The 57671-nt window shown below is 60.3% G+C and carries 53 protein-coding genes and 1 pseudogene (1 of these 54 running past the window's edge); 24 read left to right on the top strand and 30 right to left on the bottom strand.

From position 1 onward, the window contains the following. The 3 genes from MTX36_RS20685 to MTX36_RS20675 all read right to left on the bottom strand — a co-directional run. Positions 1 to 1187, bottom strand: partial view of a response regulator transcription factor family protein gene (locus tag MTX36_RS20685; protein ID WP_243621552.1) — the 5' portion only. 79 nt of this gene lie to the left of the window's left edge; the window shows 1187 of its 1266 coding nt (coding positions 1-1187); it begins with the start codon at positions 1185 to 1187; its stop codon lies off the left edge, out of view. Positions 1188 to 1215: 28 nt separating this feature from the next. Beyond that, complete coding sequence (locus tag MTX36_RS20680; protein WP_374230511.1) at positions 1216 to 2370, bottom strand: DUF4185 domain-containing protein; 1155 nt, start codon at positions 2368 to 2370, stop codon at positions 1216 to 1218. Between the two features lie 143 nt (positions 2371 to 2513). Continuing rightward, positions 2514 to 2816, bottom strand: a complete 303-nt coding sequence (locus MTX36_RS20675) for a hypothetical protein (protein ID WP_243621550.1) — start codon at positions 2814 to 2816, stop codon at positions 2514 to 2516. Between the two features lie 4 nt (positions 2817 to 2820). Between MTX36_RS20675 and MTX36_RS20670 the strand changes: the two genes are divergently transcribed. From MTX36_RS20670 to MTX36_RS30285, 3 genes are all read left to right on the top strand, one after another. Further along, a complete protein-coding gene (locus MTX36_RS20670; RefSeq protein WP_243621549.1) occupies positions 2821 to 3024 on the top strand; it encodes a calcium-binding protein in 204 nt (67 codons plus the stop codon). A gap of 39 nt (positions 3025 to 3063) precedes the next feature. Further along, a complete protein-coding gene (locus MTX36_RS20665) occupies positions 3064 to 3681 on the top strand; it encodes a GyrI-like domain-containing protein (RefSeq protein ID WP_243621548.1) in 618 nt (205 codons plus the stop codon). A 174-nt stretch (positions 3682 to 3855) separates the two neighbouring features. After that, positions 3856 to 5880: a YhgE/Pip domain-containing protein gene (locus MTX36_RS30285; RefSeq protein ID WP_243621547.1), complete on the top strand. Its 2025-nt coding sequence runs from the start codon at positions 3856 to 3858 to the stop codon at positions 5878 to 5880. A 6-nt stretch (positions 5881 to 5886) separates the two neighbouring features. Here MTX36_RS30285 and MTX36_RS20655 read toward each other — a convergent pair whose 3' ends face one another. The 9 genes from MTX36_RS20655 to MTX36_RS20615 form a co-directional block, all read right to left on the bottom strand. Next, positions 5887 to 6672 carry a RhlG family 3-oxoacyl-ACP reductase gene (locus MTX36_RS20655; RefSeq protein WP_243621546.1) on the bottom strand — a complete coding sequence of 262 codons (786 nt, stop codon included), beginning with the start codon at positions 6670 to 6672 and terminating at the stop codon, positions 5887 to 5889. 75 nt (positions 6673 to 6747) lie between these two features. Continuing rightward, a complete protein-coding gene (locus MTX36_RS20650; protein ID WP_243621545.1) occupies positions 6748 to 7731 on the bottom strand; it encodes an NADPH:quinone oxidoreductase family protein in 984 nt (327 codons plus the stop codon). Between the two features lie 33 nt (positions 7732 to 7764). Beyond that, entirely contained in the window at positions 7765 to 8859 is a 1095-nt protein-coding gene (locus MTX36_RS20645; RefSeq protein WP_243621544.1) for an acyl-CoA dehydrogenase family protein, read from the bottom strand. Next, the gene (locus tag MTX36_RS20640; protein WP_243621543.1) at positions 8856 to 10049 is read right to left on the bottom strand and encodes an acyl-CoA dehydrogenase family protein; all 1194 of its coding nucleotides are present in this window, start codon (positions 10047 to 10049) and stop codon (positions 8856 to 8858) included. The genes MTX36_RS20645 and MTX36_RS20640 overlap by 4 nt, the downstream gene beginning before the upstream one ends. A gap of 37 nt (positions 10050 to 10086) precedes the next feature. Then, complete coding sequence (gene fabG, locus MTX36_RS20635) at positions 10087 to 10845, bottom strand: 3-oxoacyl-ACP reductase FabG (RefSeq protein ID WP_243621542.1); 759 nt, start codon at positions 10843 to 10845, stop codon at positions 10087 to 10089. 39 nt (positions 10846 to 10884) lie between these two features. After that, on the bottom strand, positions 10885 to 11952 hold the full coding sequence (locus MTX36_RS20630) for a phosphotransferase family protein (protein ID WP_279394852.1): 1068 nt from the start codon (positions 11950 to 11952) through the stop codon (positions 10885 to 10887). Beyond that, a complete protein-coding gene (locus MTX36_RS20625; RefSeq protein WP_243621540.1) occupies positions 11912 to 12694 on the bottom strand; it encodes an SDR family oxidoreductase in 783 nt (260 codons plus the stop codon). Before MTX36_RS20625 ends, MTX36_RS20630 begins: the two co-directional genes overlap by 41 nt. A gap of 1 nt (position 12695) precedes the next feature. Then, positions 12696 to 13916 (bottom strand): acyl-CoA dehydrogenase family protein, encoded by a 1221-nt coding sequence (locus tag MTX36_RS20620; RefSeq protein ID WP_243621539.1) that lies wholly within the window; start codon positions 13914 to 13916, stop codon positions 12696 to 12698. Between the two features lie 55 nt (positions 13917 to 13971). Continuing rightward, positions 13972 to 14793 (bottom strand): SDR family oxidoreductase, encoded by an 822-nt coding sequence (locus MTX36_RS20615; protein ID WP_243621538.1) that lies wholly within the window; start codon positions 14791 to 14793, stop codon positions 13972 to 13974. 159 nt (positions 14794 to 14952) lie between these two features. Between MTX36_RS20615 and MTX36_RS20610 the strand changes: the two genes are divergently transcribed. After that, positions 14953 to 15429, top strand: coding sequence for a MaoC family dehydratase (locus MTX36_RS20610; protein ID WP_243621537.1), 477 nt, complete (start codon positions 14953 to 14955; stop codon positions 15427 to 15429). A gap of 8 nt (positions 15430 to 15437) precedes the next feature. On the opposite strand, the gene MTX36_RS20605 is transcribed toward MTX36_RS20610, so the two are convergent. Continuing rightward, a complete protein-coding gene (locus tag MTX36_RS20605; protein WP_243621536.1) occupies positions 15438 to 16118 on the bottom strand; it encodes a TetR/AcrR family transcriptional regulator in 681 nt (226 codons plus the stop codon). A gap of 135 nt (positions 16119 to 16253) precedes the next feature. Here MTX36_RS20605 and MTX36_RS20600 point away from each other — a divergent pair, with 135 nt between their 5' ends. Then, positions 16254 to 17756, top strand: coding sequence for an AMP-binding protein (locus tag MTX36_RS20600; RefSeq protein ID WP_243621535.1), 1503 nt, complete (start codon positions 16254 to 16256; stop codon positions 17754 to 17756). Positions 17757 to 17770: 14 nt separating this feature from the next. On the opposite strand, the pseudogene MTX36_RS30595 reads toward MTX36_RS20600, so the two are convergent. Continuing rightward, positions 17771 to 18886: pseudogene (locus MTX36_RS30595) on the bottom strand (phosphotriesterase). A gap of 144 nt (positions 18887 to 19030) precedes the next feature. Between MTX36_RS30595 and MTX36_RS20585 the strand changes: the two are divergent. From MTX36_RS20585 to MTX36_RS20575, 3 genes are all read left to right on the top strand, one after another. Continuing rightward, positions 19031 to 19591, top strand: coding sequence for a QsdR family transcriptional regulator (locus MTX36_RS20585; RefSeq protein WP_243621534.1), 561 nt, complete (start codon positions 19031 to 19033; stop codon positions 19589 to 19591). A gap of 81 nt (positions 19592 to 19672) precedes the next feature. Continuing rightward, entirely contained in the window at positions 19673 to 20377 is a 705-nt protein-coding gene (locus MTX36_RS20580) for a FadR/GntR family transcriptional regulator (RefSeq protein ID WP_243621533.1), read from the top strand. A 15-nt stretch (positions 20378 to 20392) separates the two neighbouring features. Next, positions 20393 to 21199, top strand: a complete 807-nt coding sequence (locus MTX36_RS20575; protein WP_243621532.1) for an ABC transporter ATP-binding protein — start codon at positions 20393 to 20395, stop codon at positions 21197 to 21199. Positions 21200 to 21206: 7 nt separating this feature from the next. On the opposite strand, the gene soxR is transcribed toward MTX36_RS20575, so the two are convergent. Continuing rightward, positions 21207 to 21644, bottom strand: a complete 438-nt coding sequence (gene soxR / locus MTX36_RS20570) for a redox-sensitive transcriptional activator SoxR (RefSeq protein ID WP_243621601.1) — start codon at positions 21642 to 21644, stop codon at positions 21207 to 21209. Between the two features lie 200 nt (positions 21645 to 21844). Here soxR and MTX36_RS20565 point away from each other — a divergent pair, with 200 nt between their 5' ends. Further along, positions 21845 to 22060 (top strand): helix-hairpin-helix domain-containing protein, encoded by a 216-nt coding sequence (locus MTX36_RS20565; protein WP_243621531.1) that lies wholly within the window; start codon positions 21845 to 21847, stop codon positions 22058 to 22060. A gap of 7 nt (positions 22061 to 22067) precedes the next feature. Here MTX36_RS20565 and MTX36_RS20560 read toward each other — a convergent pair whose 3' ends face one another. From MTX36_RS20560 to MTX36_RS20550, 3 genes are all read right to left on the bottom strand, one after another. Beyond that, a complete protein-coding gene (locus MTX36_RS20560; RefSeq protein WP_243621530.1) occupies positions 22068 to 23162 on the bottom strand; it encodes a diguanylate cyclase in 1095 nt (364 codons plus the stop codon). 205 nt (positions 23163 to 23367) lie between these two features. Beyond that, complete coding sequence (locus MTX36_RS20555) at positions 23368 to 24507, bottom strand: serine hydrolase domain-containing protein (RefSeq protein WP_243621529.1); 1140 nt, start codon at positions 24505 to 24507, stop codon at positions 23368 to 23370. Between the two features lie 107 nt (positions 24508 to 24614). Beyond that, the gene (locus tag MTX36_RS20550) at positions 24615 to 25490 is read right to left on the bottom strand and encodes an oxygenase MpaB family protein (RefSeq protein ID WP_243621528.1); all 876 of its coding nucleotides are present in this window, start codon (positions 25488 to 25490) and stop codon (positions 24615 to 24617) included. Positions 25491 to 25533: 43 nt separating this feature from the next. Here MTX36_RS20550 and MTX36_RS20545 point away from each other — a divergent pair, with 43 nt between their 5' ends. Continuing rightward, positions 25534 to 26157, top strand: coding sequence for a TetR/AcrR family transcriptional regulator (locus MTX36_RS20545; RefSeq protein WP_243621527.1), 624 nt, complete (start codon positions 25534 to 25536; stop codon positions 26155 to 26157). Here the strand turns inward: MTX36_RS20545 and MTX36_RS20540 are convergent. Together MTX36_RS20540 and MTX36_RS20535 are read right to left on the bottom strand one after the other, a co-directional pair. Next, positions 26154 to 26846 carry a GntR family transcriptional regulator gene (locus MTX36_RS20540; RefSeq protein ID WP_243621526.1) on the bottom strand — a complete coding sequence of 231 codons (693 nt, stop codon included), beginning with the start codon at positions 26844 to 26846 and terminating at the stop codon, positions 26154 to 26156. The genes MTX36_RS20545 and MTX36_RS20540 overlap by 4 nt on opposite strands. Before the next feature lie 9 nt (positions 26847 to 26855). Beyond that, on the bottom strand, positions 26856 to 27998 hold the full coding sequence (locus MTX36_RS20535) for an acyl-CoA dehydrogenase family protein (protein WP_243621525.1): 1143 nt from the start codon (positions 27996 to 27998) through the stop codon (positions 26856 to 26858). A 127-nt stretch (positions 27999 to 28125) separates the two neighbouring features. On the opposite strand from MTX36_RS20535, the gene MTX36_RS20530 reads away from it, so the two are divergent. From MTX36_RS20530 to MTX36_RS20520, 3 genes are all read left to right on the top strand, one after another. Next, positions 28126 to 29640, top strand: coding sequence for an aldehyde dehydrogenase family protein (locus tag MTX36_RS20530; protein ID WP_243621524.1), 1515 nt, complete (start codon positions 28126 to 28128; stop codon positions 29638 to 29640). Positions 29641 to 29808: 168 nt separating this feature from the next. After that, positions 29809 to 30240, top strand: coding sequence for a MarR family winged helix-turn-helix transcriptional regulator (locus tag MTX36_RS20525; RefSeq protein WP_243621523.1), 432 nt, complete (start codon positions 29809 to 29811; stop codon positions 30238 to 30240). Between the two features lie 191 nt (positions 30241 to 30431). Then, positions 30432 to 32033 (top strand): DHA2 family efflux MFS transporter permease subunit, encoded by a 1602-nt coding sequence (locus MTX36_RS20520; RefSeq protein ID WP_243621600.1) that lies wholly within the window; start codon positions 30432 to 30434, stop codon positions 32031 to 32033. 91 nt (positions 32034 to 32124) lie between these two features. Here MTX36_RS20520 and MTX36_RS20515 read toward each other — a convergent pair whose 3' ends face one another. Further along, positions 32125 to 32763: a YdcF family protein gene (locus tag MTX36_RS20515; protein WP_243621522.1), complete on the bottom strand. Its 639-nt coding sequence runs from the start codon at positions 32761 to 32763 to the stop codon at positions 32125 to 32127. A 389-nt stretch (positions 32764 to 33152) separates the two neighbouring features. Here MTX36_RS20515 and MTX36_RS20510 point away from each other — a divergent pair, with 389 nt between their 5' ends. From MTX36_RS20510 to MTX36_RS20480, 7 genes are read left to right on the top strand one after another with little or no spacing between them, the layout of a single operon-like run. Next, positions 33153 to 34202 (top strand): saccharopine dehydrogenase family protein, encoded by a 1050-nt coding sequence (locus MTX36_RS20510; RefSeq protein WP_243621521.1) that lies wholly within the window; start codon positions 33153 to 33155, stop codon positions 34200 to 34202. Then, positions 34199 to 34801 carry a TetR/AcrR family transcriptional regulator gene (locus tag MTX36_RS20505; protein ID WP_243621520.1) on the top strand — a complete coding sequence of 201 codons (603 nt, stop codon included), beginning with the start codon at positions 34199 to 34201 and terminating at the stop codon, positions 34799 to 34801. Before MTX36_RS20510 ends, MTX36_RS20505 begins: the two co-directional genes overlap by 4 nt. A 20-nt stretch (positions 34802 to 34821) precedes the next feature. Next, positions 34822 to 35448 (top strand): SMI1/KNR4 family protein, encoded by a 627-nt coding sequence (locus tag MTX36_RS20500; RefSeq protein ID WP_243621519.1) that lies wholly within the window; start codon positions 34822 to 34824, stop codon positions 35446 to 35448. Further along, positions 35445 to 36548, top strand: coding sequence for a galactose-1-phosphate uridylyltransferase (gene galT / locus MTX36_RS20495; RefSeq protein WP_243621518.1), 1104 nt, complete (start codon positions 35445 to 35447; stop codon positions 36546 to 36548). The genes MTX36_RS20500 and galT overlap by 4 nt, the downstream gene beginning before the upstream one ends. Beyond that, positions 36545 to 37663: a galactokinase gene (gene galK, locus MTX36_RS20490; protein WP_243621517.1), complete on the top strand. Its 1119-nt coding sequence runs from the start codon at positions 36545 to 36547 to the stop codon at positions 37661 to 37663. Before galT ends, galK begins: the two co-directional genes overlap by 4 nt. A gap of 53 nt (positions 37664 to 37716) precedes the next feature. Then, the gene (locus tag MTX36_RS20485; RefSeq protein WP_243621516.1) at positions 37717 to 38166 is read left to right on the top strand and encodes an Rrf2 family transcriptional regulator; all 450 of its coding nucleotides are present in this window, start codon (positions 37717 to 37719) and stop codon (positions 38164 to 38166) included. A 33-nt stretch (positions 38167 to 38199) separates the two neighbouring features. Continuing rightward, the gene (locus tag MTX36_RS20480) at positions 38200 to 39393 is read left to right on the top strand and encodes a globin domain-containing protein (RefSeq protein WP_243621515.1); all 1194 of its coding nucleotides are present in this window, start codon (positions 38200 to 38202) and stop codon (positions 39391 to 39393) included. A gap of 255 nt (positions 39394 to 39648) precedes the next feature. On the opposite strand, the gene MTX36_RS20475 is transcribed toward MTX36_RS20480, so the two are convergent. After that, complete coding sequence (locus MTX36_RS20475) at positions 39649 to 40032, bottom strand: hypothetical protein (protein ID WP_243621605.1); 384 nt, start codon at positions 40030 to 40032, stop codon at positions 39649 to 39651. 91 nt (positions 40033 to 40123) lie between these two features. Between MTX36_RS20475 and MTX36_RS20470 the strand changes: the two genes are divergently transcribed. The 3 genes from MTX36_RS20470 to MTX36_RS20460 all read left to right on the top strand — a co-directional run bounded on the left by MTX36_RS20470 (position 40124) and on the right by MTX36_RS20460 (position 43705). Next, a complete protein-coding gene (locus tag MTX36_RS20470) occupies positions 40124 to 41263 on the top strand; it encodes a cation:proton antiporter (RefSeq protein WP_243621514.1) in 1140 nt (379 codons plus the stop codon). Between the two features lie 92 nt (positions 41264 to 41355). Continuing rightward, positions 41356 to 42525, top strand: a complete 1170-nt coding sequence (locus MTX36_RS20465) for a GGDEF domain-containing protein (protein ID WP_243621513.1) — start codon at positions 41356 to 41358, stop codon at positions 42523 to 42525. A gap of 55 nt (positions 42526 to 42580) precedes the next feature. Next, entirely contained in the window at positions 42581 to 43705 is a 1125-nt protein-coding gene (locus tag MTX36_RS20460; RefSeq protein WP_243621512.1) for a GGDEF domain-containing protein, read from the top strand. Here MTX36_RS20460 and MTX36_RS20455 read toward each other — a convergent pair. The 8 genes from MTX36_RS20455 to MTX36_RS20420 form a co-directional block, all read right to left on the bottom strand. Then, positions 43685 to 46027 carry a bifunctional diguanylate cyclase/phosphodiesterase gene (locus MTX36_RS20455; protein WP_243621511.1) on the bottom strand — a complete coding sequence of 781 codons (2343 nt, stop codon included), beginning with the start codon at positions 46025 to 46027 and terminating at the stop codon, positions 43685 to 43687. The two genes, MTX36_RS20460 and MTX36_RS20455, sit on opposite strands and share 21 nt — an antisense overlap. A gap of 248 nt (positions 46028 to 46275) precedes the next feature. Continuing rightward, on the bottom strand, positions 46276 to 47877 hold the full coding sequence (locus tag MTX36_RS20450) for an MFS transporter (protein WP_243621510.1): 1602 nt from the start codon (positions 47875 to 47877) through the stop codon (positions 46276 to 46278). Positions 47878 to 47913: 36 nt separating this feature from the next. Continuing rightward, the gene (locus tag MTX36_RS20445) at positions 47914 to 49077 is read right to left on the bottom strand and encodes a VWA domain-containing protein (RefSeq protein ID WP_243621509.1); all 1164 of its coding nucleotides are present in this window, start codon (positions 49075 to 49077) and stop codon (positions 47914 to 47916) included. Next, complete coding sequence (locus MTX36_RS20440; RefSeq protein WP_243621508.1) at positions 49074 to 51290, bottom strand: DUF5682 family protein; 2217 nt, start codon at positions 51288 to 51290, stop codon at positions 49074 to 49076. The genes MTX36_RS20445 and MTX36_RS20440 overlap by 4 nt, the downstream gene beginning before the upstream one ends. Further along, positions 51287 to 52387, bottom strand: a complete 1101-nt coding sequence (locus MTX36_RS20435) for an AAA family ATPase (protein ID WP_243621507.1) — start codon at positions 52385 to 52387, stop codon at positions 51287 to 51289. Before MTX36_RS20435 ends, MTX36_RS20440 begins: the two co-directional genes overlap by 4 nt. Further along, complete coding sequence (locus MTX36_RS20430; RefSeq protein ID WP_243621506.1) at positions 52384 to 53856, bottom strand: DUF5691 domain-containing protein; 1473 nt, start codon at positions 53854 to 53856, stop codon at positions 52384 to 52386. Before MTX36_RS20430 ends, MTX36_RS20435 begins: the two co-directional genes overlap by 4 nt. Further along, positions 53853 to 55136 carry an SWIM zinc finger family protein gene (locus MTX36_RS20425; RefSeq protein ID WP_243621505.1) on the bottom strand — a complete coding sequence of 428 codons (1284 nt, stop codon included), beginning with the start codon at positions 55134 to 55136 and terminating at the stop codon, positions 53853 to 53855. The genes MTX36_RS20430 and MTX36_RS20425 overlap by 4 nt, the downstream gene beginning before the upstream one ends. A 40-nt stretch (positions 55137 to 55176) precedes the next feature. Continuing rightward, a complete protein-coding gene (locus MTX36_RS20420; protein WP_243621504.1) occupies positions 55177 to 55764 on the bottom strand; it encodes a TetR/AcrR family transcriptional regulator in 588 nt (195 codons plus the stop codon). Positions 55765 to 55856: 92 nt separating this feature from the next. On the opposite strand from MTX36_RS20420, the gene MTX36_RS20415 reads away from it, so the two are divergent. Then, positions 55857 to 57524 (top strand): PQQ-like beta-propeller repeat protein, encoded by a 1668-nt coding sequence (locus MTX36_RS20415; protein WP_243621503.1) that lies wholly within the window; start codon positions 55857 to 55859, stop codon positions 57522 to 57524. The last annotated feature ends 147 nt before the right edge of the window (positions 57525 to 57671 follow it).

Below are 57671 nucleotides of genomic sequence, written 5' to 3'. Positions count from 1 at the left end.
ACTCCGGCAACGTGAAATTTGACCGTGCTCTCACTGACACCGAGCCGTTCGGAGATCGCCTTGTTACGGCGCCCCGCGACCAGATGCTCGAGCACTTCGAATTCGCGCGGCGCCAACTCCGCGAGTGTGTGGTCCACCGGAAGCGCCAGGTGTACGTCGAGCGGAAGGGAAGCACTGATTCGACTACCCCAACCAGGCGTCGATTCGGAATCGATCCGTCCTCCCAACGTTTCTACCCGAGAACGTAATTGACGCTCGATATCAGCGACATCCGCTTCACCTCCCCCGTCGTCGCGAATATCGAGCAGCAGCGCAGAACTGTCCACACTCCATGCCACACGAATCCTGGACAGCGTGTGCTGGTCGGCCAATGCGAGCACCGCACCCCGCACCACTGCCCGCGCACCGTGGGCGACTTCACCGGGAAGGCCGCGGCCGTCGACGGGCGGTTCCACCATTTCCAATTCGATCTCGCGGTGTTTGATCAGTGACCGCAACTCCCCTCGCATCCGCGCAAACGCCGTGGTGATGGCTTCTTCTGCCAGTTCACGGTGAACGTCGACGGCTGACCGCAACCCGATCAACGCCGACGAGGTTGTCTCACGAGCAGACGTTCGCGCCCGAGTGTCGTCGAGATCATCCGAGCGCAACGTGGCAAGAACGGTTTCCAGCGTCGCAGCATGGATTTCCGTCATCTCGGCAACCGTGCGTGCGCGTTCCGACGACGCTGCTCTCGACTCCGCCAGATACGCCGGACTGGCGTTGCGGACCTGCAATTGAATGCCTGTCGCCACAACGCCGAACAGCGCCGCCACGACCGCGAGCGATGCGTTCCGGGCGGCCGCAGCACGCGGTGTCAGCACGAGCAGCGTATCGGTCCGATCAAGAATCGCGAATACCTCCCGCTCACGACCTGCAACCGTCATGACGCCCCGAAAGATCTGTCCCACAGCCAGACTGCTGCGAATGTGATCGAGTTCAGCGATGGTAACCCGATCGACGACGGCCGGATCGCCAGCCACTTTGCGCGGCCTACCGGTGCATTCGCGGGTGAATATCACGAGCGACGAGTGTGGTGCCGTATCAGCTATCAGCGCCGAAAACCGGTTCCCGATCTCGGGTAGCGGACCGACCAAGACGTCGCGTAGAGCCGAGATCAGTTGAGGTGCGTTGTCGACGGTGCTCACCGGTCAACGATAGCGACGCACTCTATTACTACAGCGTCGTCCTCATCAGCATCACGTTGTAGTCGGACCAGGTAGTCGCAAGAAAGTACAGATCATGACCCTGCGACCACGGATGCATGTACGCACCGTACAGACCCGGGACGGCGCCCGATCCGATCACGACGTCGGATGCACTCCACGGTCCGGTCAACTGATCCGCTGTTCGCAACACCAGCGAGCCTGATGCATCGGAGTACATGGCAACGAATTTGCCCAGATAGTTGTTGTACTGCACCGACAGTTCACTCACATCACCATCGAGAACGGGCACAGCAACGTCGGGATTGTTTGGTACCCAATCCTTTCCGTCCCAATACTCGTAGGCTGCCGCGTCGACAATCGCTTCTTCCTTCACCCGCGAAAGTCTCGCTTCGGAGAAACGACCCGGCGGCGTCCCGAAGTTGTAGACGTACCCACCGTCTTTGACGAAGGACCCCATCTGAAAATTGGCGTTGCCCGTCAACGGCAGATTTGGACGCGCCGACGACGGTTCGACCTGCCACGTCTCACCGTTGTCGTGCGAAGACGCGATCTGCGAGAAGTTGGTGGCCCATTCTCCTGATCCGCCCCATGCCCGCACAGACATGTAGTTGACGTACTGCACTCCGTTCACCGAAATGCCCGTCGTGGGAATGCTGCTGGTCTCGACGCCGGTGACCTTGAGGCTTCCGATGATCTCGCGTGAGTGATTTGGCCGGTCTGTAGGCGAGGAATCGATATTCATACCGTCGGACAGATTGCCGTCGCCACTGCGGAACAGGACATTGCTGCGCCAGTCCCCCACAACTCCGCTACAGAGGAGATCCGACCCGATGCCGACTGTGTCGCCGAATACCGTCAGCACCTGACCGGCACCGTTGTCCCACATGATCCCGAGATCCGTGCCCAGGACATTGAACCGTTCGACGGTCTGGTTGGGGCTGAGCGCGCCGGTGATGTACTCGACCGCCGAGGTACGACCCTGCAGTTCGGGAAGATTTCCGTTGGTCCCGTTGAGCCAGGGAATCGGGTTGGTGGGCCCACCAGACTTTTCGAGGCTTCCGGTGACATTGCAGTCCCACGGAGACGCTTGCGCGTGCGTCGCACCGAGTAGTGCAGTGGACGCGACTACACAGGCAACCGCTGTCGCCGACAACTTCACCATTGATGTCAATCCATTCTCCGAACCGTCCGCGTCGACATATCTACGAGTTTCGTTGCATGGCAACATAAATAGATGAACGGACCCGCAACGGATCACGTTCATCTAATGTGTATTTTTCTCGGAGTTCCCTACTTCGGGTCACCTCAAACCAAGGAATACCTCGTGCGCACCAGACGCTCCCTCCGCTTTCGGACCTCCAGTACAGTTACGCGCACCATGATCGTCGCGGCGTTTGCTGCAACCGCCTTGACTGCATGCTCCGGAGAAAGCGCGGACACCAAGCCCACATCGACAACGGCAGCGCCGACGACAACCAGCGCACTGGTCACCACGACAACAGCTGCCCCGGTCGCGACAACGACCGCTGTCTCGCCTGTTGCGCCTCCTCCCGTCGCACCCCCGGTCGTGACACCTGCCGCAGCGCCCGCGACGATGCCTGACGTCATGTGCATGAATCTCCAAGATGCGCAGGACACCATCCAGGCCGCCGGCGTCTTCTTCTCCCGGAGCGCAGATGCGACGGGCGCAGGCCGACGCCAGGTGGTCGATTCGAACTGGATCGTCGTCGATCAGACGCCGTCAGCGGGTAGCCCGTTCGGGGAAATCGAAGCAGTGTTGTCCGCAGTCAAGATCGACGAACCGAGCCCGTGCTGATCCAGCTCGCCATCCGATAGAAAGCAGAAAGGCTCGGCCATGGACAAGTACGACTGCAAGAAGGCGCACAAGGAGCTTTACGCACCGACCACCAAGGCCTTCGTTTTTGTCGATGTGCCCGAGCTGACCTACATCGCAGTCGACGGGCACGGCAACCCGAACACATCGCCCGAGCATGCCGCCGCCATCGAGGCTTTGTACGCCGTGGCTTACACGGTCAAGTTCACCAGCAAGAAGGCACAGAATCGCGACTACGTGGTCGCACCACTCGAAGGCCTGTGGCGGGCCTCCGATCTGGGCGCCTTCGTCGCCGGCAACAAGGATGATTGGGGCTGGACGATGATGATCGCGCAGCCGGAGTGGATCACCGGGGCCGACATCGAGCAAGCCCGCGTGACGGTGGCCGGCAAGAAGGATCTCCCGGCTCTCGATCTACTGCGTCCGGTCACATTCACCGAAGGCCGCAGCGTCCAGATCCTGCATATCGGCCCCTATGACGACGAAGCCCCCACTCTCGCCCGGCTACACACCGAGTTCATGCCCGAGCACGGACTGACCTTCAACGGCGATCACCACGAGATCTACTTGAGTGACGCCCGCAAGAGCGTTCCGGCCAAGCTCCGAACCATCCTCCGCCAACCCGTTTGCTCCGCTTAGCCAACTACGCCACGACTCAGAGTTACAGATTGCCCGTCATTGCCACACCAATTGACCGAAAACGGTCACACTGATGACCATCTCTTTGTACTGTGACACAGCTGGACATACGTCCAACCTTTGCCGTGGCGTCAACCGCACTTGCGCTCCGGTCAAACGACAGGAGCCTAGACAGTGTCACCATCCGGTTCCGACGTCTCTACGCGTCGAACGCACCTCATTCGCACAATCCTCGCCATCCTCGTAATTGCGCCTCTCTCGATGGCTGCGTTCTACATGTGGGCGCTGTGGAACCCCGGCGACACCGTGAACCAATTGCCGGTCGCGATCGTCAACGCCGACGCCGGCACCGATCTCGACGGAACTCGCCTCGAAGCCGGAACCGAAGTGGTCTCCGGACTGGTCGACAGCGGTGACGTCGCGTGGAAAGTTGTGACGGCCCAGGAGGCGAAGGACGGTGTCGACGACGGCAGCTTCTACTTCTCCGTGGTGATCCCCGAGAGCTTCAGCGCCGATGTCGCGAGTGCTGCCACCGGGTCGGGCCGCAAGGCTCAGCTCCAGGTGGTCTACAACGACTACAACAGCCTCGTAGCAACGCCTGTCGGCGAAAGCGTCATCGCGCAGGTGCGTTCAGCCGTCTCCGAGTCGATCGGCGAGCAGTCCATCGACCAGGTCCTCATCGGCCTCGGCGATCTGGGCGCCGGATTCGGAGAAGCTGCAGCCGGCGCGAAACAGCTTTCCGACGGAACCGGCCAGGCATTGGCCGGCACCACGCAACTCCACGACGGCAGCAAGGAACTGGCGACAGGCCTCGGTGAGGCGAACCAGGGTGGGAAGGAACTCGCAGCGGGCACCGGAGAACTTGCTGCCGGGGCAGACGAGGCAGCCGCCGGGGCACAGGAACTGAATGCCGGCATGAAGCAGTTGGTCGCCGGAACAGATGAGCTCGGCGCCGGCGCCGGCCAGATCAGCGAAGTGGTCGACATGGTGACCACCCCGATCCTCGACCTCGTCGGCTCGTCCGGACAGATAGTCGGCCAGATCGATTCATTGATCACTTCACTACGCCTTGCGGGCGATCCCGTCTCCGCCGGACTCGTCGACGCACTGTCCGGCTTGCGTGCCACGCTGACAGCGCAGCCGGCAGAAGACGACATCGTCAGCCAACTCGGCCAACTGCGTGACGGTGCCCGAGAAATCACGAACCAACTCACCGATCCGAAGAGCGACTACCGCGGCGGATTGAATGCAGCAGCAGCCGGCGTCGGCGAATTGAGTAGTGGTCTCGGCGAGCTTTCCACCGGTGCACATCAACTCGATTCCGGCGCGAACGAACTATCTTCCGGCCTCGGCCAGCTGGCAGCCGGCAGCATCGAACTCCGCGATGGACTGGGCGAGTTGTCCACCGGCGTCGGTGAGTTGGACGCCGGTAGCAACGAACTGGCGCAGGGACTCACCGATGGCGCTGCCCAGGTTCCGCAGTTCACCGAAGAGGAACGTTCCACCACCGCCAACCTGCTCTCGGCACCCGTCTCCGTCGACGCTCAGAACAACTACCCTGCCGCCGGCTTCGGACCGGGCGCAGTACCCGCCGTCATGTCTGTGATCCTGTTCCTCTGCGGAATCCTGACCTGGTTCATCGTTCGCCCGCGCCGAGGCCGCTCGGAGCAAGTACACAGCTCCGTCGTCCGAGAAGGTCTGCGCCGGTACCGCGTTCCGGCTCTCGTCACTTTGGTGACAGCACTCGTTCTGTCGGTAGTGTCGCTGACCGTCGCGAATGTGGACCCGCCGAGCGTCGTCGCAATGATCGCCGTCATGATTCTCGTGGGTGCCGCAGCAGTGGCATTGGGACGACTGTTCACTGTCGTATTCGGCGCGATCAACGGCACTTTCATCGCCCTGGGCGCCTTGATGATTCAGATCTTCGCCTTCGGCGCCGTGTACCCGATCGAACAGATGCCGGCGCCGCTGCAGTGGTTGCACGCCCTGATGCCACTGACCTGGGCGCGCAACGCAATGCGCATGGTTCTGGTCGGTTACTACGGACCGAAATTCTGGCTGGCAGTAGCCGGTCTGTTCCTTCTGGTGGTCGGAGCTGTTGCCTTCACCATCTGGTGGCGTCGCCGTCAGGAACCCACTCCCGACGACAACGCTCCCATCACGGAGGAGATCGTGTATCTCCAGCCGACACACAGCTGAGTCAGATCAGCGGGTTCCGCTCACTCCGCCGTCGAGCGGAATCACCGCGCCGGTGAGATAAGCACCGGCGCGGGAGGACAGGAAGATCGCCAGCCCGGCAGCATCTTCCGGCGAACCCACACGCCCGAGCGGAACCGATGCGGCCACGGCTTTAGCACTCTCCTCGTCTTCGAGAAGGAAGGCCATCATCTTCGACGGAAAAGGTCCCGGAGCAATCGCATTGACCGTGATCTTTTCCGCTGCAAGCGTTGCCGCCAACTTCCGGGTCAACATGTGCACGGCAGCTTTACTCGCACCATAAGAGAAGTTCTCGGAGCCGGACACCACCAGTCCGTCGATCGAACCGATATTGATCACGCGCGCCGGATCCTCGGTTGTTGCCGCAGCACGTAACTGCGGCAACAACTTCTGCGTCAGCAAGAAGATCGCTTTGACGTTGAGATCGAAGATCTTGTCGAACCCGGCGGCCGGAAAATCGTCGACCGGAGCGCCCCAGGTCGCGCCGGCATTATTGACCAGCACGTCGAGCGTCGGCGATACCTCGGCGACCTTCGCCGCCAAACTTGCGACGCCTTCGTCGGTCGACAAATCGGCCGGATGTGAAATGCAGGTGCCGAACTCCGAGAGTTCCTGCGCCGCCTTGTCACATGCCTCTGCCTTGCGCGCGGAGATGATGACTGTCGCGCCGCCCTCGACAAATCCGCGAGCGATCATGTAGCCGATTCCGCGTGATCCACCGGTCACCACGACAGTCTTGCCACTGACGTCGAACAGTCCGTCCAACAAGCTCATCTGATCAAACCTTTCAAACCTAGTGCTGTGCGCCTTTATTAACCGCGGGCGGGTAATAAAGGCGCACAGCAGGAGTCAGGGAACAAACACCACGCGGCCGACGGTTGTGCCGTCCCCGAGTCGACCGACACCCTCGGCAACGTCGGACAACGGCAACCGCTCGCCGATCAACGGTTTGATCAATCCGGCATCCGCAAGCCTGGTGAGCTCGACATGGCAATCGTCGATAGCCTGCTGGTTGTACGCCTTGTAGAGGCCCCAGTGCAGACCGATGATCGAATAGTTCTTGATCAGAGCATGATTGAGAGCCGGTTGCGGAATGGTGCCGCCCGCGAAACCGATGATCACGATGCGCCCCTCGAAAGCGATGCACTTGGTCGACTTCGCGTAGGCGTCTCCGCCGACCGGATCGAACACCACGTCGGCGCCCTTACCGCCGGTGAATTCTTTCACCGCTGCGACAAAATCCTCGCTGTGCCGGTCGACAACCAAATCCGCACCCAGCTTGCGTGCGTACTCCACCTTGTCCGGTCCACCGACAACACCGATCACCTTGGCGCCGGCTGCTTTACCGATCTGGACGGCAGCACTTCCCACACCACCGGCTGCGGCATGCACCAAGAGAGTCTCACCTTCGAGTAACTGCGTACGACGGTGCAGCGCGAACCACGCCGTTTGGTAGCCGACGGTGAGAGCAGACGCTTCGGCGTCATCCAGCGCGGCCGGCGCCGGGTACGTGTTGGTTTCGTCCAGAATCGAGAACTCGGCAAAACCGCCATCCGGCAGACTCGGGTTGCCGATCACTCGATCACCGACCGAGAATTTGGTGACGGATTCTCCGACCGAGACAACTTCACCACACATCTCGACGCCGGGCGTGAATGGCAGGGGCGGCTTGATCTGGTACTCGCCGCGGCACATCAGCACATCGGGGAAGTTGGCCGGTACGGCAAGGAGTTTCACCAACAACTCGGTGGACTTCGGCGTCGGATCTGCCACTTCTTCAAGCTTCAGTACATCTCGGGGTTCACCGAGTTCGTTGATGCGCCAAGCCTTCACAGGAATTCTCCACTCAGATAGTAATTGTGCGTTTCAGGAAACAGGAAGGTCGACGAGTTCACCCAGCCGCGCCCGATGCTGATACGCCGTACCCAGCGTCAGTTGATCACTCTTGGCGCGCTTGAGGTACAGGTGCGCCGGGTACTCCCACGTCATTCCGATTCCTCCGTGGAGCTGCACACATTCTTCGGCAGCGTGAACAGCGACGTCACTGCAGAATGCCTGAGCGAGTGTTGCGGCAACCGCCGAATCCTCGTCACTACGGGCGTAAGTGTCTGCGGCATAGCGCGCGGCCGCACCGGCGGAGCTGACTTCGAGCCACAAGTCCGCCAGACGGTGCTTGATCGCCTGATACGAGCCGATCGCTCGACCGAACTGCTTGCGCTCCTTCACATAGGCGAGCGTGGTCTCCAAGCACCACTGAGCAACCGCGAACTGCTCCGACGCAAGTAGCGCGCTTCCAACGATCAACGCTTCTTCCACAGCGCCAACAGCGTTCCCGCCATCCACCCGCACCGACGACGCTCCGGAAAACTCGACGTCGGCCAGCCGGCGAGTCATGTCCAAGGACAACACCGACGTCACTTTCGCATCAGCGATACGCACGGTATGCAATTCGAGACCGCCGCCGCCGGATACCGGAACAACAAGAACGTCGGCCTCGGCAACACCGGCAACCGTGGTGACACGGCCGACGAGACCTGAATCCGTTGCCCTGACCGAGGCGACAAAAGTACCGGGCGCCGTCGACAGTGGGATCACCAACGCGGCAGTCGACTCACCGGAAGCCAAGCGCCCGAGTACTTCTCGCTCACCGACTGTCAACAGTGCCGTCGTTGCCAGCACTGCGCTGGTGAAGAACGGAACGGGAGCGACAGCGCGGCCGATCTCCTCCATCACCACCGCAGCCTCACGGGTGGACGCACCTGCTCCCCCGAACTCCTCGGGTATCAGCAATCCCGCCAACCCGAGTTCCGATGCAAGCGATTTCCACAAACCGGTGAAGTCTGCCGGCACCTCGTCGTACGCGGTCATCACAGTCTCGGCTGCGGCGCGTTCGCTCAGCAAGCGTCGAACACTGGCCCGCAGGTCTTGTTCGGTCTCGGTGTACAGCAGATCGGCGCTCATCGGGGTAGGTCCTTCCAGGCGATGTCCTTGTCGACGCGATGCTCGGGCGGCAACCCGAGGACTCGCTCTGCGATGACGTTGCGAAGGATCTCCGACGTCCCGCCTTCGATCGAATTACCCTTGGCTCGAAGGTAGCGGTAGCCCGGTTCACGTCCGGTGAAGTCCACGGAATCCGGTCGCCGGAGCGTCCAGTCGTCGTAACGCAATCCGGCTTCACCGTGCAGTTCGAGATCGAAGCCCGAAATCTGCTGGGCGAGACCGGCAAACGCAAGTTTCATGCCGGAGCCCTCCGGTCCGGGCTGCCCGGCTGCAAGTTGCTGGCCGAGCCGTACCCCGGTCAGACGGGCAACTTCGGATTCGGTCCAGAGCCGCATCAACTCGTCGTGCATCGCCGGGTTACGCAGCTGCGACTCCTCTCGCCAAGCCTGCGCAACCTTGCCGATCATTCCGCCTTCACGCGGAGCGCCGGATCCGATGGCCACACGCTCGTTGTTCAACGTCGTGGTAGCGACCTTCCAACCCTGCCCCTCTGCGCCGAGGCGATTGGCATCCGGAATGCGTACGTCCGTGAGGAATACCTCGTTGAACTCGGCCTCACCGGTGATCTGACGTAGTGGACGGACGTCGACGCCGGGATCAGTCATATCGCAGATGAAGTAGCTCAGCCCGGCATGTTTGGAACGCTCCGGATCGGTCCGGGCCACCAGAATTGCCAACTGCGCGTTCTGAGCGCCCGACGTCCAGACCTTCTGCCCGTTCACAATCCAGTCGTCGCCGTCGCGTACCGCGCGCGTAGCCACTGCGGCCAGATCCGAACCGGCACCCGGCTCGCTGAACAGTTGGCAGTAAACCGTCTCCGAAGTCCACAAGGGGCGCAGGAACTTCCGCTTCTGCTCCTCCGTGCCGAATGCGGAAATGGTGGGCGCTGCCATGCCCAGTCCGATGCCGTTCTTGCCCACATCCGGCCCCGGCGCACCCGCTGCCGCCAATTGAGCGTTAACCCGGTGCTGGAAGCTCTGCGGCACACCGAGACCCCCCTGACCTTCGGCGAAATGGACCCACGCCAATCCGGCGTCGAATCGTGCGCCGAGGAACTTCGATACTGACGTCTTCGCCGGATCATGATCGGCAAGAAGCGTGTTCACCTTTTCGGCAAGATCACGCGATACTGCATCTTCATCGAAAGCCATGCAAACTCCTACAGTTCGAGCGATGGGGGGGTGAAGCTCAGTCCTTGGGCCCACCGGCAACGTAGACAACCTGGCCGGAGACAAATCCTGCGCCCTCACTGACAAAGAAGGACGCAGTGTGAGCGATATCCTCGGGCTGGCCGACGCGGTTGACCGGAATCTGTGAAGCGGCAGCTGTTTTGAAATCCTCAAAGCCGACGCCCATGCGCTCCGCCGTTGCCGCAGTCATCTCGGTTTCGATAAATCCGGGAGCAATCGAATTGGCCGTGACGCCGAACTTGCCCAATTCGAAGGCCAAAGTTTTGGTGAATCCCTGCATGCCCGCCTTCGCTGCCGAGTAGTTGACCTGACCCCGGTTACCCAGTGCCGACGTGCTCGAGAGATTCACGATACGGCCGAACTTGGCTTCCACCATGTACTTCTGCACAGCGCGCGACATCAAGAACGCGCCGCGAAGGTGAACATTGATGACGGAATCCCACTCGGCAACGGTCATCTTGAAGAGCAGATTGTCCCGAGTGATACCGGCGTTGTTGATCAATACAGTGGGCGAACCGAGTTCAGTTGCGATCCTTTCGACCGCGGCGGCCACCGATGCTTCATCGGATACATCGGCTCCGACGGCCAGCGCTTCACCGCCCGCAGCCTTGATCGCGTCAACCGTGCCCGCGCACGCTGCTTCGTCGAGATCGAGTACTGCAACGGCAAACCCGTCTGCCGATAGACGCTTTGCCACTGCCGCACCGATACCACGAGCTGAACCCGTGACGATCGCCGTTCTGCGTTCCTGACTCACTTGTCCTCCAAATACATTGTGGTGAAACCGGCGATCTCGTCAGATTCCGGCTTGATCTGCAACTTCTCTGGCCTTGGCAATCAGAGCATCGATACGTTCAACAGTGGGTGTACCACTTTCGGCCGCATTCTGTGGCTCATCGCGCGCGCGACGCATCACGCCCTCGGCGATCACCGCAACCTTCCACAGCCCCAACGTATGCCAGAACTTCAGTGCCGCAGGATCCCGACCGGTGGCATCGAGATAGACCTGCGACATCTCGTCTCTCGACGGGAATCCCGGGAGCGACGACGCCGGGAAATCTCCGCCAGTATCTTCGCCGGCCGCCGGCCAGTACGCAAGCAAACTTCCGACATCGGCGAGCGGATCACCGAGTGTGCATAGTTCCCAGTCGAGGGCGGCAACCACAGAGCCGTCGTCAACTGATGTGATCACATTGCGCAGGTGAAAGTCGCCATGCACCAACGTGGTTTCGGTGTGTTGCGGCTGCGCGGCGATCAAGCGCCTGGTCAAGTCATCGAGATCCGGGCACTCCCGAGTCTTCGACTGTTCCCACTGCCCGCCCCACCGCTTCAATTGCCTGGCCGCATAGGGCTTGTGGCTGGCCAAATCGTCCAAGCCCGCAGCCTGCAGGTCGACGGCATGAATTTTGGCCAAAGTCTGGGCAAGCGAGATGCCGATTGCCCCGCGCCTCTCGGGCGACAACGCTTCTGCCAAGGGCATTCGGTCCACTACCGCGCCCTCGACAAATTCCATGAGCAGCAAAGGAACTTCGGTAACTGCCGGGTCTTCCGTCAACCCGAAAACTTGGGGCGACGGCACCTCCGTGGATTCCAATGCGGACAGGATCCGAGCTTCGCGTGCCACATCGTGCGCGGACGCCAGAAGGTGACCGAGAGGTGGGCGTCGTAGCACCCACTTCCCGCCGCCCTGATCCTGAACGAGATAGGTGAGATTGGACTGTCCCAGACCAATGCGATCAAAAGTCAGCGGGCCGCTGACGTCGATTCCCAATCCCGATATCCACTGGGTGACAGCTCCGGGATCCAACCCCACTACTTCGACACTAGCCACCGAGAGATGCTCCTTGCCTGAACGGCTTTGCATCACCGAGCAACTGACCACCGTCGATAGTCATGATCTCACCGGTAATCCACCCCGCTGCGTCGGAAACCAAGAACGCGATAGCGGAGGCGACATCGTCCGGCTCGCCGATGCGGCCCAACGCTGTCGACGCTGATACTGCTTCTTCGTGTTCCTTCCACAGCGCCTCGGCCAGCTTAGTGCGCACGACTCCCGGAGCAACCGCGTTGACCCGGATCTTCGGAGACAGTTCGAGAGCAAGCTGTTTGGTGATGTGGATGAGAGCAGCCTTCGACGCGTTGTACGTACCGATACCGGCCTCGAATGCCATGCCGCCGATGGACGCCGTATTGACCACGACGCCACCGTGTTCACTCATCCATGCTCGCGCAGCAAGGCCTGTCCACAGGACCGGAGCCCACACGTTGACGTCGAAGGTCTTGGCGAAGCGCGAGTGATCCTGATCGATGATCGGTCCGAACGACGGATTGGTGCCCGCGTTGTTCACGAGGATGTCGAGACTTCCGAAACGTTCGATGGTCAACTCGACGCACCGGCGCGCTGCATCCTCATCCGTCACGTGTGCACCGACTCCAATCGCGTTGCCAGCGATCTGAGCCGCTGCCGTATCGGCGGATTCCTTTGAGCGCGAAGTTAATACAACGTTTCCGCCGGCCGCGGCAATCGCCTGCGCTGTCGCAAGACCGATGCCCCGCGAGGCACCGGTGACAATCGCCGTCTTACCCGTGAGATCCAGCCCTGACATCTCAGTTCGCCTTGACATCGCGGTACTTGCGCAGTTCCTGCTTGGCGATAGCGCGCTTATGCACCTCGTCCGGACCGTCGGCCAGACGAAGCGTGCGCATGTGCGCGTAGGCCATTGCAAGCGGGAAATCGTCGGTAACGCCGGCGCCGCCGTGGACCTGGATGGCGCGGTCAATGATCTTGAGGGCGATGTTCGGCGCCGCAACCTTGATAGCTGCGATTTCGGTACGCGCTTCCTTGTTGCCCACCGTGTCCATCATGTATGCGGCCTTGAGCGTGAGCAACCGGACCATCTCGATCTCGATACGCGCCTCGGCAATCCAGTCCTGAATATTGGCGTTGTCGCTGACGGGCCTGCCGAACGTGATGCGAGTGGATGCGCGCTTGCACATGAGTTCCAGTGCGCGCTCGGCCATTCCGATGGCTCGCATGCAATGGTGAATGCGACCGGGTCCGAGACGTGCCTGGCTGATGGCAAAGCCTTCGCCTTCGCCGGCGAGGATGTCCTTGGCGGGTACGCGTACGTCCTCGAAGGTGATCTCGCCGTGTCCTTCGCGGTCCTGATATCCGAAGACCGGCAGGTTACGGAGGATGGTGACACCGGGCGCGTCGATCGGAACCACCATCATGGACTGCTGGCGGTGCGTCGCAGCATTGACGTCGGTCTTACCCATCACGATGAGAACCTTGCAGTTCTGATGCAATGCGTTGGAGGCAAACCACTTACGTCCGTTAAGGACGTACTCGTCACCGTCACGATCCATGCGGAGTTGAATATTGGTAGCGTCCGAACTTGCCACCTCGGGCTCGGTCATCGCAAACGCCGAGCGGATTTCACCGTCGAGCAGGGGCTTGAGGTACTTCTCTTTGTGCTCGTCCGTGCCGAAGAGAGTGAGCACCTCCATGTTGCCGGTATCAGGGGCAGCGCAGTTGGTAGCTTCGGACGCAAGGTGGCTGCGGCCCATGATCTCTGCGAGCGGCGCATACTCCAGGTTGGTCAGGCCGGGACCCCATTCCGGATGGGGATGGAAGAGGTTCCACAGCCCACGCGCCTTGGCTTCCTTCTTCAGCTCGTCGATGATCGGCGGCTGGAAATGGGGATTGCCGGCGGCGCGCATCTGCTCTTCGTAGACGGCCTCAGCTGGGTAGACGTGCTTGTCCATGAAATCGTTCAACTCGGCCTGATACTTCTTGGTGCGATCCGAAAACTCGAAGAATGACATGCGGACTCCTGATAGCGAGGGAAAAGGGAAATTTACGAAGCTGAATGCCGTGGGCTCATCGGCTTCCTGCAAGCAACGACGCTTGGTAGCGGCGCATTCCGCGCAGCCAGCGGTCGTAATCTGCACCTTTCTGTCGGTACATGTCCAGAACCTTCGGGTGCGGAAGAATAAGAAAGTGCTCGGCATCTACTGCAGCAAGCACAATTTCGGCACACTGATCGGGCTCGATGACCTCCCCGGCGGCAAGAACTGCACCGGTCGCGGCTTCGCCCAGCGGATCACCGGAGTCCTTGCCCTCGTAGAGAAGTTTGGTATTGACTCCCATCGGACAGAGGCAGCTGACTCGGACGCCCTTGTCTCCGTAGGTCATCGATAGCCACTCGGCAAAACCGACTGCGGCATGCTTGGTAACGGAGTACACCGCCGAACCGACCTGGGTGAGAAGGCCGGCGGCAGAGGCGGTGCTGACAAAATAGCCCTCTCCACGCTCAACCCAACCGGGCACGAGCAAACGAGCGGCCCGAATGTGAGCCCGAACGTTGATGTCGAAGGCAATGTCCCAGCCGTCTTCGTCGACATCGAGGCCAAGTCCACCGGTAATGCCGGCATTCGCGAAGTACAGATCTACGGGGCCGAACGACTCTTCGGCGAGCGCAATCAAACCCTCGATCACGCCGGCGTCGGATACATCGCCCGAGGAGGCAACAGCTGATCCCGGATACGCCGCATTGACCTCGTCGGCAACAGCAGCGGCCGCATCAGCGTTGAGATCGGCAACAACGACGCTGGCACCCTCTGCTGCCAGCTTCCGGGCGAGCGCACCCCCGATTCCCCCGCCGCCACCGGTGACTATTGCAACCTTCTGGGCAACCTTCACGTTCGATTCCTCTCGCTTGCATTCACCGGAAGTTCCTATCAGTGATCCACGTCTCTCCTCATGTATAGTTGAATCCGGCGTCAACTTCAACCAAGGTTGCCTAGCCTCCCGCTGAACGCGCCGAATTCGGCACCGCGAACTGCGAGTAAAGGAAAATCGATGACCTCACGTGAACTACCGGTCCGCCCGTCCACGTTCGCCGAACTCGAGGCACTGATCGGGCAGGAACTGGGCCCAACCGAGTGGTACGACATCACCCAGGATCGCGTCGACGCCTTCGCGGAGGTAACCAACGATCACCAGTGGATTCATGTCGACCCGGAGCGGGCAAAATCCAGCCCACTGGGTACGACCATCGCGCACGGACTGTTCAGCCTTTCGCTCGGACCGCAATTCTCGTACCAACTCTTGGCCTTCGACGGGTTCGCGCACGGCCTCAACTACGGATACAACAAGGTCCGCTTTCCGGCGCCGGTACCCGCGGGATCTCGACTCCGGATGCGCGCGACGGTGGTCGCTGTCGAGCAACTGTCAGGCGGAATTCAGCTGACCATGAACCAGGTAGTCGAATGCGAAGGCTCGGACAAGCCTGTCGCCGTTGCAGAGTCGGTTGCTCGAGTCGTCGAGAAGGCCTGATCGCGGAATCAACCGTGATCAGAAAACCTGAGCGCGTTTGCCCATAGTTTTGTGACGGTGACAACGACGTCTTCGAAATCCAAGGATCGCCCGCCCACCAGACCCTCTCCCAACGTGAAAACGCTGTAAGCAAACCGGCTCACCATGCCGGACAACGCTATCGACGACGTCAGTGGATCCAGCGATGCATCAGCAATGCCACGTTTCTGCAGATCGGCGATACCCCGGGCATTTCTCCTGATAAAGGCGTCGGCGCGTTCGTTGCGGATCCTACGAAACTCCGAGTCGATATGCGCGACCTGCTCCATGAGACCCATCAGCTTCGCATTACGCTGATACGCAGCAAGATACGCTCGATTGCTCGCCTCCAGAACCGCATACGGATCGTCCGTACCGGCAACCCGGCCCATCCCGGGATGCATCATCTCTTCACGTGCAACGTCGAGGACTGCCGCGAAGACCTCTTCTTTGTTGGCAAAATACGTATAGAAAGAGCCGGTGGCGCACCCGGCTCCCTTCGCAATGTCTATCAGGCGAGCATCGAGGTAGCCGGCGGTCTCGAAAACCTCACGTGCCGAGGCGATCAGAGCTGCGCGGGTCCTGGCGCCACGTTGCGTGCTGGGTGGATCGCGATGCAACGCCGGCGGAGCGAGCGGCAGCGCCGATATCCGAGAATCGTCATCAAACACAGTGCTCCCCTTTCTTGAAGTTCGCTGTCATCGAAGGACATTCACAACAAACTCAATGTTGACGCCGGATTCAAGCGTACCCTCTGGTGAGACCTATGACACACAATCGGTCGATTCCTCACGAAAGGCGCAACCATGGTCAATGTCCTCGACCCGGTGACTCGTCACGCGGAAGCCAATCCGGACAACATCGCAATCCGTGGTTCCCAGCAGCACTGGACATACCGGCAACTCCACGACGCGTCCCTCACTTTCGCAGGCCGAATCCGCGGCGCCGGGTTGAACATCGGTGATCGAGTTTTGCTCGTTGCCCCGTCGGCCGCCGAATTCGTAGTGGCCTATCTGGGCATTCAAGCGGCAGGGTGCGTCGTAGTTCCGGTTAACACGATGTCTGCGCAGCCTGAAATCGAATACGTACTCGAGGACGCCGAAATTGAACTCGCCGTTGCCTGGCACCAACTCGGGCCCGCAATCCACGACGCCGGGGCAGCCCGCGGCGTGCCGGTGTGGGAACTGACCGAAGAATCTGCAACGGGGCCGCACACACCGACATCGATCACGGACCGCGACCGCAGCGACACCACCGCGATTCTTTACACCTCCGGCACTACCGGACGCCCCAAGGGCGCACAGCTGACCGTGGGAAACCTGTTGTCTGCCGGCGAAATCGGGGCTGAAAGCAGTCGAGGAAATTCTTCGGATCGAACTGGCACCGGGCTGCCCCTGTTCCACATCTTCGGTCAGGGTTCCGTGATGATGCCTACCTTCATCGGCGGCGGATCGCTGTCTCTGCTCCCACGCTTCGATCCCGCTGCCATGCTCGAGATGGTTCGCCGAGATCAACTGACCGTCATGGCCGGTGTCCCGACCATGTGGAATGCCATGCTGCATGCGGCCGCCGATGTGGACAGCTCGGATTTCGAACAGCTTCGGATCGCGATCTCCGGCGGCGCCTCTTTGCCGGGAGAAGTTGCGCGCGCCTTCGAAGCGCGTTTCGGCTGCACCATCCTCGAGGGCTACGGACTGACCGAGACCAGCGCGTTCGGAACCTTCAACAACATCGATCGAGGCGCAAAGATCGGGTACACCGGCCGAGCTGTACCGCGAACACTAGCCGAAGTTCGGGATCACGACGGAAATGTCTGCACTGCAGGCATTGTCGGCGAAGTCTTCATCAAAGGCCCAACCGTGATGAAAGGGTACTGGAAGCGCCCGGAGGACACGTCCGCCGTATTGTCGCCGGACGGCTGGTTCCGCACCGGAGACCTCGGTGAGACTGATGGCGATGGCGATCTCCGCATTGTCGACCGCGTCAAGGATCTGATCATTCGCGGCGGATACAACGTGTACCCCGGCGAGGTGGAGGAAGTGCTCTACAGCCATCCCGACATCATCGAAGCCGCAGTGATCGGCATTCCCGACGACTACTACGGCGAAGAAGTTGCGGCGGTAGTCGCGGTACGACCAGGATCGTCCGTCACTGCGGATGACGTGACGGGCTGGGCGCGGGACCATCTGTCCGCCTACAAGATTCCTCGCGTCGTCCAGTTTGTCGACTCGCTACCCAAGGGATCTACCGGCAAAATCCTCAAGCGCTCGATCGATCGCACAGAACTGGTCGCACAGAAACAGAACTGAAAGACAGTCCATGATCAGCTCTCGAAGTATCGACGCGGATTGTCCACCAGCATTGTCGTGATCTGCTCTTCGGTCACTCCGCGTTCGAGCAGGGCCGGGATGACTTGATCGCTGATGTGAGTGAAGTTCCAGTTCGGTACGGCCGCATCTTTCGCCTCACTCGAGAACCAGTCGATGAAACACGCGGCGTCGTGTGCGAGGACCATCTTCTCGGCATATCCACGACGCACCATTTCGACCACGGTATTCACCCGGTTCTCGAAGGGCAGCAACACATCCAGACCGAACCGGTCCATGCCCAACAGCGAACCCCCGTCCGCGAGTGCACACAGGTAATCGAGGTCTGCCGAATCGCCCGAATGACCGATGACGACTTTCGCGAGGTCTACACCCTCGTCGGCCAGCACTTTCTGTACGACCAGGCCGGATTCGGTGTGTGGGTTGGTATGGACCGTGATCGGCACGCCGGTTTCGACCTGCGCCGCTCCGACTGCGCGCATCACGCGCTCGACGCCCGACGTGAGGCCGGGTTCCTCGATTGCGCATTTGAGGAACGACGCACGGATGTCGGTTCTGAACTGCTCCCCGGAAGTTGGACTGAGAAATTCAGTTCCAACGTCCGGGGAGCAGTTCTATGCATGCACGAAGTTCACTGTCCGAGAAGCAGCGGGTCACAGCGGTAGCGTTGTTCGAGGAAGGTGCGGGCACGTGCGCGGTCGCGACACAATTGGGAACGAGCGTGCACCCGATCCGCGAGTTGTACGACAGATGGCGAGTTCGCGGCAGAGGAGCGTTGGTTAGTGGAATTGGAACGGAAGGTCGTTGTAGGTGTAGATGCCGGTGGCAACGATGATGTTGAGATCAACCTGCTCGTTGATACGCGCAATGCGTGGAATGTAGCGACCGAGACCGATAACGGTCGGATCGACGATGGTGCTGATGCCTCGGGACTTAAGTTCCCTGAGCTTGGCAACGGCATCAGCAACCCGTACGTCCTCATCCCACGGTTCGGGATAGTCGGGAAAGTTCTGACGCATCTCTTCTCCGAGCACGAAGACATGTTCGTGCATCAGCACCATTCCCAGATCGGCTGTATCCACCGGCCCACGAACGGTTTGTACTGAACCCATCGATCAAACCCCTGACTGTGATTGGCATCACCAATATGAGACAATGTGAAAGTTTGTCTCACAACATGCGGTTCGTCAACAGGTACAGCCCAGCCCGATCAATACGTGATGTTGCAACGCCGGCCAACTTAGAGGATGCCCCCGATGCCTTCCGACCACGCGCGCCGACGGGCGATCGACACTGCCGCGAGCATGTACCTCGCGGAGAAGCCGCTCGACATGTCATTACTTGCCGAGCACCTCGGGGTAGGCCGCGCGACGCTCTATCGCTGGGTCGGAAACCGCGACACGCTCCTCGGTACTGTCCTTGCCGAAGCCACCGAACGAACCTACCGAAAAGCCATGTCGCAGGCCGTCGGCCAGGGCGCTGACTACATTCTCGACGTATTCGGCCGCGTCATGCACACGGTGGAATCGTCCACCGAACTCCGTGCGCTGATCAAGCGTGAACCGATGCTGTTCGTCAAACTCGCAATGCTGCCGGGGTCTTTCGAGTCGATCCCCGCGTCGATCACAGCTGAGATCCTGCAAACTCAGGTCAACGCCGGCCACATCACGATCGCTCTCTCGCCACAGGTTCTGGGCGGCGCTCTGGTTCGCATCTGCGACGTACATCTTTACGCGCCGCTACTCGGGCATGAGAAGGCGGAAATCGAAACGGCCCTCGACCTGATCGCACTGCTACTCGGAGTTACCCGCACATAAATTTCCGACACACACGACGAAATTTGTCGTCAGACGTCTGATGAGTTGCTAGGCTCCCTGCAGTCAACCGGAGAGGTAGCCGTGTCCGACGAACATGCAGGGTCTGCACTGCGCAGCGGTCCGCTGGTACCGCAACTGGAACAGATATTCCGGTCAAGAATCCAACAGGCACAATGGGCTCCGACAACACGGATCCCCAGCGAAGCCGCCCTTGCCGCCGAACTGGGCGTCGGGCGTTCGTCCATCCGTGAAGCCATCCGCCTGCTGGCCCGTGACGGACTGCTGGAAGTACGGCACGGCATCGGCACATTCGTCGCCGCGGAATCCGACCTCGAACATGCCGACGAGTTCACCCGACTCCTCCGGAGATCACGTCTCCTCGAAGTTTTCGAGGTTCGACGAGCCTTGGAAGTCGAGGCTGCCAGGCTTGCAGCCGAGCGTGCACAACCTGCCGACCTCGAGAGGCTTCGACGCCAACTTTCCGTGCGCCACAGCCACTTCGAAGGTGATGTCGAGCAGTTCGTCGACGTAGACCTGGACTTTCACACCGAAGTGGTTCGACTGTCAGGGAACGCCGTTCTACTTTCCCTGTTCGAGTCGGTGCGCCCGCTTCTCCGCGACACGCTTGTCGAATTGGTCGCCCACGAAGTGGGAGTTCCCGACACTTCTCATACCCACGACCAATTACTCACAGCACTGCAGGATTCAGACCCGGACGCAGCGATGGCTGCCACTCGGGAGAACATCGATACGGTCTTGCGGCAACTGCGCGTACTCGATAGTTAGAAAGGCTTCATCGACGTGCAACATCCTCACGGCACAGTCCTCTCGACAGAACATGTGGATTTGGTCCGCGGTGGCCGATACTTGTTGCGAGACATCACTATTTCTATCGAGCCTGGCCAACACTGGGCGCTACTCGGCGCAAACGGGGCCGGCAAGAGCACGCTACTGAGCCTGTTCGGTGCGACCGAGCACCCCACCCGTGGTTCCGTCTTCGTACTCGGCCACAAATTGGGTCGCGTCGACATGCGCGAACTGCGAATGGACATCGGACACGTAAACCCGCGCCACACGATCGGGATTCCGATCACCGTCCGAAACGTCGTCATCACCGGCCTGACCAATACCACCGAGATAATGTCGCGATGGTCACCGACGCCCGAACAACTAGCACATGCCGACACCCTGATCGATCTACTCGGCATGAGCCCGCGCTCGGATGCACTGTGGCCCAATTTGTCTCAGGGCGAACGAGGGCGCACCCTGATCGCCCGGGCTCTCATGGTCGAGCCCAGGCTACTCCTTCTCGACGAACCTGCCACCGGCCTCGATCTGGCCGCCCGCGAGCAGCTGCTGACAGCCCTGGACGACCTTCGTCACCAAAATCCATCTCTGGCAAGCATTCTCGTAACTCACCATATCGAAGAGATTCCGAGCACGACGACGCACGCACTGCTGATCAAGGATGGAATCATCACCGCAAACGGCCTCGCCGACGACGTGATCACGACGGAGAACATCAGCGAATGCTTCTCTCATCCCATCGAGATCGAACGACGCAACCGGCGCTGGAATGCTCGGTCCCGGCCCCGTGAACTGATCTAGGCGCACGTCAGAGTCGACGGGCACCGGGACCGTCTCGACCCAGTTCGTCTCCCGGGTTGAGAAGATTGCACGTTTTGAGAGACAGGCATCCGCAACCGATACATCCGGTCAGTTGTTCCTGGAGACGGGCGATCGCCTGCTTACGGTCCTCGAGTCGCTGATTCCATTCCTCGGAAATTTTGCTCCAGTCCTTCTTGTTCGGTGTTCTTCCCTCGGGGAGGGAGCCAAATACCTCGGCGACCTCCGCGAGCGGTATACCGAACCGAACGGCCAACTGAATCAACGACACCCGCCTGATCGCGTGGCGTGGGAACTTACGCATATTGCCGGCGGTCCGCTCGGCCGGAATCAGTCCGAGGCTCTCGTAGTACCGAACGGCCGACACGGCCGCACCAGTACGGGCGGACACCTCCCCGATGGAGAGAAGTTCGTCGCTCTTGCGGATCATCTTGCCTCCCAGCGCTAGCTCGAAGTTGACCTCGAGCGCACTTGAGACTTTACATTCGTCGGCACGCATTCTCCTTCCGATACCTCTATCGACACCAGGGCGAGTGCTGGTTTACTTCTGATTGTCTTACCGTCGCAACGTGTGTCGGAGTGATGATCGCAGCCCGCATATTTCCGTCACCAAAGGAGAGTTGAGCCTTGACCGAATCGAATGCAGCCCAGGCCGGAGACGACTTCCCGAAGGTCGGTGCACCCGCGCTTCGCGCCTTGCTCGGCGCTGGATACACCGAATTGCCGCAACTAGCGTCGGTACCAGAGAAGGAATTGGCGAAGCTTCACGGTATGGGCCCGAAGGCGCTACGCATTCTCGGTGAAGCTCTCGCCGAACGTGGACTGACGTTCGGCGAGAACTGACCCACCGTCACACAACGCTTGCCCGTACCTGATTTCCGCCTTCTCGCTTCGCTTGATACATGGCGGAATCCGCGACACGGAAGAGCGCAGAAACCATGTCGTCGACAGCCTCATCGGGACCCTGGGGCACTGTGCGAATCGCGATTCCGATGCTCGCACTTGTCTCGGGAACGTCGTTGTCCCCATTCATTGCGGCAGATATTCGAGTGGAGAGTTTGGCGACCGAACCGAAGGGAACCCGTTCCAGCACCACGAATTCGTCGCCTCCGACCCGTGCAATCAGTGCCGATTTCGACGTCCACAATTGAATACGCAACGCGGTCCGAATGATCGTGCTGTCACCGATATCGTGGCCGTGCAGATCATTGATCTTCTTGAAGCGGTCGAGATCGATCACCACAACCAGTAGCGCATTCAATTCATTGATTTCGTCGCCCACGATGGCCGTTGCGCGACGGGAAAGCCCGCGACGGTTGAGTAGGCCGGTCAACGGATCCAATTCCGACGTGGTCGCATCGGAACTGAACATTGCCAGCATGATCTGCGAGACCACCGGAATGACATAAATGGTTGCTAGGGTGACACCAATTTTTGCAATACCCAACCCCCAGTCGGTGTTGTCCCCGAACAGGAGAGTCCACCCGGCAGCCAAGGTCACCAGAGTTGCAAAGACCAAGTGGCCGAGTTGCAGCTTCGGGTTGTGGAAGAACGCGATGTAACCGCCGATCGATGCGAATACCACGCAGCACAGCAGTCGCGCCAGCGGGTCGATATCGCACGCCGCCGACAACGCTATCGCTATATCGGAGCCGAAAACGAACGTGTACGACCATCGTCTCGTGATTGGCCGAAACCACCAGATAACACCGGCGACCAGGCAGACCGTTGAAATACCCAGGTTGACTGATCGCCAGAGAGCTCCTTGCGGGCCCACTTCGCTCCAACGCATGAGGATCAGGACGACGCCCATTCCGAATGCAGTTCCACCGACCAGAAGCCGGCACGCGACCACAAGTCCTCGGTCTTCGAGGTAGCGCAGGAAAGTATTGAACTGGTCGGGAAGCCGCCACCACGCTGCGACCAATTCGATCAGGGCTTTCATTCAGCTACCACATTTCTGTCGCCGCAAATCTGCTGCATACGCCGACGATCCGCGTGACAGAAGGATTCCAATGGTGATGCCGCCATATATTGCAGCATAATGACCGTGACGAATCCGACCAACCGTTCCCACCGATATCGACTCGCCGATATCGATGAAAACAGCAAGCATTCAGCTACATCAAGGGTTAGCTACTGCAGATCGATTAGTTCACGGCTTCGTACGCTGCCGATACGTACTCCGCAGACCGCTCCGACCCGAGCAGTCCGGCCCCCATCTTGTTCATGACGTACGAAATCGTCATGCGCTTGTCGGTATCGATGACGATCTGCGAACCACCCCATCCGCCCCAGAAACAGATCCGCCCCTCCGGAATGAACGGGACGGACTCCGGCGTCGGCAACCCGAATCCCACACCGAACCGAACCGGTACGCCCAGGACCAGATCGACGCCATAGGACTGTTCGTCGAAAATCATGCCGATGGTCTCCTCGGACAGAAGTCGAATGTCTCCGACCTTCCCGCCGCACGCGATCACCGACTGAATCCGAGCGAGGGCGCGCGCATTGGAATGGCCATTGGCCGCCCCGATCTCGGCGGCGCGCCAACCGTCGGTCCATGAACCTGTCGCGTCGGCCGGCGGCGCTGTGAAGGTCTTGACCATGATGCTGTCCATCCCGAGCGCAGCAATATCGATCGGTAGCGGCGGTGGGGCAATGACATTGGAGACGCGTCCGTACTCCGATTTCGGCAAGCCGAGCCGGAAATCCGCGTCGAGCGGCCCGGCGATTTCTTCTTCGATGAACCGACCCAGGGTGCGTCCGTCGACGCGTCGAACAACCTCGCCGATCAGGTGTCCGTAATTGAGCGCGTGATAGCCCGATGCGGTTCCCGGCTCCCACCAGGGGGCCTGCCTCGCCAATCGCGCTGTTGCATACTCGTCGTCGCAGATGTTCTCGAGCGTGAACGGCTGATCCCAGCCCGATACGCCCGACGTGTGCGAGAGCAACTGACGGACTTCGATCCGATCCTTGCCGTTCGCTGCGAACTCGGGCCAGTACTGCGCGACCGGCGCGTATATGTCCAACAACCCTCGGTCGACCAGCATCAGCGCAGCTAACGCAGTCACGGTTTTAGTGCACGACCAAACATTCGTGACGGTGTTCCGCTCCCAGGGCGCGGTATGTTCCGCGTCAATCCACCCACCCCACATGTCGACGACGGATTCACCGTCGATCGTGACTGCTATGGACGCGCCGACATCCTCGCCGGAAGCAATATTCCGTTCGAGCGCACTTCTCAGCTCGGAAAATCGCGGATCGCATACGCCTTCGATACCTATCACGAGCAGCCTCCGGGGTGTGAATGAAACCTGACGTCGAGTTCAACTATCGAATGAGTATGTGTCCGATTTCAATGTGGTGTCAATCACTTTCTGCCCGTAATCTTCACTCAGACCAGCGCAATGCCCTCCGCGATTCGACGACGGAAATCCCAGAGATAAAAGTTGTAAGGGAACATCCGCACGATTTTCGGCGTGTAGCGATTCACTCGGGCGACAACGCGCATCGAACGATCAAAGTTGCGTTGACGCCTCGCGCTCCACGGCAGCCGCATCTCGTCGCGAAATGTCTGCGGAAGGAAGCCCGTAGTCACGAATCTGTTGAATGGTCCGACCACCGGATGAAGGATCCGATGAGTGAACGATGCCGAGGCTATTCCGTAGAGGTGCGCGCGGATCGTCTCGTCAATGCTGATCCTTTCCAGATTGTCGTTCCAGTAGACCTCGAAGGCATCTCTGTCGGCAGGCCACATCTCACGACGCATCTGCAATGTCGTACCTAGCGTCGCGCTGCGCTGATAGATCGCCTCGTGCGTTACCGGATCCGGATTTCCGTACAAAATCTTGTAGACGTCTTCGAACCCCCGGTACAAGCAGGCCGCGACCCAGAGCTGGAGCTCGGGATCGAATGCGTTGTATTCGACCGGACTGTTCTCGTCGGAGCGAACGTGCTTGTGCGCACCATTGACGGCATGCCGATATTTCTTCTTCTCCTCGTCAGTGGCGAGCGAGGCGACGGACAGATACGTCAACGTCGTCCGAGTCCGCTTCACGGGATGACGATCCAAGCGCCCGGATTCGACCTTGCTCTCGTAGACGCCGTAACCCACTGCGGGCCTGCCCAATTGCATGATCACATTCGCTCCGGCAGCCAGTAGTCCAAGGCCGGACATCGCTTTTTCGATCTCCGCGTCGACGTCGACACTTCGCGTCAATTCCTCACCCGTCGTCATTCCTGCTCCCTCGGTGACCATATCTGCGAACATGCGTGATCAGATTAGTGAATCTTCGAAACGACAAGATGTCAAGATGGTATTCATGAATGACCAACCGCGCCCCTATGGCGGCGTCGACGGGGCACGTCGAGTGGAGCAACGACGAGAGTCCCTGATCGAGGCCGGGCTCGAACTGATGGGATCCCCGGAACCCGAACTCACGGTTCGCGGCGTCTGCAAGCAGGCCGGTGTGGCCGCCCGGTACTTCTACGAAAGCTTTGCCGACCGCGACGCACTGATGTCAGCCGTGTACGACAGTGTTGTCACCGACATCGCAATATCCACCCAGGCCGCCGTAGACACCGCCGAATCGGAGCACGACAAAGCACTTGCGGGCATCGCGAATATCGTCCACACCATCGCGCGCGACCCCCGGCGCGGCCGCCTACTGTTCGCGACCGCACTGACCAACCCGACACTTGCCAACAGGCGTCGTGATTCGACGATGACGTTTGTCGGTCTCCTCGCCGGCAACGCCAAAACGTTCTACCGACTCGGGGACAGCAGACAACTGACCCTGACGGCCACCTTCCTGGTCGGTGGTCTCGCACAAACCCTCAGTGCCTGGCTCGACGGTTACATCGACGTCACCGAGGAAGAACTTATATCCGGTTGCGCTGCAATCCTTCTCGCGCCGTCGATGAATCAGCAGGACTAGTCCCAGATGCCGATCTTGTCGAGATGGGCAAGGAGTCGCTCAGCACCGTCGGAGAACTGCACTCGCATCTGCCGGTCCACCTGCCCCAGATCCCGTTTCTCGAAGGCCTCGATCAGCTTGTCGTGACTCTTCACCGCCAACTCACCCCAGCCCGGATCAGTCGCATACAGCCGAGCCGGCGTGTACCGGATGGCACCGAAGAGGAACCAGCCCAGCTTGGCGCCGCCCGCCACTCTGTTGATCAGCCGGTGAAACTCGAACTCGCACTGCTCGATCACCGTTGCGTCGGAACGCTCGAGCGCCTCTCGCAGCGCTGAGTTCAGTTGCACCAATTCGGCCAAATGCTCAGCGGTAATACTGTCGGATGCACGTAGCGCCAACTTGACCGCGATCTCACCCTGCAGCCAGAAGATGTCCTCGATGTCCTGGCGGCTCAAAGGACACACGACGTAACCCCGGTGCGGCACCAGTTCGACCATTCCCTCGCCGCGCAAAGCAACGAGGGCCTCCCGAACCGGTGTCACACTCACACCGAGTTCTGCTGCAGTTTCATCCAATCGAACGAAGTCACCCGGCCGCACGCCGCCCGACATGATCACGTTACGAACGTGATTGGCGACGTCCTCGGACAGCTGCGGACGCCGTCTCAGAACAGGGTTCGCCGCCCGAGAGCGTGCAGGCGCTGCCACAACCGATCCTCACAGTCCGTACGTCTTGCCGATGATGTCTCGCTGAATCTCGTTGGTACCACCGTAAATGGAAGACACAAGAGTCTTCCGCACATGATGTTCCATGTCGAACTCAGTGGCGTAACCGTACCCGCCCATCATCTGCATGCCTTCGAGCGCCGCCTTCTTGGCGGTCTCGGTGAGCTTGAGCTTGGCCATCGATGCTTCTCGCGGAAACATCGTCGTCGGGTTGGCGTCAACCATCCGCGCGACGCTGTAGACCAGGAGCCGACCGCATTCGATTTCTGTGGCGAGGTCCGCGATCCGATGACGTAAAGCCTGGAATGTGCCGACCGGCCTACCGAATTGTTTACGAGTGGTGATGAATTCGAGAGTGTCGTCGAATGCCCGCTGCGCCGTTCCCAGCATCATGGCCGCAAGAATGAGTCGTTCGATATTGAGTCCGGCCATCAGCTGCTTCCAACCGTTGCCCACCTCGCCGACTACTGCATCCTCGGGCAGGAACGTATCGGTGAAGTAGAGGTCGTTGACCTCTTTGCCGCCCATCGTGTCGATGCCGCTGATCGTCAACCCGTCGATGTTCGCCGGGACGTGAAACATCGTCAGGCCCTCATGCTTGCCGGCACCCCGGGAAGTGCGCGCCACCAGCAGAATGTTCTCGGCAAAATGGGCATTGGAACACCACGTCTTCTGACCGTTGATCAGCCACCCGCCGTCAACCTTCTCGGCTCGGCAACTGAGATTGCCGACGTCTGACCCGGCTTCAGGTTCCGACATCGAAATCGACTGCGACGCACCTCGAACGATGCCTCCGAGCACTTCCTTCTTCTGCGCCGGGCTACCGAATTTCTCGTACGCCGCGCCCGTGATGACAGTAGGTCCGAGACCGCCGATCGGAGCCATTCCCTTGGCTGCCTCTTCGAGGAATATGCACAGGTCAACTGTGCTGCCGGCGGATCCACCGTATTCCTCGGGGACGGTCAAGCCAAGCCAGCCCAATGCTGCCATCTTCTCGTAGAACGCCTGGTTGTGGTTATGTTCGCCGAAGTTGGTCAGTTGGTCGCGCTGACCCCGCGTGCCACTTTCCTTCTTACAGAATGCCGCGACGGATCGGGCGAAATCGGACTGCTCCTGCGTGAAATCCATATTCATCGACTGCTCCGTCAGTGGTGTGATCGTGAGGGGTTGTCGTTGCGCTTCTCGGCGCATACTGTGACACCCAGCACAGTAAATCACATCACATATATGTGATGCGTCGAAACGTGGAGGCCTCACCCAGATGACGGAACAACTCGGCAGTCAGAGCACATCGATCGATCCTCACGCCGACGACAACACCTTCGCCAGCTTCGATCCCCGAGACAGCACTGTCATCGCTAGATACTCCGTTGCGGATCGAACCGCTGTCGACAGTGCCGTAGGCGACGCACGCACTGCCGCCCGCTGGTGGGATCAACTCGGATTCTCCGGACGTCAAAAAGTGTTGCGGGACTTCCGCGCGGCAATCGCGAACAATGCAGAAGCCATGGCCGCGATCATCTCCGCCGAGACCGGCAAACCTGCCGACGACGCCCTCCTCGAGGTAATGCTGGCGCTCGAGCACCTCGATTGGGCAGCCCGCAATGCACAGAAGGTACTGCGCCGCAGACGCGTCGGTGCCGGACTGATCAGCGCCAACCAATCAGCGTCGGTCGGCTATCGCCCAATGGGAGTCGTCGGGGTCATCGGCCCGTGGAACTATCCGCTCTACACTCCGATGGGATCAATCGGTTACGCCCTGGCTGCCGGAAATGCTGTCGTCTTCAAACCCAGTGAACTCTCACCCGGAGTAGGCGTCGAACTGGCACGCCTGTGGAACATCGCCGCACCGGGTCATCCTGTCCTACAAACCATTACCGGCGACGGACAGACCGGTGCGCTGCTGTGTTCATCCGGAGTGAACAAGATCGCATTCACCGGATCAACGGCGACCGCCAAGCGGGTCATGGCGACCTGCGCCGAAACCCTGACCCCACTGGTCGCCGAATGCGGCGGCAAGGATCCCATGCTGGTGAACACCGACGCCAATCTTGATGCAGCAGTCAGCTTTGCGGCCTTCGGCGCCGTCGGCAACGGCGGACAAACGTGCGCCGGCGTCGAGCGCATCTATGTCGCGGCACCGGTCTACGACGCTTTTCTTTCCAAACTCACGGCAGCCCTGACCGATGCACGCGCCGGAGACAGCGATTCCGCGACATACGGGCCCATGACACTGGGCAAGCAGACCGCGATTGTCCGAGGACACGTCGAGGACGCCCTCAACCGGGGAGCGAAAGCCGTTCTCGGCGGACTCGATTCCTTCCGCGGCCCGTTCATCGACCCCATAATCTTGACCGAAGTGCCCGAGAACTCCACCGCGATCACCGAAGAAACCTTCGGGCCCAGCGTTGTCGTGAACAAAGTGGCCGACATGGACGAAGCAATCGAGCGTGCCAACGCATCCAAATACGGCTTGGGTGCCTCCGTGTTCACCAAAAGTTCCGCACAAGGGCGAGCAATTGCCGAACGTCTCGAATGTGGCGTTGTCACAGTCAATTCGGTCCTCGGGTTCGCCTCGATCGCGGCGCTACCCTTCGGCGGCGTCGGGGATTCCGGATTCGGCAGAATTCACGGGGCAGACGGCTTGCGCGAATTCAGCAGCGTCAAGTCCGTTGCCGTACAGAAGTTCAGCGCCCCACTCGACCTGTTGACCATCGAACGCAAAGCCCGCGCCATGAAGATATCCCGCTGGATGTTGGCGAAGCGGCACGGCTAGAACGGGTCGGCGTTTCCGCTTCCCCACCACCGAATTGAGCGAAAGTGCCGTTCGGCGCATCCAAGGCGCCGAACGGCACTTTCGCTCGGAATGGATTCCCGGCAATCACGACGGTCGACCTTCTGGTTGGATGAACACCGGAAGCAACGCACCAAAGGGGTAGCAACTGTGGTTTCAGATCCCATCACCGGCCTGGAAACGGAACTCGCCGACATGTGGCAACGGGGTCGTGCTCGCTCCCGGAAGTATGCCCGGGCAATTCATCCGAAGCTCGATCCGGCGCTCTACCCTGTCTTGGTCATCCTGAACCGGAACCAAGCCGTTCGCATGTCCGAGCTGATCTCGACGCTCGACATCGAGAAATCCACCCTGACAAGGCAGATCAATGCTGCTGAGCGCCTCGGGCTAGTCGAGCGAATTCCGGATCCCGACGACGCCCGCGCCAAACTGGTGGCATTGACGCCTGAGGCCAAAACGAAACTGAGCAACATCCAGAACCGTCAGATCGACGAGTGGCGTGCCCGTCTGGCCACCTGGAAGCCCGAGGACATCGTCACACTGACGTCGTTGCTCCGACGTCTCGGCAACTCGGAAAACTAATCCTCGAAACAGTTGCGTACTGCAACCAACTTGTCTTATAGTTGCAATATTCAACTAGACAGGGGTCGGCGATGGTCACACGCGAACCGTGCGAACCCGTCGTCGTCAGCTCCGATGCAAGGAAACTCATGGATACAGCCAAGCCCACGGACGCCCCACCGTCGTCACCAACACTGCCACCCGAAGCCCCGATGACACACAAGCAGAAGATCGAAGCTCTCGTCGGCTTGCTTCTCGGCATGTTCGTTGCATTCCTGTCTTCGACCATCGTGTCAAATGCATTGCCTACCATCATTACCGAGCTTCACGGCACCCAGGACCAATACACCTGGGTCGTGACGGCAACTCTGTTGGCTTCCACCGCAACAACTCCCATCTGGGGAAAGTTCTCCGATCTAGTCAGCAAGAAACTGCTTGTCCAGCTGTCCATCACGCTCTTCACCATCGGTTCCGTTCTGGCCGGACTGTCACAGTCCGTGGGCATGCTGATCGGATTCCGCGCGATCCAGGGCCTCGGCCTCGGCGGTCTGCAGGCACTGGTCATCATCGTTATCGCCGCAATGTTCAGTCCCCGCGAACGTGGCCGCTACCAGGGGCCCATCGCAGCAGTCATGTCGATTGCCACGGTTGCAGGCCCACTGATCGGCGGCGTCATCGTCGACACCAGCTGGCTCGGCTGGCGTTGGACGTTCTTTGTCGGCGTTCCCCTCGCTGTCATCGCACTGATCGTCGTTCAACGAACCCTGAACCTTCCCGTCGTCAAGAAGGATGTCAGCATCGACTACGCCGGCGCGACGCTCATTGCCGCCGGAGTCAGCACGCTCCTCATCTGGGTCACGTTGGCCGGCAAGAACTTCGACTGGGCGTCGGGGATGTCATTCTTCCTGGTCGGCCTCGGAATCGTTCTTCTGGCGGTCGCAATTTGGGTGGAAAGCAAAGTCGAGGAACCCATCATCCCACTGCGACTGTTCCGTGATCGCACCACCACACTCGCGACGCTTGCCAGCATCGCCGTCGGTGTCGCAATGTTCGGCGGCGCAGTCTTCCTCGGGCAGTACTTCCAGATCGCACGCGGTTACTCCCCCACCGTCGCCGGACTCTTGACGCTCCCGATGGTGATCGGTTCCCTGCTCTCGTCGGGAATCTCGGGATCACTCATCACCAAGTTCGGCCGCTGGAAGGGTTTCCTCGTTGTCGGCTCGCTGGCAATGTCCGTGGGATTCTTCCTCCTGTCCACAATCGATCACACAACTCCGATGATGCAGGTCGGATTCTTCCTCTTCGTCCTCGGCGCCGGTATGGGCATGGTGATGCAGAACCTTGTACTCGCAGTACAGAACACAGTGGCACCCAGCGATCTGGGAACAGCCAGTTCCACCGTCTCGTTCTTCCGTTCGCTCGGCGGCGCTGCCGGCGTCTCCGTTCTGGGCGCAGTTCTTTCCACGCATGTTGCAAACCTGACCACCAGCGGCTTGAGTGCGCTCGGTATCGACGTGAGTTCGGCCGGCGGATCCAGCGCCGGGCTGTCGAACCTCAAGGAACTGCCCGAGGCCGTTGCCGACGTCGTCCGTGCGTCGTACGGCGACGGAACCGCACGAATCTTCTTCATCGCGGGAATTCTGGCCCTGCTCAGCCTCTTTGCCATCGTCTTCATCAAGGAGACGGTTCTACGAACGGAGAGCGGTGACGAACAGTTGACCGCGAAACTGGCCGCTGCCGAAGAAGCCGATATCGAATCGGAAGGAGCGGTTCCGGCCGGCATGCTCCCCGCAGACGTGAGCTCCCGACGATAACGAACCACAGCAAAGCTCCGCCCCAGGACACTCGAGCGTCCTGGGGCGGAGCTTTGCTTGTTCCAGTGCGAGCGATTCGGGTTGCGGCTCTCTAGGTTGCAGCGATGACGCCGGCGACGGGAATGCCGCCTCCCACTGCCATCCGGAAGTCGATCATTGCCCGCTCGACATGGTTGGCACTCGAGACGACGACAACACCGCTCGCCCGGCGATCAGCCAGAATCTGCGCGGTGTTCTGCGCATTCTGGACCGTTGACCCGGATCGGCCCTCCTCGGTAATCCTTCCGGGATCGATACCGTTGGCAACAAGCCAGTCGCGCATCGCCTTGGCCTCGGTAATGCCGGACTTGGGCGCACCGCCGCTGGTGATGATCGGCGCCGCTGGATATTGACGCGCAACCTCCAGCGCAGCCTGCAGTCGCTCGACCAGCATCGGACGCATCGTGCCGTCGTCGAACAGTCCGGCGCCAAGCACGACGATGTTGGTCCCCGCCGGGTTGAGGTCGAGTAGCAGTGGCGACCGGCGCGTCAAGGCCTCGGCGCCAGTGCACACCACAACCACCTCTCGAACTGTGGATTGACACCCCCCGAAGACGGAAAGAACACCGTTGACCACCGTGATCGGTGTGATATCTGCACTCGCCGTTGCCGGCGAAAGTCCCACCCCTGCCGCTGCCACCAAAGCTGCTGCAGCGATTCCCTTCAACACAGATGTGCGCACATTGACCATCAAGCTGACTCCCCTGAATTGTCGGATGTCTCGCCACGGTATCGGCAAGACACTCGAATATCGCGCATTTGATCCGATTGTTACCCAACCGATGGGGCGATGCATATCCGTTCGAGTCGAACACAGCGACCTTCGTCGTCGAGCGCAGCGACCTTCGTCGTCGAGCGCAGCCGACAAGGAAGTAGACGGTAGTCGCAAATCACCTAACTCTCTGGTGCACAAAGGAATTTACCGCTTCTCTCAACTCTCCAATCTGTCGCAAATCGGAAGTAAAGGTTTGGCGATGCGTATCCCGTAGTAGCAACTCAAACCGCCCTCACAAAGGTCACAAATGGTGACCACACTGCTCTCGCTCGACACTTTAGGTCAATTGACCTAAAGTGGCAGCCATGACCGACTCCCTGCACCACAGATCCGACGCACCGATCCTGATCGTCGGAGGGTACGGAACCGTCGGCACCGCATTGACACACCTTGCTGCGCCCAAATTTCCGATTCTGCTCGCCGGCCGCAATCCCGCTGGCGGTGCCGAACTCGCTAGAACACACGGAGTTTCGGTAAGACGCTGGGATCTCGGCGACCCCACGCCTTTCGACGCCACAGTCCGCGCAGTCGTCTCGACAGTCAATGATCCACACGACCGCGTTCTGCGAGCATGCATAGAAGCCGGAGTCCCGTACGTCGACATAACCAGGTGGACCGGAAGGGTCGCCCGGGCAGCAACTCTGACAGGGCACCTGGCGCCCACCAGTCCGGTCTACCTGTCATCGGGATGGATGGGCGGAGTAACCAATCTTGTTGCTGCAGCACTGGTTCACGAACTCGGCGGCGCCGACGAGATCACCATTTCGATCCGCTACGACACCAACGATCGTGCCGGCCGCGATTCAGTCGACTTCATAGACCGTCTCGGCCAGGACTACGAAGTGATGCTGGGCGGCAACCCGATCACCGTCAGCCCACTGACTGATACCGCGTGGGTTGAATTTCCGGGATCCAGAACTAAAGTTGCGCGTATCGACACGCCCGAGCAGCTCACATTTCCCATGACCATGAACGTCCAAACAGCGACGACCAGAATCGGATTCAGCTCGAACGTGTCCACAAACCTTCTTCTCGCAGCCAAGAAGGCCGGACTGTTCCGATGGGGCCGCGGCAACAAATTCACGCCACTACGCCGTGCGCTCCTCTACTCACCCGGCACCGGCGGCAGCGCGCAAGTCCGCATCGATGTGTCCGGGCCTCATGGCGCCTCGAGCGCAGTAGTGGTCGACCCGAACGGTCAAGCACACCTGACAGCAGTGGGTGGATACCTCGCACTACGACGCGTCCTCGGAAACGACATGCATCCCGGAGTCGCTTTCCCCGAATCGGTTCCGCATCCGGAACGCATCATCGGAGAACTCGAGAAACACGGAGTGGCAGTATTGCGGACATGACACTCTCGAAAGGAGCCGCCCGCACGGCAGCGATTCTCGACGCCGCCGAGGAAGTCCTGATCACTGCGGGCAATGCGCACTCGGCGATGCGTGACTTTGCCGCTGCCGCGGGCGTTCGTGTCGGCCATCTTCAACATTACTTCCCTACCCGGGCAGATCTCATACGCGCGATCATGTCGCGCGCACTCGAACGTTCGCTCGCACGGCTCACTGCGATGACGGACACCTGGACAGAGGCCGCGTCCGATACCCCGATCACGCGGGCCGATTCCGAAAGGCTCATCATCGTTCTGCTCTCCGAGCAGGAGGACCCGGCGACTGTCCGGCTGTACGTCGAAGTGTGGTCTCTTGCCTCTGTCGATACCGAGATCGCCGCAGTCGTTCGAAACTTCTACCGGCAGTATGTCGCTCACGTGAACCGCATTATCGCTCGCGCGCAGCCCGACCTCGATTCCGTCGCACTCCGCGGGCGAGCCGAGACAGTGGTGAGCGTCCTCGAAGGTTCGTCGGTCCTTCGTTCAGGCATCGCTGACCTCCGATCGGATTCGACCGACACCATTCTGGTGCAAACGCTGCAGTATCTGATTCACGGGTCGTGACGCGCACGTATCGTAGGCGTATGAGCGTTGCACACGAGTGGAGCCGGATCACTGCCTGGTGCCGTACTCACGCACCGGTGACGGCTGCCGCGATGCAACCGGGATTGTCCGAGAACACTATCTCCGAATACGAGGCGTCCACCGGTTTCGATTGGCCCGCGGAACTCAAAGATCTGTACCGCATACAGAACGGCAGTGTGACGCATGACGATCGCACCGGGTTGTTTCTCGGCAGCGTTCTGCCCGACAAGTTCCTTTATCCCATCGACGTGGCCGTAGAGATTCGACTCAACCTCCTCGAAGCGTGGGACGAAACCATCTACGAAAATGTGGAACTGTACGCCGAGGACGAGATGGATCTGCGTGACGGCGACGAAGCCGGTACTGCGGCAAGCATGTTCATCCCTTCCTACCTTCCGTTTGCCGGCCTCGACGAGTATCACTACTTTGTCGATACTCGGGCGGGCGCATTGCACAACTGCGTCACTGAGTACGCGCAGGAATCCCGGGACACCGGCGGCCCCATCTGGGCCTCCGTCTCGGTAATGTTGGCGGCTCACGCGAGCGCCCTCGAAGAGGGTTCGGTGCTCGGGGTCTGGAAACCCGTTGTAAGCAAAGGCGTTTTGGAATGGGAAGTCGAAGCATGAGTTCACCGCATCACCAGGCCCGTCGAGTGCTGGCCGACGGCCGCGAGATCATCTACTTCGACGACGTCGGCACCAATCGAGCACATGACGCCCCGGATCTGCGGGAGCTACCGGCTGCCACCCATCACTCGGCTATGCGTTTCGACGCGATCGTAGGCGAGTGGATCACCATCGCGTCACATCGCATGACCCGCACACACCTACCGTCCCTCGCCGACTGTCCACTGTGCCCGACCAGCGAAACCGGCACGGCCACTGAGATACCCGAAGCACAGTACGACGTCGCAGTGTTCGAGAACAGGTTTCCCAGCTTCGCGTTCGGCGCGGAGACGGACACGAACGGAACGCGTCTGGGTCTGCTCGATCGTCCCGCTGACGGCCGCTGTGAAGTGTTGTGCTTTTCGAGCGATCACACTGCGTCCGTAGGCGATCTCCCACTCGCCCGCATGAAGACGATCATCTCGGCATGGATAGCTCGAACTGAAGAGCTTTCCGCTTTGCCGGGAGTCGAGCAGGTATTCTGCTTCGAGAATCGAGGCGAGGAGATCGGCGTAACTCTGCGTCACCCCCACGGCCAGATCTATGCGTATCCGTATGTGACACCCCGAACGGAAGCCATTTCCGCACAGGCCGACAAGCACTTTCAGCGCACTGGTCGCTCACTGCTCCGCGACGTACTCGACTTCGAACGTGCCGCCGGCACTCGCGTCGTCTACAGCGGCGAACACTGGACCGGCTACGTACCCGTAGCAGCACGGTGGCCGATCGAGATTCACCTGGCTCCCCATCGTGATGTCCCGGACCTCCCCGCACTGAACACGGATGAGCGCGCAGAACTCGCAGTGGTCTACCAGGATCTCCTGCGCCGCATCGACCACTTCTATCCGGAAGTCGATCAAGTTCCCTACATCGCGGCCTGGCATCAGGCGCCGGTTCGAATCAATCGCCATCTGAGTCGCCTTCACCTACAACTTTTCTCGATCTTACGGGCGCCTGGCAAACTCAAATATCTCGCCGGATCCGAATCGGCAATGGGAGCATGGGTCAATGACGCCGTGCCCGAAAACGTGGCCGCACGCTTGAGGGAGTTGGCACTGTGAACTCACTGAAAAGTACTGTGCAACAATCATTTTATTCGACCTTCGGCTACCAACCGACCGGCGCCTGGTCGGCCCCCGGCCGCGTCAACTTGATCGGCGAACACACCGATTACAACGCCGGACTGTGCCTACCCATAGCCCTCGAACACCGCACCTACGTTGCCGCCGCACTACGCGCCGACAACCTGGTGCGGATCCACAGCCAGCAATCCGCAACCGCCCACGAAGGTGATTGCGGCACAATCGGACACAGCTGGGCTGCCTATCCCACAGCAGTTCTGTGGGCACTCGGATTCGACAACATCGGCATCGATCTCTACCTCGACTCTTCAGTACCCGTAGGCGCCGGACTCTCCAGCTCCGCGGCACTCACCTGCTCAGTAGCATTGACTGTCAACGAACTTCACGGAAATCCCTTCTCCCGCCATCAACTCGCAGAAGCCTGTATCCGTGCCGAAAACGAAGGGGTCGGAGCCCCCACCGGCGGGATGGACCAGACCATCGCACTCTTCGCCCGGCCCGCAACAGCACTTCTCCTCGACTGCCGAGACAACTCCACCGAGCACATCCCATTCGACCTACCATCCACCGGTTTCGAACTCATCGTCATCGACACCGGGGTCAAACATTCCCTCGCCGACGGTCAATACGGAGTGCGCCGAGCCCAGTGCGCCGACGCAGCGCATTTCCTCGGCGTCAGTAGTTTGCGCGAGGCAACCCTCGACCAGGTCGAATCACTGGACGACGCAGTCCTTCGGTCCCGGGCACGCCACGTCGTCTCCGAAAACGAGCGGGTGCGAGGCGTCGGGAAGCTCTTGCGTGAGAACCGGGTGAGTGAGATCGGCCCGCTCCTCGACAGTTCTCACGCTTCATTGCGTGACGACTTCGAAGTCTCCTGCCCCGAACTCGACGCCGCGGTCGAAGCCGCGCGCCTGGGCGGCGCCGTGGGCGCCAGAATGACCGGCGGCGGGTTCGGCGGAAGCGCCATCGCGCTCGCCCCCGTTGGTAAATTCCGAAATATACGACAAAACGTAGTAGACGCCTATACTCGCAGGTCATTGCCTGTGCCGCGATTTTTTCACGCGACGCCATCGGGCCCCGCCCACCGGGACTGAGAGCCACCTCACATTAATAGTCATTTTAGATGCGAATTATGTAGGTTCGAGATATGCAACTGACGCAGTTCACCGATCTGGGGTTGCGCGTCGTCATGCGGCTAGCCGTACTCGACGCTGACGCCTCCCCCAGCACCCGGCTGATTGCCCAGCAGCTCAATGTGTCCTACGCCCACACAACCAAGGTTGTTACGCGCCTCGGCGAACTGGGCATCGTCAATACCAAACGTGGCCGCAGCGGTGGACTCTCCATCACCGAACTCGGCCGCACCGCCACCATCGGATGGCTCGCCAGGCGCCTCGAGGGGCCCGGCGAGGTCGTCGACTGTGAAGGCAACAAGCCGTGCCCCCTGCGCGGCGGATGCCTTCTTCGCAGCGCATTGCACGACGCGCAAGAAGCGTTCTTCACCTCACTCGACGGTGTCACGATCGCAGACGTGACACGCCAGCCGTCCAAGACCGTTCTCCTTCGTCTCACCACTCAGAGTAACGAAGCAGGCTGAACACCAACGAATCTCGACCGAACGGAGCATCTCATGCTTTCCCCACAGTCAACCGAGGTCATTCGCGCCACCCTCCCCGTGGTCGGCGCCGCCATCGGAGACATCACGTCCCGGTTCTACGAGCGAATGTTGACAGCCCACCCGGAACTCGAGCGCGATCTGTTCAATCGCGCCAACCAGAAGCAAGGCGAACAGCAAAAGGCTCTCGCCGGTGCAATCGCCGCCTTCGCTACGCTGCAAATCGAACCCGATCAGGACAAGGTAGATCTCATCCTGTCCCGCATCGCACACAAGCATGCATCACTCGGCATTACACCTGATCAGTACGCTGTCGTCCATGAGCATCTCTTCGCGGCAATTGTCGAAATACTCGGCGAGGCAATAACTCCCGAGGTCGCCACCGCTTGGGATGAGGTCTACTGGCTGATGGCAGAAACACTGATCTCGATGGAACGTGGTCTCTACGAATTGGCCGGCGTCGAGCCGGGTGACGTGTGGCGCACAGTTCGAATCACCGAACGCGTACTACAGTCCGCCGATACCGTGTCGCTGACACTAGCCTCGACCGACGGCACTGAACTTCCAACTTTTGCTCCCGGACAATATCTTTCGGTTGGTGTCGTCTTGGCCGACGGCGCTCGTCAAATACGCCAGTACAGCCTGTGCTCGACGCCCAGCAGTTCCGATTGGCGGATCAGCGTCAAGCGAATCTTCGGAGAATTCGACGGCGAGGTATCGAACTTCCTCTACAGCAACGTCTTCGAGGGTGACACCCTGTCCGTCACCACACCTTTCGGCGATCTCACGATGCCCGACGACAATTCGCCGCTACTGCTCGCATCCGCCGGCATTGGATGCACTCCGATGATCGGCATGCTCAATCATCTCGCCGACACCGGCGCAACGCGCTCCGTCTCGGTCATTCACGCCGATCGGTCCATCGCCGATCATGCACACCGAACCGAACTGAGTGCACTCGTCGACAAGATTCCGGCAGCGAAGTTGCATCGCTGGTACGAGGACTTGGGAGTGCACTCATCGCGCGAGGCTGTCAGCGAAGGGCGAGCGGATCTCCGCGACATCGAACTCGACCCCGATACGCAGGCCTTCCTGTGCGGGCCGATGCCGTTCATGCTGTCGATGCGCAAATCCTTGATCGCACGTGACATTCCGGCGCAGAATATCCACTACGAGGTCTTCGGACCGGACAGCTGGGCAAACGCCTGAGTCAGGAGTGCCGATGGCGGAGAGAATGATCGCGAGACTCTTTCGCGCTGGGCCGATTCCGGGGCGATGTGGCGGGTTCTTCACCGAACCCCCACATCGATCATGGTGTCACTGTGCCGCTGCGACGGCGGCGAAGAAATGGACCGCTTGACATCCACCGATCCGGACCTGCTCACTCTTTGCGAGCGAACGTACCTTTCGGCGTATCCAAGGCGACGAGCCTACCGTTCGCGCAGAAAGAAGGGGATCCCTGCCTCACTTCACGTTCAATGTCCCATTCATGTTCGAGTGATAGATGCAGTGAAAGGCGTATGACCCGGATTCAGCAGGTGCCCTGAAAGATCCGGAATCGTTCTCGTTAACCGTGACGGAAAACAGCCCGGACATATCCGAGGTTACGGAATGCTGGGCGCTGCTGTTGTTGCGGACCGCGACAACCTGGCTAGCTTCGACGGAGTCCGGTGTCTGGTATTCGAAACCGTTGATGCTGATCGTCGGCGCCGCCGCACTGTCCATCCCGTTCGCTTCCACAATCGACACGGACTGAATTTCAGTCGAGCCGCTACTGGTGTCACCGCACCCGCCCAACGCGAATATCGACAGAAATAGTGCAGCGGTTGCCACACAAACCCGCTTCATGGGTTCGGCCTCCTCGTCAGAGCCCCCCATCAGCTCCCCGGTGCAATGATTACCCCGGAGCGGCAGAGCCAAACCACAAAAGGGGGTGCCGGTGACGTTCGAAGTACTTGCATTGGTAGCCCTCGCCGGCCTCCTCGGCCCACTGCTGGCGGCACGGTTGAGCTGGCACGTTCCGGTAGTAGTGGGCGAATTGGCCGCTGGCGTCATTTTGGGAGTGACGGGTTTCGGTCTACTCGACTCCGCGGATCGGACGTTTACGTTCTTGGCGGATATCGGGTTTGCTCTGACGATGTTGGTGGCGGGTTCACATGTGCCGGTTCGCGACCCCGAGGTGCGCGCCGCGATCGGCAAAGGGGCCGGCCGCGCGGTAGTGGTCGGCGCACTTGCCGCCGCGGCCGGTTTTGGGGTGTCGACGGTGTTCGATACCGGCCATGCGGCGTTGTATGCGGTTCTGATCGCGTCGTCGTCGGCTGCGCTCATTCTTCCGATCGTGGATTCGCTTGCACTCGGCGGCACGTCGGTTCTGCAGATGACAGCGCAGGTCGCCATCGCCGATACTGTGTGCATCGTCGTGCTGCCACTCGTCATCGATCCGGGCAATGCCGTCCGGGCCGCGGTCGGTGCGCTGGTGGTGACCGTCGCAGCGGTAGCAATATTCTTCGTACTGCGGGCACTGCATCGATCCGGAGATTGGCGACGGCTACACAAGTTTTCGGAGAAGCGGAAGTTTGCGCTCGAACTGCGCATCAATCTGGTGATCCTGTTTTCGCTGGCCGCGTTGGTGGCGAGCACTCACGTATCCGTCATGCTCGCCGGCTTTGCCTTCGGACTTATCCTGGCTGCGATCGGGGAACCTCGACGCCTCGCGAAACAACTCTTTGCGATCACCGACGGCTTCTTCGCGCCGTTGTTCTTCGTCTGGCTCGGGGCTTCGATCAATCTTCGTGATCTGGTCAGCCATCCGCCGTCGGTTGGGCTGGGGGTAGCTCTGGGCGGCGCAACCCTGATCGTCCACTCGGCGCTGCGTGCCACGGGTTTACCTCTTTCGCTGGGCGTGTTGTCGGCGGCGCAACTCGGCGTTCCGGTTGCTGCGGTGACGGTGGGCTCACAACTGGGAGTGTTGGGAAACGGTGAGCCTGCAGCAATTCTTCTCGGCGCTTTGATCACTGTCGGCGGCGCAACATTGGCCGGTTCGGCTGCGGCACGAGCGGGGATACCCGCCTCTAGCTGAATTGCACTGGTATCGAAACCTGCAATGTGTCAGCTACTTACAATACTTTTCGGCCAATTCCCCGAAAAATGCCGAACATATTGACGCGATGGATGTTTAGTTTTCTCTTGTCCGAATTCGGTGCCAAGATAGTCACCATGGCGCGCCAGGTTCCCTCACCTTCCGGGAGCAATCCGTGGCGCACACTCAAAGAATGGTTCGACGAGCCGCACGATTACGAATGGTTGGGGCAGCAGCGGTCCAGCCGTCCGATTCAGCCACTGTTCCGTGCCCTGCTCGGGTTCATGACGATGATTTTCGGGATTACCGCCATCTTCAAATTGATCGGACCGGACGCACCGCCGACCCAAATCGGGAAATACCTTGCGGTCAGCGTCATCGTCGGATGCTTTCTCGTCGCCGCGTTCTGGTTCACCCAACCCTTTCCGGGACGGCGCGGACTGATTGCATTCGCCGTCTTTGCCGATATCGGCTTCGCCGGGGCGGTTCTGATGGTTGTCGATCGCGAATCGGCAACTTTCGGGTGTATTGCCTTTGTGGTCAGCGGTACCTACGCCACATTGTTTGTCAGCGCCCGGTGGCTTTTGGCCCATGCCGTATGGGCGACCGGCGTCAGCACCATCGTGTTTTTTCTGGCCTTCCAGGAGACCAATGCCGACATAACTACCCTCATAGCGCGGGCTCTGGTCCTGTTCACCGCAGTCACCCTTCTTCCGATCTTCTCCCATCTGACATGGCGCACGCTGTACCGCGACGCCCGCTACTCGGATCGGGATCCCCTCACCGGACTGTTGAATCGCCGTGGACTCGAGCCTGCGATCTTGGATTTGTTCGAGCACGCCCGGGCCGAGCATTGGTCTCTCGCGTTTGTTGTTGTCGATATCGACAAGTTCAAGTTGGTCAACGATGTTCACGGCCATTTCGAGGGTGACCAGGTAATCAAGAGAACAGCCGACCGCCTCAGTTCTCACCTCGGTCAGCGAGCGGTCATCGGCCGGGTCGGCGGCGAAGAATATCTCGCTGCCATATCGGGACCAATCCAATTGATCAGCGTCTTGATCGGCGGCATTGTCGAGGCAATTTCCGGCCATCCGGATACCGTGCCCACCACTGTGAGCGTCGGCGCAGTGATCATGCCGACCGAATCGAAGGCTTGGACCGGCGGGGCAACTGCGATTTCGGTCGCGTCGAATGTTGCCGACTCGATGATGTATCAAGCCAAGGCCGCCGGTGGAAACGGCCTCCGCACCGCGGAGATCTAAAACCGACTAGGGAATTATTTTCTTCGTACTGCATTTCAATGCCAAGATGGACCTCATGTCCGACACTGCTCCCAGACCGACAGGGAACAGTTCTTGGTACACGATCAAGGAGTGGTTCTACGAGCCTCACGACTACGAGTGGATAAAGCACCAACGCTCGAGCCGCGCGATTCAACCCATTTTCAGTGCGCTGATCGGTGTGATGACGATAATTTTCGGGCTTTCCGCATTCTTCAAATTGATCGGACCCGATACACCGCCGACCCTCGTCGGAAAATCGCTTTCGGTAGTCATGATCACAGCGTGCATTGTGGTTACCGCGTGCTGGTTCGCTCTTCCGTTTCCCGGCCGATTCGGGCTTCTCGCTTACGGAATTTTCGCCGATCTCGGTATCGGCCTGGCAGTCCTCATGGTCACCGACCGTGACTCAGGCACCTTCGGATGCATTATCTTTGCGGTGGGCGGCACCTTCGCAACCTTGTTCGTCAGCGCAAAATGGCTGATAGCGCACGTTTTATGGGCTACGACGATTACTGCCATCGTCTTCGGACTCGCATATCAGCAAGGCGAAGTAGACACGACAACCCTTCTGGCACGAGCGACGGTCCTATTCGGCGTCGTGACGCTCATGCCGATCTTTTCTCACTTGGCCTGGCGCGCGTTGTACCGTGACGCCCGCGATTCAGATCGCGATCCACTCACCGGACTGTACAACCGGCGCGGACTCGACGCCGCAATCGCCGAACTGCTCGAGCGTGCCAGAACAAGAGAAGAATGCCTGGCGTTCATCGTCATCGATATCGACAAGTTCAAGCTGGTCAACGATGTTTACGGACATTCCGAAGGTGACCATGTCATCCAGAGAACAGCAAGCCGCTTGACGCTCCATTTTGGTCACTACGGGGTCATCGGGCGCGTCGGCGGCGAAGAATACCTGGCAGTCATATCCGGGGCGCCGGACAAAATTGCCTACCTGATCAACAGCACCAATGCCGCATTGTCCGACGATCAGGATTCGATCCCCACCACGGTGAGCGTCGGCGGAGTCATCATGCCTACCGATTCGAAGACATGGGCCGGCGGGGCGCCCGCAATTTCGTTGGCTTCGAACGTCGCGGATTCGCTGATGTATCAAGCGAAGACTGCCGGCGGAAACGGATTACGGACGACTGAAATCTGAATCGAGCGGGTGAAAGTTCTGCCCGGACGAAGTCGCTGTGACAGCAAGATACGCCTCGAGTTGAGCAGCATTAAGTGGCTTACTGATGTAAAACCCTTGAATCAGATCGCACCCGACTGCTTGGACTCGACGCAGTTGCACCGGTGTTTCCACACCTTCGGCGAGTGACACCATGCCCAGGAGCGAGGCGAGTTCCACCACTGATTTCACGACGGCCATCTGCTGATCAGCACAGTCGACGATGAACAAACGATCAATCTTGAGGACATCGATGGGTAGCCGTTGAAGTGTCCCGAAAGACGAATATCCGGTGCCGAAGTCGTCGAGAGCGACGGTGATTCCCCGGGACCTCAACGTGTGGAGATCCGAGATTGCCTGGTCTTCGACAACGCCGGTTTCGGTAATTTCGAGTTGCAACAACTCGGGGTCCAATCCAGTCACGTCGAGCGCATTTTCAACCATTCTGCAGAAATCGATCGAGAGCAGCTGCACCGGTGAAACGTTGACTGAGACACGTATTCCCGCCGGCCACTTCACAGCTTCGGCGCAGGCAAGCGCCATTGCCTGGGCACCGAGCGGAATGATCATGCCGGTCTCTTCGGCCACACTGATGAACTGACTCGGCCCGATGAGCCCCTTGACCGGATGGTTCCATCGGAGGAGGGCTTCAAACGCCACAACTTGCCCAGTTACAGCGTTCAGCTGCGGTTGGTAGTGAAGTTCGAACTGGCCGGCCGCGATACCCCGGTCCAATTCCTGCTGAGCTGTGGCCCTCTCCGAAGCCCGGGCACGCAATGCCGGCGAAAACCTGCCCACCCTGTTGCGTCCATTCGATTTGGCCTCGTTCAGTGCAAGATCGGCGAGCATCACCAATTCGTCGGCGTCCCCGGAGTCGTCGGGATTGTTGGCGTACCCGATTGTGGCTCGGACTTCGATGCGATTGCCCGCAATGTAGAAGGGTTCCTGCAGTACGTCGAGATATCGCTCGAATCCGATGTACGAGTTTCGTCCGGCTGGGACATGCGCGACTATCCCGAATTCGTCGCCACCCATTCGCGCAAAAACATCAGAGCCGACAACCGTTCGAAGACGGTCGGTGACGGCGAGGAGTAATCGGTCTCCGACAGGATGCCCGAGTGTGTCGTTGACGGACTTGAAGTTATCGAGATCGAGAATTCCGACGCGCACGCGATCGAGGTTGCCGCGTACGTCGATCGCTCGTTCCAACGCCGATCCGAATGCTCTCCGGTTCGGGAGACCCGTCAGGGAATCGGTTGCTGCCAGTCTCAGAATTTCCTGCTCGTGGACGTAGCGCTCGGTGATATCGGATCCGACACCTCGCCAACCATGGATCTCACCGTCGTCGAACACGCGGGGATTTGCCGACAGCGACCACCACCGTCGGTCCCCGTCTATCCGAACGGGAACCACTACGTCCCGGAACGGTGTTATCCGCTCGAACTTGTCGACCAGTAGTTCCGCAGCCACCTTGCCCTCATCGCTGGCGGTGATGTCGAAATGATTGAGTAATTGCCCGAAGGTCATGTCTAGCAGATCGCTCGCAGCCAGTCTGGTGAGCTGAGTCAACCGCGGAGATATGTGCGAAAAACGTCCGTCGGTGTCGACTTCCCACAGCCAGTCTCTCGACCCGCCTTCGAAATCGTCGAGCAGTAGCGACACCGTCAGCCGTTCCGAATCGGCTTGAAATTCTGCCATCCAACGTCGCTGAAATGACGCCGAGAGATACATCGCGCCGACGGTGAGAGCAAACATGTAGATCGCCAGTTGGATCGCGAGCACAGGCAAATACGGTTCGGAATGAGTCGAGAACACAATCATCAAGCCCAGTCCGTGGATGTATATCCACGAGAGACTGGCCGAGCGAACTGTATAGAAATTGATGGTGCCGGCACCCATGACCCCGGCCATCGTCGCGATGATCACCACGTCGTAGTTGGAGTCGATCGTCGTGAACAACTTCGAGAACAGTACGACGTCGAGAATCGCGATCACCACGACTTCGAGCATCAGCCCTATGTAATCGAAACGCGTCGACTGTTTCCATCGCGGCACTCTCAGAGAAACTGCAACGCGAGTCGAGTTGAGGAAAACCAGCAAGATGGTGATCCCACCCAACACACGAACCATTGTTTGTTCCGGCGGAATGACGAACACGATTACCGAACCGATACCGAGTATGAACGCCATGTTCGAGAGCGGTGCGACAGAGGCGGTCTCGTCGAGTTGGCGGCGAAAGAAATCTCCGCGCTCGGATGCTGACAACGCGGATCGACGTCCAGGTTGCCTAACACTCGTCAGCATTCAGGTGACCTGACTCCGTCGCAGGTCAACGCAGCCGCGGTCGGACGCCGGTTTTCAAACATCCGAACCCCCTCCGTTGCCCTTATCGAGTGCGTTACCTGTTACGGGCGATTTTCCCGACTCGGCGACTGTTTCGCAACCCCCGTTGCCATTCCCGAAAAATCCCTTTGGTGAAGTTCACCCTATATCGAACCGAGAGGTCACGAACCACTGCTCGCTTCGAAGCCGCTGCCTTCTACTCAATCTACTCAATCCCTCCCAACAGGAGTTCGCGGAACCCGGCCTGTCCCGAACAATCCCGCAATCGCGAGGAGCGCCGCAACTGCGAACGCGACCCGTAACGCCTCGAGCCTGGCTTCTGAATTGACGTCGACAATCGCCGTAATGGCCTGTTCGCTGACCCCAGCCGTGGTGAGTGCGCTCTGAAGTTCGGTGGTGGACAAGAACGGAACGCCCGAGGCCAGGTCCGTCGTGGCCTGCTGCTGCACCGACACAGGCACTGCAGGATTGCCCTCGATACCCGCGATCACCGATGTAGTGAGGGTAGCGATCAGCACCGAACCAATCAGCGCAGTCCCTAGTGACGCTCCGAGATTAGTAGCTGTGTTCTGCAGGCCTCCCACTTCCGCGCTCTCCTCATCCGGAACGGACGACACAGTGACGGCACCGAGTTGGGACGACAAACTTCCCAGCCCGAACCCCATGAACAACATCGGGACCATCACGACTGCGGCATTTGCACTCGGATCCATACCGGCGACGAGCAATAGAATTCCGATAATCATCGACAGCAATCCCACTCGAACGATGCGACGAGGGTTTGCCTTCGGCAACAGCTTCGGAATTCCGATCGCCGCCAACACAAGTGCTGCAGACAGCGGCAGAATCCGGATTCCGGTCTCGAGGGCACTCAATTCGAGAACTACGGACAGAAATAACGGAACGGCAAAGAACACCCCGGCTTGCACGAGAAACTGAACGAAGAACATGAAAAGACCACCGCTGAGTTGCCGGTTTCGCAACATCTCCGGATCCATCAACGGCTCTCGTCCAGCGTCTACCAGTCGCGTCTCCCACCGCAGGAAGCCGTAGACAACCAACAGCCCACCGATCAGCAACCACACAACAGGTGAGAGTCCGAGAACCTCTGCGCCTCCGGGCTTTGCCTGTACCCATCCCCACTCACTCGAACGCAGCACCCCGAACACGATCATGCCCAATCCCACCACCGACAGAACCGAACCGACCCCGTCCAGTCGCGACTTGACGGGCGGCACGTCGGCGACTTTGCGAAGAACCGCCAGAATCAGGACCACCAGGACCACTTCTCCGACAAAGACATAGCGCCACGACGCAAAAGTGGTGACGGCCCCGCCGAGCAGAGGTCCGACAGCTACAGCCATCGCCCCCGCTGCTGCAACCAATCCATATGCGGCGGGGCGTTTTTCGGCCGAAAAATTGGTTGCGACCAACGCCACGATCGCGGGCATGATCAGCGCCGCCCCCACCCCCTCGAGGAAGGACCAACCGATCAGCAGCACAGCAAGATTGGGTGCGAGCGCCGTCGTAAGCGAACCCACCCCGTAGATGATCAGTCCGAGCGCAAATGCTCTTCGACGCCCGATCATCGACCCGACTTTGCTGCCGGTGATCATCAGCGTCGCCATCACCAGCGTGTACAACGTGATGGCGGTCTGGATACCGGTGATGGTGGTGCCGACATCCGCGGCAACAGTGGCCATCGAAACGTTCATGACCGAACTGTCGAGAGTCATCAGGAACTGGCTACATGCCAACACCGCGAGGACCAAGCCTGAACCTACCTGCGTTGGAGAAACCTCACGGGTCATCGTGGCGGGGTACCCACCACGATGCATCTCGAAGCATCAGCACCCGCTCAACTGCTCCGCCCACGCACCGACATCACCTCGTTCCAACGCAACCGCAAGCAACTCCGGAAACTTGTCCGGGGTGCACGCGAACGCCGGGATGCCGAGAGCACCCAGCGCAGTCGCATTGTCGTGATCGAACGAGGGCGCCCCGTCGTCGGAGAGCGCCAACAACACCACGACCTGCACGCCGGCCGTTTTCATGGCGGCCATGCGCCGGAGCATCTCGTTGCGGGTGCCACCCTCGTACAGGTCGGAAATGAGCACGAACATCGAATCCGCCGGCCGCGTGATCAACGACTGACTGTAGGCAATCGCCCGGTTGATGTCGGTGCCGCCGCCCAGCTGCGTTCCGAACAGAACGTCCACCGGATCCGACAGCTTCTCGGTCAGATCCACGACCGCGGTATCGAACACCACCAGCGATGTCTTCAATGCTCGCATCGATGCCAGGACGGCGCCGAACACCGAGGCATAGACAACACTCGACGCCATCGAACCCGACTGATCGATGGCCAAGACTACGTCCCGCTGCACCGACGTAGATTTTCTCCCGTATCCGATCAGCCGCTCCGGCACCACAGTTCTGTACTCCGGCAAGTAGTGCTTCAAGTTGGCGGCGATGGTGCGATTCCAATCGATATCGCGCAGTGCAGGATTGGATGTTCGGTCCGACCGGTTGAGAGCTCCCGTCACCGCCGCCTTGGTCTTCTGGGCAATACGCTCCTCGACTTCGCGCACCACCTTGCCGACGACCATGCGGGCCGTGGCCTTACTGGCCTCCGGCATCACCTGGTTGAGACTGAGGAGCGTCCCCACCAGATGTACGTCGGGTTCCACGGCGTCGAGTAGTTCGGGTTCGAGCAGCAAATGCGTCAAGCCGAGCCGATCGATTGCGTCCTTCTGCATCACTTGCACAACGGTGCTGGGAAAGTAGCTACGGATATCGCCCAGCCAACGTGCAACTTTGGGCGCCGACGCACCCAAACCGGCCGAGCGACGACTCCCCTTCTTCGGGCCGGAGTTGTCATAAAGAGCGCCAAGCGCCGCATCCATCTGGTTGTCGCCCGGTTGTCCCAGCCCGCCCAGTGACTCGTCTGCGGACTCTCCGAGCATCAATCGCCATCGACGTAGCCGCTGGTCGTCATCGCTTGCGCTCATGCACCCACCCCCAGAATTGTGGCAACGACACCCATCGCCGCTCGACCCCTTCGCGCATCGGTCTCCACTGCCGACTCCACCTGCCGACCACCACGCACTGCCTGCCCGATCGCACGTCGCTCCGCTGCCTCGAATGCACCGAACGTTCGCCGCAGCAGTGGCAGTGTGTCGATGAAATCCTGCTCGCGGAGTTCGCGCACCCAATTGTCGATCAAGTCCAGTAGCGCACGATCATGTACGAGGACCAGGCCGCCGCCACCAAGGAACCCGTCCACCCAGCCCGCCTTGTCGGTGGCGGCACTACCGATGGACAGTGCTCGCGACAAACGCTCCGCCGCATCGGTTTCCGTGATCGAACCAGCATCACGAAGCAGTCGAACCATCCTTCCCACCAACATCCCGTTGACGTCGTCCCGGTCGATCACATTCCGCATCGCACCGAGCCACTGCGCGGTGGAGTCGGAGTCGTTGCGCATCATCACGGCGCCGTGAACGTTGTCGACGAGAGCGCGGAACTCCGCAGCACTGGCATCGTCCATGCCGGTCACAGCCACGGGCAGTCCCGTGCAGATCCGGATCAACAGTCCGTCACCGACGTCGACGAGCGCCGAAACGTCGGTGCCCCGTACGTCGCCGTACCGCAGGGTTCGCGTCAGCGGCGGCAGCGCCGCCATCAGGTGTGACACATCATGATCAAGAGCTGCAACAGTTTTGACGCTCATCAGCACTTCGGACAGTGCATCGGGAAGGTTCGCGAGGAGCGAGTGTTCCAACAGTTCGATCAGCTCGGCCAGCGTAACTCCCGGCGTATTCACCCTGGCTGCGATTCTAGCTCCCGCGCCGCCGGATACCGTCGTACCCCACAGGGATGCCTCGATCACCGACACCGAGAATTCCGGCTTCCATTGCAATTCCCACGTTTCGCGGAAGGTGCCGGTGGATTGAATGTCACTGTCCGCCGGCCGACCCCAACCAATGTCGAGAATGCTCAATCGGTGAAGGAAATGCGAGCGCTCGATGTCGATATCGCGACGAAGATCAAGATCCAGGTTCTTTGCGCCGGCTTGCTGTTTGAGTCGCAGTGTCTTTGCTCGCGCCCGCAGGTCCGCTTCCAACGGAACAGTCGGTGTTTCTTCCGGCACAGCACCCAAAGCTTCGCCGACCACTAACTTCCTCGTGACCAGATCCAGCAGGACGTCGTTGCCCTCGCACATCACCGAGCGCGTCGCTTCGGTCACTTCCGACAAGCCTGCCAACGGCCGGGACCGCAACGCAGCCAGCGCATCTGCCAATCGCACTGCTTCGATGACGTGCGCACTCGAAATCGGTAGATCCTCCGCACGCAACACTCGGGCGACTTTTGTGAGCCACCGCGCAATGGTGTTGTCGGTGGCAGTAAAGAGGTGGTGATACCAACCGGGAGAGGTGATTCCGGCTCCGTAACCCGACACCGAGGAAAGTCGCGAATGTGTCCAGGGAACCCACGTCAACGAAGTCTTGATCTTGGCCATTCCCTTGAGGATTCGCGCATCCACCGCGGCCGGACCGAGCGGACCCACCAGAGCCGGTGCATGCCACGCCCCGCACACGATTGCTACGCGTTGCGCACCGTCCTTGAGCGTCTTGCGGAGCACCTGGCGCATGTACGCTTCGCGGTGAGCAGTTTCCTCGTCGATCGGCACAGTTTCACGCAACGCAATCATGGCATCGGTGATCGCATCAAAAACTTCGGCGCCGGAAGCATGTGTGCCAGAATCTGATTCGACGACCGAATCCCACCAACGCTCGGTATCGTCGTACCCCGCCGCCGCTGCCAACTCTGCCAACGTATCACCCTCACGCGTAGTGCGCGCGTCCGACTCCGCCAGAAGATTGAACGCGGGCAGATCACAGAAACGTGCTGCAGCACCGTTGTGCGCAGCCCACTGCAATGCCTGCCATTCCGGGGAGAACACGGCAAAGGGCCAGAAGGCAGCCTTCGACGGTTCACCAGTGACGTACGCGAGCAACGCAATCGGCGGCGCCATCGAGTCCGACGTAGCCAACATCACCAAAGGATCCGCGTCCGAAGGCCCTTCGATGAGCACCACGTCCGGCAAGAACTCGTCGAGCGCACGCCGGACCGCCCGGGCCGAACCCGGTCCGTGGTGTCGGATTCCGAAGACCCGAACCCTGCTGTCTCGCAAGGACCGATCATGGATAGGCAGACTCACCCGGTGACCTCGCGGCACGCCCGGTAGAAGTCGGACCAGTCACCTCGTTCACGTACCACGGCTTCGAGATACTCGTTCCACACAACCTTGTCGGCAACCGGATCCTTGACGACCGTGCCCAAGATGCCGGCGGCAACGTCGGAAGCTCGAAGTACGCCGTCACCAAAATGTGCCGATAGCGCGAGCCCACTGGTGATCACGGAAATAGCTTCAGCCGTAGACAGTGTCCCGGAAGGAGATTTGAGCTTGGTTCGACCGTCAGACGTAGTGCCGGAACGTAGTTCACGGAAGACGGTGACCACGCGCCTGATTTCGTCGGCAGCAGCCGGCACGGCGGGAAGTTCCAGTGCGGCACCCAACTGTTCGACGCGACGGGCCACGATGGCAACCTCGTCTTCCTCACTGGCCGGCAACGGCAGCACCACGGTGTTGAACCGTCGACGTAGAGCGGAGGAGAGATCGTTGACCCCCCGATCTCGATCATTTGCTGTAGCAATGAGATTGAATCCTTTGGAAGCCTGCACTTCGGTGCCCAGCTCGGGGACCGGCAGTGTCTTCTCGGAGAGGATGGTGATGAGTGCATCCTGTACGTCGGCCGGAATACGGGTCAGTTCCTCGATGCGAGCGATCTTGCCGGTTTCCATTGCCGTCATCACGGGAGAGGGCACGAGCGCGCCGGCCGTCGGTCCCTCGGACAGGAGCCGCGCATAGTTCCAGCCGTACCGGATCGCCTCTTCCGGCGTGCCCGACGTTCCCTGAACCAGGAGCGTCGAGGCGCCGGAGATAGCGGCCGAAAGATGCTCGGATACCCAGGTTTTTGCTGTTCCGGGAACGCCGAGAAGGAGAAGCGCGCGGTCGGTCGCAAGAGTTGCGACAGCCACCTCCATGAGCCGACGTGGCCCGACGTACTTGGGCGAAATGACGGTACCGTCGTCCAAGGTTCCGCCGAGCAAGTACGTGACCACAGCCCACGGTGAGAGATTCCACGACGGCGGGCGCGGTCGCGTGTCGGCGGCAGCCAGTGCAGCAAGTTCGTGCGCGTACTCCTGCTCGGCATGCGGACGCATCAACGAGGTCGGATCGGTTGTAGCCGTCATGTGAGCTCCTCGAGCAGGGTCTTGCGGTGGACAATTGTGGTGGCAGCCTTGATGAAAGCTTGTTGCCAGTCGATATCTCGTGCGCGCTCGGCCGCCCGGTTCAGCAAAGGCACTGCGCTGTAAGGAAAGTTTGCCTGCGCAAGACGCAGTGAGGCTGCATACTTGTAGCGCGAGAACTCGTTGGCGCGGGCGCCGCCGTCCGCGCGTCGGGCAGCCACTCGTTCCCACTGCGCAATGACGGACGCGGTGACGTCCGCGGGCCACGGGCGAGGAAGCGCCTCGTAAACTGCCGCCCTGTCCGGATGCAGCACATTAGCGTCGCCGGTTCCGGACAGAAGGAGATCAGCCAACGCACGCGCCGGGATCAAGGGGAGCAAGCGCCTGTCGGTCGACAACCCGCGGACGGTAAAGATCGCCTCGGCCCACTCCGAGTTATGCTGCAACACAGCTGCAGTGGACCACGCATCATGCAGAATTGGTTCCCAGATGGCTTCCGTGATCGAACTCAACACCGCGGCAGGTTCACCGATCATGGTGCTCCACAGCGTCAACGATGTCGCAGCGATTGCCTGCCGCACATACTCGGACCGGTAGTCAGTGTGCGGGTTCGGCCGGTCCTCGATGCCGTCGCGGCGGGCTGCCGCGTCAATTTCCTCCGGAACATCAACGATGATCCTGCCCGGTTCCACTCGAACCCAGACCTGCACTCGCTGCGCCATCCGCTCCGCAAACGGCGACCCCGGCAGTCGTCGCAGCACGTTGACCGCTTCGCGTCGTACATCTTTCCGTTTGTCGTCAAGCGCATGTTCGAGGATCGGCACATCGTCAGCCGACAAGCCGGCGGAAAGTGCTGCGATGAATGCTGCTTTGTATTCTCCCCGTTCGGTTTCCCAGGATTTCGCCAACTCGGCCAAGGCCAGGGCGGGATCGCTTCGACGAATATCGGCCAACCACTGGAGCCGCTCGGCGGGAGTGCCGTGACGCCAAGGTCCCGGGCTGGCGTCCCGGTGGCGGATCAGCGTGGACCATTCGGGATTTCGGGCAGCCAGCCACTGTCCACGCTCACCGACAATCCGCAGAATGTTCTCGCGATAGAGCTCACTGGTGCGTGCATAGGAAAGGAGCTCGGCCACAAGGTGATCCGGCGCCCGGAAGTTGTGCTCGATCGCCAACGAAAACCAGTCGTCAAGCAGCGTCGCCTTGGCTGCGAGCATGGACAGCAGGTGCGCGGACGACGATTCCGGGAGCATCAATCTCGAATCCTCCGGAGCGGGCGGAGGCACTTCTGCCGCGGTGGAACCCGCTCCCCCGGCGCGGTAAGCGCGCTCCAGGACTGCCGCGGCAAGGAGAACTGCAGCCGGGTCACCGTCTCGCGTTTCCACCGCGCCGCGAACATCAGCGGGAAGATCTTCGAAAGCTACAGCCGTGCGCGAGGTTCCGAGCAGAGCCGTCGAAATCAAGCTGCTCACAGTGCGATCACCTGGCCGCTCGTGAATACCGAAATCGGGCTGACGGCGTGGGCATTCCAGGCACCGCACACCGTCACCGGACATCCGCCGGAAATGCCGAGCAGGGTCCAGAGCGAATCACCCTCTGCCGGAAGCGCAGTACCGGTTCCATCGACCAGGAACCACGAGCCGTCGACGTATGATGGCGTCACCGCGCTGATCATCACCGGCCAGGATCGCAGCCACGGATCGGCGCTCACCGCATCGGTATAGCTCTGCAAGGCGTCGTCGATGCTGCCAAGTGGCACCGTCGTGAACGGTTCCGCTTCACTGTGCACGTTTCCCAGTCGCGCCCGCAGTGCCGCCGCACCAGGATAAAAATGGAGATCGACGTCAATCTGATAACCGACAACGGGCGGGACAACTCCGGAGAAGTTGGGGGAACCGTGCGAAAAGTCGAGCAGAACAGCCCATTGGCCGGTAACTCGGCCAAACAACCAGACGGTACGGGTGAAGAGCCGTTTTTCCTCTGTGACCCGAGTACCCATCACCATCCAGTGATCGCGAACGGATGGACGCTCCAGAACGCTTTCCGTACCGACCGGATAGCCCACATGAGCGCGTACCGAATCTTGAAGGGATTCAGGAAGTTCGGCAATCTTCTGATGCGCGGCGACCAGGAGATGCAGGCGCGCGAGCTCGTCGAGCACCTTTTCAGGCCAGTTCTCGTTCGACGCCACAATGCCCGCCAAAGTACGCAGCGTTCCCGCAACCCCGGGGGCTTGGGCGTCGACCATACGGGCGGCTACCGCATCCAACGCCTCCCACGATTTGTCCATCGCTGCCAGCCCGCCCCGAATCTGGTCGGTGATCCACAGGTCGAGTTCGACGAGTCCACCGGCCACCCGCTCGGCACGCTTCTGAGCGGTGGAAGGGTCGACAGCTTTCGTCGCAGCCGGTCGGGTGGTTTCCGCCTTCTCCTCCCGGCGGTCCAGCCACTCGGCGGCAAAATCGGCAGGCTCCGATACCGTCGACACGCGCCCTTCGGACCATTCGACGAGCAGACCTAAGGTGTGTTTGCACGGGAACTTGCGACTAGGGCATGAGCACTTGTACGCGGGGCCACTGACGTCGACTATTGCCTGATAGGGCTTGGATCCACTGCCCTGGCACAGGCCCCAGAGGGCATTCTCGTGGTGACCGGTGAGCGTCCAGGATCCTGCCAGTTTCCGCGCAGCAGCCAACGAGGCCGCGTCGGGAGCTACCGACGCCACCTGCCCGACTGTCCACGGAGAAGTCACTCGAACACCGTAGGGCAACCTGCCGACACCGACTCCTGACTCACCCCAAAATGCCGTGCAACAACAAGTCCGTCAGCGACGTGGCGACGCTTTCGAGGTCGTCCACGTTGCGGATCGACAATGCGAAAATCGCAGTACCTGCCATTACGTCGAGCAGGGTGGTGGCTTTGATCTCCGGACGCACTTGCCCAGTTCGAGTCCAATCGGCGAGGCTCTGCGTAAGTTTGTCGCGCACACCCGCCTGCAGACGCTCGTCCAGCATCTTCTGCAGAGTCGGATCCGCCCGCATCTCGCTCATCAGGCCGGGGATAGCTTCACGGACCACTGGGTCCCCGAAAAGGGCGACAGTACCGAAAACGAGTCTCCTGACCTCATTTTCGATCTGATTTTCAGAGACCCATTCGGGGGTCAACGGGGGAAACACAGCCTCGTGCACGATATGAGCTTTCGACGGCCATCGACGATAAATAGCGGGGCGGCCGACACCTGCCGCCGCAGCGATGCCGTGGATCGTCATACCGGAATAACCCACTTCGACCAGCAGTCGACGAGTCGCGGCCAGTACCGCCGCGTCGACAGCCGGGTCTTGATGCGGTCCCAGCGTGTGGGTAGTACGTCCTTGCGCCACGAAACTCCCTCTTGACACCACTGCGATTGAGGCTACATGCTTCACAATCAGGCGATACACCTTGTAACGCCTGATCGTAGTGGAGGCCACAGTTGTCTAGACCGAGATGGATCACTCGCAGGTCCGCCACCGTCCTCGTATGCCTCGCACTTGCCGGCGGCGCAGTTCTCGCACCGCAGGCGGGCGCCGCTCCGGCCGGGATCGACTCGTATTACGCCCAGACCGGTTGGGCGACTCTGCACGGCGATGCCGGCAACCGCAAGACTGTTCCGGTCTCGCCGAGCGATCAGTACCAGTCCACCTGGTCCGGACTGGAAAACGCATCGGTGCTCACAGCTCCCGTGGTCGGGCCGGACGGGACTACCTATGTCACGACCGGCCTCGCACCCGGCCAGTCCAATCTGTACGCCTATGCACCCGACGGAAAACTGAAATGGAAGTCCGCCGAATGGCAGAATTCTGACGACTTCGACAGCTGTGCCGTCCTGCAGAGCCCGCTGGTGGCTCGCAACGGCGACCTGTATGTCAGTGACTGCAACCAACTTTGGTCATTCCATCCGAACGGTCAAGTGAAATGGAAGGTCGCGCTGCCCGATGCTTCCCCCGGATCCCCGTGGCAAGAGGGCACCCGCGCGACCCCGTTCCGGCCGCTGGTCACCGCTCAGTTCCTCTCCGACGGCTCGGTCATGGGAATCACGACCTGGAACAAGGTCGTCGTGGTCGACCCCGAGACCGGCGCTCTTCGAGCACCCGTGACGCAACTGCCGGCAACGGCATCAAGTCCGGCTGACCAGCCGAAACCGCCCACGCTCCTCGGCAGCGGCCTGCTTGATCCCGAGCTCGCGATCCCCACCTGGGAATTGTTCTGGGGTGGCACCATGCCGCAGGCCAACACTCCGTCGGTATCGAACAAGACCGGCCGAATCTTTGCGGTCTCCTCGGACACGACACAGGGCTACGTCTACGGAATCGACTACGTACCAGGAACTAGTGGTTCACTGGGCACAATCGCACTTGCCTTCAGCGCAGCCGTCGGCTCCGGTAGCAGTTCCAGTCCGACGATCTCCGCCGACGGAAATGCTGTCTACGTCACGGATAATGCCGGAATCCTTTATGCGGCAGGGACTGACGACGGTTCCGTCCGCTGCAGCGTGGACGCCGACAGCAAGGGCGGCTCGCCTACCGCAGGCCCCGACGGCAACATCTACCTGCTCGGCGATCAGGGCACGAGCATGACGTCCTACAACTCACAGTGCCAACAGCGTTGGAGTGCCGACTTCTCAGCACTCGCGAAGGAAGTCCTTCCGATCAGCCCGACGGTCGGAGAACCCACGTGGATTGTCGGCGGACCGCCAACCCTTACCAATGACGGCTTGCTCGCACCCATCTCGGTCGGCTACCACGTTCCGCTGGGGCCCAACGCTGCTCCGTTCGTAGCGACGGACTTCCGGCTCGTGAAGATCGACCCCGCCACCGGTTCGATCGAAAAAGTCCTCGCGCCCCAATCCGGCGAGAGCGACGGATTCACGGTCCCCAACACTCTGAACCGTCTCATCGTCGTCAGCTACGGCGCAATCGGAACTTCATCGGTGGAACCCGCACGCGCAGCGATCGACCCTCGACTACCCGAGGGCCACAAGATGCCCCCACTTCGCGGCGGGATCGAGGCTTTCCTTCCTGTCGACTCCCCTGACGGCGGGTCTTCAGGATCGAGCGGAAGCTCCAGCAGCGCTGACCTGGGCAGCCTATTCGGTAGCTGAGAACAAGAGACCCCGCGGCTGATTGAACTGCTCCCCGGAAGTTGGACTGAGAAATTCAGTTCCAACGTCCGGGGAGCAGTTCTATGCATGCACGAAGTTCACTGTCCGAGAAGCAGCGGGTCACAGCGGTAGCGTTGTTCGAGGAAG

The organism is Rhodococcus sp. ARC_M6 (assembly GCF_022810305.1).
Lineage (GTDB): Bacteria > Actinomycetota > Actinomycetes > Mycobacteriales > Mycobacteriaceae > Rhodococcus_F.
Note: the sequence above shows the minus strand (reverse complement) of the source record. Positions and strands in the feature narration are given on the sequence as shown.

Excerpts from the sequence above, each read along its gene's own strand:
- MTX36_RS20680 (WP_374230511.1), bottom strand. The coding sequence starts at position 2,370 with ATGGTGAAGTTGTCGGCGACAGCGGTTGCCTGTGTAGTCGCGTCCACT.
- MTX36_RS20670 (WP_243621549.1), top strand. The coding sequence starts at position 2,821 with ATGAATCTCCAAGATGCGCAGGACACCATCCAGGCCGCCGGCGTCTTC.
- MTX36_RS20645 (WP_243621544.1), bottom strand. The coding sequence starts at position 8,859 with ATGAGCGCCGATCTGCTGTACACCGAGACCGAACAAGACCTGCGGGCC.
- MTX36_RS20550 (WP_243621528.1), bottom strand. The coding sequence starts at position 25,490 with ATGTTCGCAGATATGGTCACCGAGGGAGCAGGAATGACGACGGGTGAG.
- MTX36_RS20465 (WP_243621513.1), top strand. The coding sequence starts at position 41,356 with ATGTTTAGTTTTCTCTTGTCCGAATTCGGTGCCAAGATAGTCACCATG.
- MTX36_RS20530 (WP_243621524.1), top strand. The coding sequence starts at position 28,126 with ATGACGGAACAACTCGGCAGTCAGAGCACATCGATCGATCCTCACGCC.
- MTX36_RS20545 (WP_243621527.1), top strand. The coding sequence starts at position 25,534 with ATGGTATTCATGAATGACCAACCGCGCCCCTATGGCGGCGTCGACGGG.
- MTX36_RS20535 (WP_243621525.1), bottom strand. The coding sequence starts at position 27,998 with ATGAATATGGATTTCACGCAGGAGCAGTCCGATTTCGCCCGATCCGTC.
- MTX36_RS20510 (WP_243621521.1), top strand. The coding sequence starts at position 33,153 with ATGACCGACTCCCTGCACCACAGATCCGACGCACCGATCCTGATCGTC.
- MTX36_RS20600 (WP_243621535.1), top strand. The coding sequence starts at position 16,254 with ATGGTCAATGTCCTCGACCCGGTGACTCGTCACGCGGAAGCCAATCCG.
- MTX36_RS20485 (WP_243621516.1), top strand. The coding sequence starts at position 37,717 with ATGCAACTGACGCAGTTCACCGATCTGGGGTTGCGCGTCGTCATGCGG.
- MTX36_RS20675 (WP_243621550.1), bottom strand. The coding sequence starts at position 2,816 with ATGACGTCAGGCATCGTCGCGGGCGCTGCGGCAGGTGTCACGACCGGG.
- MTX36_RS20475 (WP_243621605.1), bottom strand. The coding sequence starts at position 40,032 with ATGAAGCGGGTTTGTGTGGCAACCGCTGCACTATTTCTGTCGATATTC.
- MTX36_RS20610 (WP_243621537.1), top strand. The coding sequence starts at position 14,953 with ATGACCTCACGTGAACTACCGGTCCGCCCGTCCACGTTCGCCGAACTC.
- MTX36_RS20445 (WP_243621509.1), bottom strand. The coding sequence starts at position 49,077 with ATGAGCGCAAGCGATGACGACCAGCGGCTACGTCGATGGCGATTGATG.
- MTX36_RS20460 (WP_243621512.1), top strand. The coding sequence starts at position 42,581 with ATGTCCGACACTGCTCCCAGACCGACAGGGAACAGTTCTTGGTACACG.
- MTX36_RS20515 (WP_243621522.1), bottom strand. The coding sequence starts at position 32,763 with ATGGTCAATGTGCGCACATCTGTGTTGAAGGGAATCGCTGCAGCAGCT.
- MTX36_RS20665 (WP_243621548.1), top strand. The coding sequence starts at position 3,064 with ATGGACAAGTACGACTGCAAGAAGGCGCACAAGGAGCTTTACGCACCG.
- MTX36_RS20630 (WP_279394852.1), bottom strand. The coding sequence starts at position 11,952 with ATGCAAAGCCGTTCAGGCAAGGAGCATCTCTCGGTGGCTAGTGTCGAA.
- MTX36_RS20585 (WP_243621534.1), top strand. The coding sequence starts at position 19,031 with ATGCCTTCCGACCACGCGCGCCGACGGGCGATCGACACTGCCGCGAGC.
- MTX36_RS20655 (WP_243621546.1), bottom strand. The coding sequence starts at position 6,672 with ATGAGCTTGTTGGACGGACTGTTCGACGTCAGTGGCAAGACTGTCGTG.
- MTX36_RS20620 (WP_243621539.1), bottom strand. The coding sequence starts at position 13,916 with ATGTCATTCTTCGAGTTTTCGGATCGCACCAAGAAGTATCAGGCCGAG.
- MTX36_RS20435 (WP_243621507.1), bottom strand. The coding sequence starts at position 52,387 with ATGACGGCTACAACCGATCCGACCTCGTTGATGCGTCCGCATGCCGAG.
- MTX36_RS20520 (WP_243621600.1), top strand. The coding sequence starts at position 30,432 with ATGACACACAAGCAGAAGATCGAAGCTCTCGTCGGCTTGCTTCTCGGC.
- MTX36_RS20450 (WP_243621510.1), bottom strand. The coding sequence starts at position 47,877 with ATGACCCGTGAGGTTTCTCCAACGCAGGTAGGTTCAGGCTTGGTCCTC.
- MTX36_RS20625 (WP_243621540.1), bottom strand. The coding sequence starts at position 12,694 with ATGTCAGGGCTGGATCTCACGGGTAAGACGGCGATTGTCACCGGTGCC.
- MTX36_RS20480 (WP_243621515.1), top strand. The coding sequence starts at position 38,200 with ATGCTTTCCCCACAGTCAACCGAGGTCATTCGCGCCACCCTCCCCGTG.
- MTX36_RS20455 (WP_243621511.1), bottom strand. The coding sequence starts at position 46,027 with ATGCTGACGAGTGTTAGGCAACCTGGACGTCGATCCGCGTTGTCAGCA.
- MTX36_RS20560 (WP_243621530.1), bottom strand. The coding sequence starts at position 23,162 with ATGAAAGCCCTGATCGAATTGGTCGCAGCGTGGTGGCGGCTTCCCGAC.
- MTX36_RS20640 (WP_243621543.1), bottom strand. The coding sequence starts at position 10,049 with ATGGCTTTCGATGAAGATGCAGTATCGCGTGATCTTGCCGAAAAGGTG.
- galT (WP_243621518.1), top strand. The coding sequence starts at position 35,445 with ATGAGTTCACCGCATCACCAGGCCCGTCGAGTGCTGGCCGACGGCCGC.
- MTX36_RS20505 (WP_243621520.1), top strand. The coding sequence starts at position 34,199 with ATGACACTCTCGAAAGGAGCCGCCCGCACGGCAGCGATTCTCGACGCC.
- MTX36_RS20500 (WP_243621519.1), top strand. The coding sequence starts at position 34,822 with ATGAGCGTTGCACACGAGTGGAGCCGGATCACTGCCTGGTGCCGTACT.